The 57671-nt window shown below is 60.0% G+C and carries 54 protein-coding genes, 1 tRNA gene and 1 pseudogene (1 of these 56 running past the window's edge); 28 read left to right on the top strand and 28 right to left on the bottom strand.

Annotation, left to right across the window (positions count from 1 at the left end):
• From hisD to tatC, 15 genes are all read left to right on the top strand, one after another.
• Positions 1-373 carry the 3' end of a histidinol dehydrogenase gene (hisD, locus tag PAN31117_RS24135; protein ID WP_150740438.1) on the top strand. 950 nt of this gene lie to the left of the window's left edge, so 373 of the gene's 1323 nt are visible here — the last part of the coding sequence; its start codon lies off the left edge, out of view; the stop codon is at positions 371-373.
• Position 374: 1 nt separating this feature from the next.
• Positions 375-941, top strand: a complete 567-nt coding sequence (locus PAN31117_RS24130) for a hypothetical protein (protein WP_150740437.1) — start codon at positions 375-377, stop codon at positions 939-941.
• Between the two features lie 47 nt (positions 942-988).
• The gene (hisC, locus tag PAN31117_RS24125; RefSeq protein WP_150740436.1) at positions 989-2053 is read left to right on the top strand and encodes a histidinol-phosphate transaminase; all 1065 of its coding nucleotides are present in this window, start codon (positions 989-991) and stop codon (positions 2051-2053) included.
• Between the two features lie 27 nt (positions 2054-2080).
• A complete protein-coding gene (gene hisB, locus PAN31117_RS24120; protein WP_039393608.1) occupies positions 2081-2668 on the top strand; it encodes an imidazoleglycerol-phosphate dehydratase HisB in 588 nt (195 codons plus the stop codon).
• A gap of 130 nt (positions 2669-2798) precedes the next feature.
• Entirely contained in the window at positions 2799-3425 is a 627-nt protein-coding gene (locus tag PAN31117_RS24115) for a MarC family protein (RefSeq protein WP_039393607.1), read from the top strand.
• Complete coding sequence (hisH, locus tag PAN31117_RS24110) at positions 3422-4063, top strand: imidazole glycerol phosphate synthase subunit HisH (protein WP_039393605.1); 642 nt, start codon at positions 3422-3424, stop codon at positions 4061-4063. The genes PAN31117_RS24115 and hisH overlap by 4 nt, the downstream gene beginning before the upstream one ends.
• 191 nt (positions 4064-4254) lie before the next feature.
• Positions 4255-5004 (top strand): 1-(5-phosphoribosyl)-5-[(5-phosphoribosylamino)methylideneamino]imidazole-4-carboxamide isomerase, encoded by a 750-nt coding sequence (gene hisA, locus PAN31117_RS24105; RefSeq protein WP_150740435.1) that lies wholly within the window; start codon positions 4255-4257, stop codon positions 5002-5004.
• 38 nt (positions 5005-5042) lie between these two features.
• The gene (gene hisF, locus PAN31117_RS24100; protein ID WP_039393600.1) at positions 5043-5816 is read left to right on the top strand and encodes an imidazole glycerol phosphate synthase subunit HisF; all 774 of its coding nucleotides are present in this window, start codon (positions 5043-5045) and stop codon (positions 5814-5816) included.
• 26 nt (positions 5817-5842) lie between these two features.
• Positions 5843-6241, top strand: a complete 399-nt coding sequence (gene hisI / locus PAN31117_RS24095) for a phosphoribosyl-AMP cyclohydrolase (RefSeq protein WP_150740434.1) — start codon at positions 5843-5845, stop codon at positions 6239-6241.
• A 5-nt stretch (positions 6242-6246) separates the two neighbouring features.
• Positions 6247-6603 carry a phosphoribosyl-ATP diphosphatase gene (locus PAN31117_RS24090; RefSeq protein ID WP_150740433.1) on the top strand — a complete coding sequence of 119 codons (357 nt, stop codon included), beginning with the start codon at positions 6247-6249 and terminating at the stop codon, positions 6601-6603.
• Between the two features lie 208 nt (positions 6604-6811).
• Positions 6812-7129, top strand: a complete 318-nt coding sequence (locus PAN31117_RS24085; RefSeq protein WP_150578368.1) for a DUF4870 family protein — start codon at positions 6812-6814, stop codon at positions 7127-7129.
• A 54-nt stretch (positions 7130-7183) separates the two neighbouring features.
• Positions 7184-7558: a histidine triad nucleotide-binding protein gene (locus tag PAN31117_RS24080; RefSeq protein WP_039393594.1), complete on the top strand. Its 375-nt coding sequence runs from the start codon at positions 7184-7186 to the stop codon at positions 7556-7558.
• Between the two features lie 292 nt (positions 7559-7850).
• A complete protein-coding gene (gene tatA / locus PAN31117_RS24075; protein WP_039393592.1) occupies positions 7851-8093 on the top strand; it encodes a Sec-independent protein translocase subunit TatA in 243 nt (80 codons plus the stop codon).
• Positions 8094-8105: 12 nt separating this feature from the next.
• Positions 8106-8648, top strand: a complete 543-nt coding sequence (gene tatB, locus PAN31117_RS24070; RefSeq protein ID WP_150740432.1) for a Sec-independent protein translocase protein TatB — start codon at positions 8106-8108, stop codon at positions 8646-8648.
• 75 nt (positions 8649-8723) lie between these two features.
• Positions 8724-9518 carry a twin-arginine translocase subunit TatC gene (tatC, locus tag PAN31117_RS24065; protein ID WP_150740431.1) on the top strand — a complete coding sequence of 265 codons (795 nt, stop codon included), beginning with the start codon at positions 8724-8726 and terminating at the stop codon, positions 9516-9518.
• Positions 9519-9630: 112 nt separating this feature from the next.
• Here tatC and PAN31117_RS24060 read toward each other — a convergent pair whose 3' ends face one another.
• Positions 9631-10848, bottom strand: coding sequence for a Do family serine endopeptidase (locus PAN31117_RS24060; RefSeq protein ID WP_150740430.1), 1218 nt, complete (start codon positions 10846-10848; stop codon positions 9631-9633).
• Positions 10849-10866: 18 nt separating this feature from the next.
• Between PAN31117_RS24060 and PAN31117_RS24055 the strand changes: the two genes are divergently transcribed.
• A complete protein-coding gene (locus tag PAN31117_RS24055) occupies positions 10867-11616 on the top strand; it encodes a Nif3-like dinuclear metal center hexameric protein (RefSeq protein WP_150740429.1) in 750 nt (249 codons plus the stop codon).
• A 65-nt stretch (positions 11617-11681) separates the two neighbouring features.
• Here PAN31117_RS24055 and PAN31117_RS24050 read toward each other — a convergent pair whose 3' ends face one another.
• The 10 genes from PAN31117_RS24050 to mscL all read right to left on the bottom strand — a co-directional run bounded on the left by PAN31117_RS24050 (position 11682) and on the right by mscL (position 21210).
• On the bottom strand, positions 11682-13283 hold the full coding sequence (locus tag PAN31117_RS24050) for a hypothetical protein (protein ID WP_150740428.1): 1602 nt from the start codon (positions 13281-13283) through the stop codon (positions 11682-11684).
• A gap of 11 nt (positions 13284-13294) precedes the next feature.
• Positions 13295-14224, bottom strand: coding sequence for a glycosyltransferase family 2 protein (locus tag PAN31117_RS24045; protein WP_150740427.1), 930 nt, complete (start codon positions 14222-14224; stop codon positions 13295-13297).
• Positions 14208-14597, bottom strand: coding sequence for a GtrA family protein (locus tag PAN31117_RS24040; protein ID WP_150740426.1), 390 nt, complete (start codon positions 14595-14597; stop codon positions 14208-14210). The genes PAN31117_RS24045 and PAN31117_RS24040 overlap by 17 nt, the downstream gene beginning before the upstream one ends.
• A gap of 1 nt (position 14598) precedes the next feature.
• Entirely contained in the window at positions 14599-15549 is a 951-nt protein-coding gene (locus tag PAN31117_RS24035; RefSeq protein ID WP_150740425.1) for a transketolase family protein, read from the bottom strand.
• Positions 15546-16358: a transketolase gene (locus PAN31117_RS24030; protein WP_150740424.1), complete on the bottom strand. Its 813-nt coding sequence runs from the start codon at positions 16356-16358 to the stop codon at positions 15546-15548. The genes PAN31117_RS24035 and PAN31117_RS24030 overlap by 4 nt, the downstream gene beginning before the upstream one ends.
• The gene (locus PAN31117_RS24025; protein WP_217429720.1) at positions 16355-17410 is read right to left on the bottom strand and encodes an NAD-dependent epimerase/dehydratase family protein; all 1056 of its coding nucleotides are present in this window, start codon (positions 17408-17410) and stop codon (positions 16355-16357) included. Before PAN31117_RS24025 ends, PAN31117_RS24030 begins: the two co-directional genes overlap by 4 nt.
• Positions 17411-17414: 4 nt before the next feature.
• Entirely contained in the window at positions 17415-18740 is a 1326-nt protein-coding gene (gene rfbH, locus PAN31117_RS24020) for a lipopolysaccharide biosynthesis protein RfbH (RefSeq protein ID WP_150740423.1), read from the bottom strand.
• 7 nt (positions 18741-18747) lie between these two features.
• A complete protein-coding gene (gene rfbG / locus PAN31117_RS24015; protein WP_150740422.1) occupies positions 18748-19818 on the bottom strand; it encodes a CDP-glucose 4,6-dehydratase in 1071 nt (356 codons plus the stop codon).
• Positions 19815-20588: a glucose-1-phosphate cytidylyltransferase gene (gene rfbF / locus PAN31117_RS24010; RefSeq protein ID WP_150740421.1), complete on the bottom strand. Its 774-nt coding sequence runs from the start codon at positions 20586-20588 to the stop codon at positions 19815-19817. Before rfbF ends, rfbG begins: the two co-directional genes overlap by 4 nt.
• 175 nt (positions 20589-20763) lie before the next feature.
• Positions 20764-21210, bottom strand: a complete 447-nt coding sequence (gene mscL / locus PAN31117_RS24005; protein ID WP_039393586.1) for a large conductance mechanosensitive channel protein MscL — start codon at positions 21208-21210, stop codon at positions 20764-20766.
• A gap of 314 nt (positions 21211-21524) precedes the next feature.
• On the opposite strand from mscL, the gene petA reads away from it, so the two are divergent.
• The 6 genes from petA (at position 21525) to PAN31117_RS23975 (ending at position 25698) form a co-directional block, all read left to right on the top strand.
• The gene (petA, locus tag PAN31117_RS24000; protein ID WP_150740420.1) at positions 21525-22139 is read left to right on the top strand and encodes a ubiquinol-cytochrome c reductase iron-sulfur subunit; all 615 of its coding nucleotides are present in this window, start codon (positions 21525-21527) and stop codon (positions 22137-22139) included.
• On the top strand, positions 22140-23525 hold the full coding sequence (locus PAN31117_RS23995) for a cytochrome b (protein WP_150740419.1): 1386 nt from the start codon (positions 22140-22142) through the stop codon (positions 23523-23525).
• Between the two features lie 31 nt (positions 23526-23556).
• Positions 23557-24276, top strand: a complete 720-nt coding sequence (locus PAN31117_RS23990; RefSeq protein WP_150740418.1) for a cytochrome c1 — start codon at positions 23557-23559, stop codon at positions 24274-24276.
• A gap of 82 nt (positions 24277-24358) precedes the next feature.
• Positions 24359-24970: a glutathione S-transferase N-terminal domain-containing protein gene (locus PAN31117_RS23985; RefSeq protein ID WP_044457268.1), complete on the top strand. Its 612-nt coding sequence runs from the start codon at positions 24359-24361 to the stop codon at positions 24968-24970.
• A 77-nt stretch (positions 24971-25047) separates the two neighbouring features.
• The gene (locus tag PAN31117_RS23980; protein WP_150740417.1) at positions 25048-25503 is read left to right on the top strand and encodes a ClpXP protease specificity-enhancing factor; all 456 of its coding nucleotides are present in this window, start codon (positions 25048-25050) and stop codon (positions 25501-25503) included.
• 119 nt (positions 25504-25622) lie between these two features.
• Positions 25623-25698: transfer RNA gene (locus PAN31117_RS23975), tRNA-Thr, on the top strand.
• A gap of 104 nt (positions 25699-25802) precedes the next feature.
• On the opposite strand, the gene PAN31117_RS23970 is transcribed toward PAN31117_RS23975, so the two are convergent.
• The 17 genes from PAN31117_RS23970 to PAN31117_RS23890 form a co-directional block, all read right to left on the bottom strand.
• On the bottom strand, positions 25803-26384 hold the full coding sequence (locus tag PAN31117_RS23970) for a PIN domain-containing protein (protein ID WP_150740416.1): 582 nt from the start codon (positions 26382-26384) through the stop codon (positions 25803-25805).
• Entirely contained in the window at positions 26384-26854 is a 471-nt protein-coding gene (locus PAN31117_RS23965) for an excisionase family DNA-binding protein (protein WP_150740415.1), read from the bottom strand. Before PAN31117_RS23965 ends, PAN31117_RS23970 begins: the two co-directional genes overlap by 1 nt.
• A 197-nt stretch (positions 26855-27051) precedes the next feature.
• Complete coding sequence (locus PAN31117_RS23960) at positions 27052-28041, bottom strand: tyrosine-type recombinase/integrase (protein WP_306440206.1); 990 nt, start codon at positions 28039-28041, stop codon at positions 27052-27054.
• 33 nt (positions 28042-28074) lie between these two features.
• Positions 28075-28299, bottom strand: coding sequence for a DUF4224 domain-containing protein (locus PAN31117_RS23955; protein WP_150740414.1), 225 nt, complete (start codon positions 28297-28299; stop codon positions 28075-28077).
• Between the two features lies 1 nt (position 28300).
• Positions 28301-29077, bottom strand: a complete 777-nt coding sequence (locus PAN31117_RS23950; RefSeq protein WP_174991104.1) for a rolling circle replication-associated protein — start codon at positions 29075-29077, stop codon at positions 28301-28303.
• 126 nt (positions 29078-29203) lie between these two features.
• The gene (locus PAN31117_RS23945; protein ID WP_174991103.1) at positions 29204-30898 is read right to left on the bottom strand and encodes a type II secretion system protein GspD; all 1695 of its coding nucleotides are present in this window, start codon (positions 30896-30898) and stop codon (positions 29204-29206) included.
• A complete protein-coding gene (locus tag PAN31117_RS23940) occupies positions 30895-31956 on the bottom strand; it encodes a zonular occludens toxin domain-containing protein (protein ID WP_150740413.1) in 1062 nt (353 codons plus the stop codon). The genes PAN31117_RS23945 and PAN31117_RS23940 overlap by 4 nt, the downstream gene beginning before the upstream one ends.
• Positions 31957-31959: 3 nt before the next feature.
• Entirely contained in the window at positions 31960-32262 is a 303-nt protein-coding gene (locus PAN31117_RS23935; protein WP_150740412.1) for a DUF2523 family protein, read from the bottom strand.
• Positions 32263-32270: 8 nt separating this feature from the next.
• Positions 32271-34025: a hypothetical protein gene (locus tag PAN31117_RS23930; protein ID WP_150740411.1), complete on the bottom strand. Its 1755-nt coding sequence runs from the start codon at positions 34023-34025 to the stop codon at positions 32271-32273.
• A gap of 571 nt (positions 34026-34596) precedes the next feature.
• Positions 34597-34848 carry a hypothetical protein gene (locus tag PAN31117_RS23925; protein WP_150740410.1) on the bottom strand — a complete coding sequence of 84 codons (252 nt, stop codon included), beginning with the start codon at positions 34846-34848 and terminating at the stop codon, positions 34597-34599.
• A 45-nt stretch (positions 34849-34893) separates the two neighbouring features.
• Positions 34894-35163: a hypothetical protein gene (locus PAN31117_RS23920; protein WP_150740409.1), complete on the bottom strand. Its 270-nt coding sequence runs from the start codon at positions 35161-35163 to the stop codon at positions 34894-34896.
• A 2-nt stretch (positions 35164-35165) separates the two neighbouring features.
• A complete protein-coding gene (locus PAN31117_RS23915) occupies positions 35166-35429 on the bottom strand; it encodes a hypothetical protein (protein WP_150740408.1) in 264 nt (87 codons plus the stop codon).
• Positions 35430-35454: 25 nt separating this feature from the next.
• Complete coding sequence (locus PAN31117_RS23910) at positions 35455-35781, bottom strand: hypothetical protein (protein WP_246189239.1); 327 nt, start codon at positions 35779-35781, stop codon at positions 35455-35457.
• An 86-nt stretch (positions 35782-35867) separates the two neighbouring features.
• Positions 35868-36476, bottom strand: a complete 609-nt coding sequence (locus tag PAN31117_RS27760; RefSeq protein WP_306440205.1) for a hypothetical protein — start codon at positions 36474-36476, stop codon at positions 35868-35870.
• Between the two features lie 26 nt (positions 36477-36502).
• Entirely contained in the window at positions 36503-36718 is a 216-nt protein-coding gene (locus tag PAN31117_RS23900; RefSeq protein WP_150740407.1) for a hypothetical protein, read from the bottom strand.
• 938 nt (positions 36719-37656) lie between these two features.
• On the bottom strand, positions 37657-37959 hold the full coding sequence (locus PAN31117_RS23895; RefSeq protein WP_150740406.1) for a hypothetical protein: 303 nt from the start codon (positions 37957-37959) through the stop codon (positions 37657-37659).
• 465 nt (positions 37960-38424) lie between these two features.
• Positions 38425-38739 carry a hypothetical protein gene (locus tag PAN31117_RS23890; RefSeq protein ID WP_217429718.1) on the bottom strand — a complete coding sequence of 105 codons (315 nt, stop codon included), beginning with the start codon at positions 38737-38739 and terminating at the stop codon, positions 38425-38427.
• A gap of 527 nt (positions 38740-39266) precedes the next feature.
• Here PAN31117_RS23890 and PAN31117_RS23885 point away from each other — a divergent pair.
• The 6 genes and pseudogenes from PAN31117_RS23885 to PAN31117_RS23860 form a co-directional block, all read left to right on the top strand.
• Positions 39267-41423, top strand: a complete 2157-nt coding sequence (locus tag PAN31117_RS23885; RefSeq protein WP_150740405.1) for a filamentous hemagglutinin N-terminal domain-containing protein — start codon at positions 39267-39269, stop codon at positions 41421-41423.
• Between the two features lie 44 nt (positions 41424-41467).
• Entirely contained in the window at positions 41468-43237 is a 1770-nt protein-coding gene (locus tag PAN31117_RS23880) for a ShlB/FhaC/HecB family hemolysin secretion/activation protein (protein WP_246189243.1), read from the top strand.
• 67 nt (positions 43238-43304) lie between these two features.
• Complete coding sequence (locus PAN31117_RS23875) at positions 43305-44213, top strand: peptidylprolyl isomerase (protein WP_246189238.1); 909 nt, start codon at positions 43305-43307, stop codon at positions 44211-44213.
• A gap of 186 nt (positions 44214-44399) precedes the next feature.
• The gene (locus PAN31117_RS23870; RefSeq protein ID WP_174991102.1) at positions 44400-56240 is read left to right on the top strand and encodes a two-partner secretion domain-containing protein; all 11841 of its coding nucleotides are present in this window, start codon (positions 44400-44402) and stop codon (positions 56238-56240) included.
• Positions 56241-56248: 8 nt separating this feature from the next.
• The gene (locus PAN31117_RS23865; protein ID WP_150740402.1) at positions 56249-56965 is read left to right on the top strand and encodes a hypothetical protein; all 717 of its coding nucleotides are present in this window, start codon (positions 56249-56251) and stop codon (positions 56963-56965) included.
• A gap of 144 nt (positions 56966-57109) precedes the next feature.
• Positions 57110-57671: pseudogene (locus PAN31117_RS23860) on the top strand (DUF637 domain-containing protein); the annotation flags it as partial.

Below are 57671 nucleotides of genomic sequence, written 5' to 3'. Positions count from 1 at the left end.
CAAGGTGCGCGATATGGCGGAAGCGTGCGAGATCGCCAACGTGATCGCGCCCGAGCACCTGGAAATCTCGACCGAGACGCCGCAGCAGTGGGGCGACAAGATTCGCCACGCCGGTGCGATCTTCCTCGGCAAGTTCACGAGCGAAAGCCTCGGCGACTACTGCGCCGGTCCGAACCACGTGCTGCCGACTTCGCGTACCGCGCGTTTCTCGTCGCCGCTGGGCGTGTATGACTTCATCAAGCGTTCGAGCCTCATCGAAGTGAGCGAGGGCGGTGCCCGCATGCTCGGCGAGATCGCGGCCGAACTGGCATACGGCGAAGGCCTGCAAGCGCACGCGCGCAGCGCCGAATACCGTCTGCATCACGAGTCCTGACATGCGCGACGACGCCCTGCGGCCCGCGTACAGTCCTTCGACGTCGGCCACTGCCCGGCGTCGGACCCGCGCAAACGCTGTTCCCTTGTTGATTTCGCTGCCAGCCCGCGTCTCGCGGGCTGCGCTGCGTTCTGTCGTACAGACGGTCGCGCTGTTCGGTCTCGGCATGACCGCGGCCACGGCCGCGCATGCCGCGGGCAGCTATTGCCAGCATGCCCGATTCGAAGGCACGTCCGTCGAGAAGATGACGGTGTGCGTGCGGCGTCAGGCGTTCGATAACGACGTGTACGTGCTGCGTCTGGACGGCAAGACCGCGCTGCGCGGCACCGACGAGGAAGTGGCGCACGGCGTGTTCGGCCGCGTCGGCAACCGACTCGTCGCCATGCGATGCGAGGCCGAGGAGTCGCCCGCGCGGGTAAGCCCTGCCGTGGCGCAGGCGTTGTCGTGGCAGACGGGCGTGCGCGTGCAGCGCATCACCGACGCGCTTGGCAACGTGGAGACCGGCCGCCGCTGCACCGTCAAGATCGATGGGGCGGACGCCGGTTTGCTGACGTTCGCGTTCAACTGAGTCCGTTCATCCGCCCCTAACCCAACACCCATTGCCTTCGATTCGCCATGTCCGTCGACCAAGTGATTCGCCCCGATGTGCTCGCCATGAGCACCTATCCCGTGCCCGATGCCAGCGGTTTCCTGAAGCTCGACGCGATGGAGAACCCCTACGGTCTGCCCGATGCGCTGCGCACCGCGCTGGCGCAGCGTCTGGCGGATGTAGCGCTCAATCGCTATCCGGCGCCGCGTCCGCAGGCGTTGCTCGAGAAGCTCTCGCGCACAATGGGCGTGCCGGTCGGCGCGAAGCTGCTGCTCGGCAACGGCTCGGACGAAATCATCAGCATGATCGCGATGGCGACGGCGCGCCCGGGCGCGGCGGTTATCGCGCCGATGCCGGGTTTCGTGATGTACGAGATCTCGTCGCGGTTCGCTGGGGTCGAGTTTGTCGGCGTGCCGCTCACGGCCGACTTCTCGCTCGACATGCCTGCGATGCTGAACGCGATTGCGGCGCATCCCGGCGCGGTGGTCTATCTGGCGTACCCGAACAACCCGACCGGCAATTTGTTTGCCGACGCGGATATCGAGACGCTGGTGCGCGCGGCAGGCAACGGGCTGGTGGTGATCGACGAGGCGTACCAACCGTTCGCGGGCAAGACGTGGATGCCGCGTCTGCCCGAATTCCCTAATCTGCTGGTGATGCGTACCGTCTCCAAGCTGGGACTGGCGGGCATCCGGCTGGGCTATGTGGCGGGTAGCGCCGAGTGGCTGGATCAGCTCGATAAGGTGCGTCCGCCGTACAACGTGAACGTGCTGACGCAGGCGTGCGCCGAATTCATGCTCGATCACCTCGACGTGCTCGACGCGCAGGCGGCTGAGTTGCGCGCGGAGCGCACCCGGCTGGCGGCCACAGTGGCGGCGCTTCCCGGGGTGACGGTGTTCGCGAGCGACGCCAATTTCCTGCTCGTTCGGGTGCCGGATGCCGACAAAACCCACGCCGGCCTGCTCGCGCACAAGGTGTTGATCAAAAACGTGGGTAAAATGCACGTATTGCTGGCCAATTGCCTCAGATTGACGGTCGGCACCCCCACGGAGAATGCCGCAATGGCCAAGGCTCTGGCGGCATCACTCTAACAAGCTATACGACGAGAACTCACCATCATGCGCATTGCGGAAGTCGTTCGCGATACCAGCGAAACGCAAATACGCGTCAAGATCGACCTGGACGGCACCGGCCGGAAGACGCTCGATACCGGCGTGCCGTTTCTGGACCACATGCTCGACCAGATCGCGCGCCACGGCCTCATCGACATGGATGTCGAAGCCAAGGGCGATACCTACATCGACGATCACCATACGGTGGAAGACGTCGGCATCACGTTGGGTATGGCGGTGGCCAAGGCCATCGGCGACAAGAAGGGCATCGTGCGCTACGGCCATAGCTATGTGCCGCTCGACGAAGCCCTCTCGCGGGTGGTGATCGACTTCTCCGGTCGTCCCGGCCTCGAATTCCATGTGCCTTTCACGCGCGCTCGCGTGGGCAACTTCGACGTCGACCTGCTCATCGAATTTTTCCGCGGCTTCGTGAATCACGCGGGCGTTACGCTCCATATCGACAACCTGCGCGGCATCAACGCCCACCACCAGTGCGAAACGGTGTTCAAGGCGTTCGGTCGTGCCCTGCGCATGGCGGTCGAGATCGATCCGCGTGCGGCGGGTGTCGTGCCGTCCACGAAGGGAAGCCTCTGATATTGACGGGACTGTAGCGCTCGTGATGCCGGTCTGACCGGTGTCGCTAGCCGGATAGCCCGCCGGACGCGAGTCCGGCGCCTCTGCGAAGATTCATCGACCGGCCGGACGCCGGCGCCGCGTGCCCCTTATGACGCTCGACGCCTTCAAGTTCTTCATCTCGTTGCTGGCCCTGATCAATCCGCTCGGGGCGATTCCGCTGTTCATCAGCCTGACGTCTACGCAGACACGGGAAGAGAAGCGTCACACGATCAACGTTGCGGCCATTGCCGTAGCACTCGTGGTTGCGGGTTCGGGACTGTTCGGTGAGGCCATCATCCGCTTCTTCGGCATCTCGATTGCGTCGCTGGAAGTCGGTGGCGGCGTGATCATGCTGCTCATGGCGGTGAACATGATCAACGCGCAGACCGGGAACACGCGGGCGACGGCGGAAGAGCGTCACGAAGCGGAGGAGCGGCCGAACATCGCCGTGGTGCCGCTGGCGATTCCGCTGCTCACCGGGCCGGGGACGATCAGTACCGTGATCATCTACTCCGGCCGCGCGCATGGCTGGGCGCAGATTCTGGCGCTCATGGCGATTGGCGTGGGCGTGGGTGCAGTGTGCTGGGTGGCGTTGCGCAGTGCCGGTCGCATCGAAGGCTGGCTCGGGCGCACGGGCATCAACATCGGCACGCGTCTGATGGGGTTGATCCTCTCGGCGCTGGCCGTGGAATTCATTATCGATGGTTTGAAAATACTGCTGCCGGGTTTGAGATGAATAAGATTGCGATTGTCGACTACGGAATGGGCAACCTGCGCTCGGTCTACCAGGCGCTGCGTGCCGCAGCCCCGGAGGCCGACGTGAGCATCAGCAGCGACGCCGCCGAGATTCGCGCCGCCGACCGCGTGGTGCTGCCGGGTCAGGGCGCGATGCGCGACTGCATGGGTTGCCTGAATGAGTCGGGCCTGCGCGAGGCCGTCGTCGAAGCTGCCGCCACCAAGCCGATGTTCGGCGTATGCGTGGGCGAGCAGATGCTGTTCGACATGTCGGACGAAGGCAACACCCCTGCGCTGGGCCTGCTGCCGGGCCGCGTGGTGCGCTTCGATCTCGAAGGCCAGGTGCAGGACGACGGTTCGCGCTTCAAGGTGCCGCAGATGGGCTGGAACCGCGTGCGTCAGACGCAGGGCGCTCACCCGATCTGGGCTGGCGTGCCCGACGACAGCTATTTTTACTTCGTGCACAGCTACTACGTTGTGCCCGCGAAGCCCGAACTGACGGCCGGTGAGACGGTCTACGGTGTGCCCTTTACCTGTGCAGTGGCCCAAGATAATATCTTCGCCACTCAGTTTCACCCGGAAAAGAGCGCCCAGGCGGGCCTTGCGCTTTACCGCAATTTTGCACAGTGGAAGCCCTGATGACGACCCGTGCGACGGGCCGGTATCCGGTTTCCTTCCCGAGCGTGCCCTCCATCACGGCTTATACTGTGTCATGTTGATGAACCCGATCCCGACGCGCCGAAGTCTGGCAAGACCGGGGTCGGTTTTATGTTGTCCGCGTAACTTGCGAATTCCTTTTACTTCCCACTAGCGACGTTTCACGATTGCCTATGCTGCTCATCCCGGCCATCGACCTTAAAGACGGTCAATGTGTTCGCCTTAAACAAGGCGACATGGATCAAGCCACCGTATTCTCGGAGGACCCCGCCGCCATGGCTCGACATTGGGTCGAGCAAGGTGCGCGCCGCCTCCATCTGGTGGACTTGAACGGTGCATTTGCTGGCAAGCCGCGTAACGAAGCGGCCATCCACGCCATCATCGAGGAAGTCGGCGCCGACATTCCGGTGCAACTGGGCGGCGGCATTCGCGACCTGGGCACCATCGAGCGCTTTCTCGACGCCGGTCTGTCGTACGTCATCATCGGTACGGCGGCTGTGAAGAACCCCGGTTTCCTGCGCGACGCCTGCAGCGCGTTCGGCGGCCACATTATCGTCGGCCTCGACGCCAAGGACGGCAAAGTGGCCACCGACGGCTGGAGCAAGCTCACCGGCCACGAAGTCGTGGATCTGGCGCGCAAGTTCGAGGACTACGGCGTCGAATCGATCATCTACACCGACATCGGCCGCGACGGCATGCTCCAGGGTATCAACATCGAAGCAACGGTGCGCCTCGCGCAGGCGGTGACCGTGCCGGTGATCGCCAGCGGCGGCTTGTCGAATCTGGGCGATATCGATGCGCTGTGCAAGGTCGAGAACGAGGGCGTCGAAGGCGTCATCTGCGGCCGTGCCATCTACTCGGGCGATCTGAATTTCTCGTCGGCGCAAACGCGTGCCGACGAGCTTTCCGAAGGAGCGGCATAAGCGGGACTACGGCTGCGGCCGTCTCGCGTGCCAACATCATGGCTCTCGCTAAACGCATCATCCCGTGTCTGGACGTGACGGCTGGCCGCGTGGTCAAGGGCGTCAACTTCGTCGAACTTCGCGACGCGGGCGACCCCGTCGAGATCGCCCGCCGTTATGACGAGCAGGGCGCGGACGAACTGACGTTCCTCGACATCACCGCGACCTCCGACGGACGCGATCTCATTTTGCCGATCATCGAAGCGGTGGCCGCACAGGTCTTCATCCCCCTCACGGTGGGGGGCGGTGTGCGCGAAGTGGCAGACGTTCGCCGTCTGCTCAATGCCGGTGCGGACAAAGTCAGCATGAACTCGTCGGCTGTCGCGAATCCGCAACTCGTCGCCGACGCGGCGGCCAAATACGGCTCGCAATGCATCGTCGTGGCCATCGACGCCAAGCGTGTTTCGGCCGACGGCGAAGCGCCGCGCTGGGAAGTCTTCACGCACGGCGGTCGCAAGAACACCGGTCTCGACGCGGTGGCGTGGGCCAAACAGATCGAGGCGTTGGGGGCGGGCGAAATCCTGCTGACCAGCATGGACCGCGACGGCACCAAGAGCGGCTTCGACCTGGCGCTCACGCGCGCCGTGTCCGACGCTGTGAGCATTCCCGTGATCGCCTCGGGCGGCGTGGGTTCGCTGGCCGATCTGGCCAACGGTGTGACCGAAGGCCATGCGGATGCCGTGCTGGCCGCGAGCATCTTCCACTACGGCGAGCACACCGTCGGCGAAGCGAAGCGCTTCATGGCTGATAAGGGCATTTCCGTACGTCTGTAAGGCCTCTGAACGGGACTCGACGCATCATGACGCAAGAATGGCTGGATAAAGTAAGTTGGGACGCGCAGGGCCTCGTGCCCGTAATCGCGCAGGAAGTCGGCAGCAACGACGTGCTGATGTTCGCCTGGATGAATCGCGAAGCGCTCGCGCGCACCGTGGAAATCGGCGAGGCCGTCTACTACTCGCGTTCGCGCAAGCGTCTGTGGCACAAGGGCGAGGAGTCCGGACACGTGCAGAAAGTGCACGAGATCCGTCTCGATTGTGACGAAGACGTCGTGCTGCTCAAGGTGACGCAGAACGATGGCATTGCCTGCCATACGGGCCGTCATTCCTGTTTCTTCCAGAAGTTCGAGGGCAACGCCGCGGAAGGTCAGTGGACCACCGTCGAGCCGGTGCTCAAGGACCCGAACAAGATCTACAAGTGATTGCCATGAACGATACGCTCGAGCGTGTTGCCGAAGTGATCGCGTCGCGTAAAGGCGCCGATCCCGACAAGTCGTACGTTGCCCGTCTGTTTCACAAGGGCGACGACGCCATCTGCAAGAAGATCGGCGAAGAAGCGACCGAGGTCGTGCTCGCGGCCAAGGACATTCGCATTGGCGGGGCGGACGATCTGCGTCAGAAGCTCATCAACGAGACGGCCGATCTGTGGTTCCACTGCATGGTGCTGCTGGCCCACCACGACCTGAGCCCAGCCGAAGTGCTCGCCGAGCTGGCGCGTCGCGAAGGGCTGTCGGGCCTTGTCGAGAAGGCACAGCGCGGCACGCGCGGCGAACACGCGGACTGATAGCGGCGTCTGCCGCTGTCTGGCGGCAGCACCCCCTGCCCACTTTGCTCCCTGTACTCCATTTGTCCGACACTGCCGAGTCATCACGCAGGCTCTCAAGAGGAGACGCTTCATGAACGATCCGCAACAATCCGGCGGCCCGGGCCATCCCTATACCGTCAACACGACGACGGTCGCGAGCGCCCCTAGCGAAGAGCAGGAACGTGCGATGCGCAAGCTCACGCACGTGCTCTATGCGCTGTATGCGCTGTTCTGGCTCACGGGCGGCGTGACCGCCATCGTGGCCATCATCATCAACTACATCAAGCGCGACGATGCGGCCGGCACGCTTTACGCGTCGCATTTCACCTGGCAAATCCGCACCTTCTGGTGGTCGGTGGTCTGGGCGGTGCTGGGTGTGGCGCTTGCCGTCGTGGTGGTCGGGTTCGCGATTCTCTGGGTGCTCGGCATCTGGACGCTGTACCGGATCGTCAAGGGCTGGCTGTATCTGAACGACAACAAACCCATGTACGCGGCGCGCGCCTGACGGACGCCGGGCGGCGCTTTGATTCATCAGAGCATTCGAGAGGAAGACACAAGCATGACGCACGACAACTGTATCTTCTGCAAAATCGTCGCCGGGCAGATCCCGAGCGCGCAGGTCTATAGCGACGACGACGTTGTGGTGTTCAAGGACATCAACCCGGCCGCCGACCTGCACCTGCTCATGGTTCCGCGCAAGCATATCGCCACGTTGCAGGACTGCCAGCCGGAAGATCAGGCGTTGCTCGGCAAGATGATGCTGCTCGCGCCGAAGCTGGCCCGGGAGCAGGGTTACGCCTTCGATGGCGATGCGTCGAACATCGACGGCAACGGGTTTCGCGTGGTGATGAACACCGGGCCGGGTGGCGGGCAGGAGGTTTATCATCTTCACATGCACATTCTGGCCGGACCGCGGCCGTGGAAGCGCATGTAAAGTCAGCGTGACAGCGAAGTCCGGGAATATCGCGACGGTTTGCCGCGTTATATGATGAAATGGTGCAACGCTCCCGCATCGGGAAAGGTTTCACGAAACATTTATTTCTACCCGGCGTCGCGCCCGGTTACGATGCTGGACGTGACGCGCGATGTGCCACAATGGGGCACATGGTTGCGTAACACGGGGCAAATATAGCGCACTGCGCCAAAGGCCGGAGGGCCTGTGCAGTGGGGCTCGATAAAACCTCGTCGCGACGCGGCAGAGGTAGGTAAACGCAAGGAGAGTGGTCATGGGTTCGTTGAGTATTTGGCACTGGCTGATCGTGCTGGTGATCGTGATGATGGTTTTCGGCACCAAGAAGCTGCGCAACATGGGTAGCGATCTGGGCGGTGCGGTCAAAGGCTTCAAGGACGGCATGAAGGAAGGCGAAGCCTCCCCGTCCAAGGAAGATCCGGCGGCTGCCAAGGAACTGCGCGATTCGACCACCATCGACGTGCAGGCCAAGGACGCGAGCAATCACAAGCAAGGCTAAGCCGGCGTCGACATGATCGATCTCGGCCTTTCCAAACTGATGTTGATCGGCGTGGTTGCGCTGGTCGTGATCGGTCCCGAACGCCTGCCCAAAGTGGCGCGCACGGCGGGCGCGCTGTTTGGCCGCGCCCAACGCTATATCAACGACGTGAAGGCCGAAGTAAGCCGCGAGATGGAACTCGATGAGCTGCGCAACATGCGCAACCAGTTCGAGGACGCGGCCCGCAGCGCGCAGAACACCGTTCAGAAGCAGTTGCATGAGCAGGAGGCGTCGCTCAACGACGCCTGGGCGAGCGCCACCGGCACGTCGTCGAACGAGATCGCCGGGGGCGGCACCGATGCCGCGACCGGGTACTCCGATAGCTATCTGTCCGAACCGGTGGTGACGTCGAGCATCCGCGCGAAGCCCAAGCGTCGCAACTGGCGTGTGCGCCGGGCAGCGACGCCCATGTGGTTCAAGCAGGCCAGCACGACGCGCACGCAGGTGCAGTCGGGTGCGGCGCGCATGGCGCGTCACACACCGGCCAAGCTGCGCCGGCCCATCAAGTTCTTCTGAGGCCTTCCGAGGCATAATCGCGCCGAACTTCCCGCCATCGGGCACTGTGCTGGCTTCATTCCTGGATAAGTCGACGTGAGCGACGAGAAACAAATCCCCGAAGGGGGCACCGAAGAGACCTTCATCTCGCATCTGGTCGAGCTGCGTAACCGCATTATTCGTGCGGGTACGTCCGTGATCGTGGTCTTCCTGTCGCTGGTCTACTGGGCCCCGGACATCTTCCGGCTGCTCGCCCGCCCGCTCACCCAATCGCTGCCCGCCGACGGCAAGCTGATCGTCACCGACATCACCGGTTCGTTCTTTGTCCCGATGAAGGTCACGCTGATGGTCGCGTTCGTGATTGCGCTGCCCATCGTGCTGTATCAGGTGTGGGCGTTTATTGCGCCGGGGTTGTATCAGCACGAGAAGAAGCTGGTGATGCCGCTGGTCGTGAGCAGTTACTCGCTGTTCCTGATCGGCATGGCGTTCGCGTATTTCCTCGTATTCCCGACGGTGTTCCACTTCATCGCGCACTACAACGCGCCGCTGGGCGCGGAGATGAACACCGATATCGACAATTACCTGAGCTTCGTGCTGACGATGTTCATGGCGTTTGGCGTGACGTTCGAAGTGCCGGTCGTCGTCGTGGTGCTCGCACGCATGGGCGTGGTGAGCATCGCCAAACTCAAGCAGATTCGTCCGTATGTGGTGGTGGGCGCGTTCGTGCTGGCCGCTGTCGTCACGCCGCCGGATATCCTCTCGCAGCTGATGCTTGCCGTGCCGCTCTGTATCCTCTATGAACTGGGCCTGATCGCGGCACGGATCTTCGTCAAACAGGGGCATGCCCCCAACGGCGAGAACAGCGAAGAGGACGGTAAGGCGACGTCTTGATCGCCGCCTGACGGGGCACCCAAAAAGCACGGGTTTCGCCCCGTGCTTTTTTGTTGGCCATAAAGAAAAACGGCTGCGCTCAAGCGCAGCCGTTTCTTTTGGTTCCGGGACTTCAGTCGGCGTTGTTCTCGTCGCTGCCGTCGTCTTCGTCCTGCACGGCGCGCTTGGGTGGCGGCGGACGCTTGCCGATCGTCACGGTCAGATCCAGCTCCTTCTTCTTGCGCGTGACATGCAGCTTGGCTTGCGCACCCGGTTTGATCTGGGCGATGACGTTGAGCAACTCGGTCGTGTCGCGAATCGACTCGTCGTTCACCTTCGTCAGGATGTCGCCCGGCTGGACGCCCGCCTTGTCGGCCGGACCGCCCTGCACGACACCCGCGATGATGACGCCGGAATCCTGTTGCAGGCCGAACGACTCGGCGATGTCCGATGTGATGTCCTGCGGCTCGACACCGACCCAGCCGCGTGTGACGCCGCCGGTCGTGATGATGCTTTCGAGCACCGAGCGCGCCGTCGACACGGGAATCGCGAAGCCGATGCCCATATTGCCGCCACTGCGCGAGTAAATCGCCGTGTTGATGCCCAGCAGATTGCCGTTCACGTCGACCAGCGCGCCGCCCGAGTTACCCGGGTTGATGGCAGCATCGGTCTGAATGAAGTTCTCGAACGTGCTGATGTCGAGGTGGTTGCGGCCAAGCGCGCTGATGATGCCCATCGTGACCGTCTGGCCGACGCCGAACGGATTGCCGATGGCGAGCACTACGTCGCCCACGCGCACCTGTTCCATGCGGCCGAGGGTGATGGCGGGCAGATTGTCGAGCGTGATCTTGAGCACGGCCAGATCGGTCTCGGGGTCGCTGCCGACCAGCTTGGCGCGGGCTTTGCGGCCGTCGGCGAGGGCGACTTCGATCTCGTCGGCGCCGTCCACCACGTGATGATTCGTGAGAATATAGCCTTCGCTGCTCACGATCACGCCAGAACCGAGGCTCGATACCGGGTCCTGACGCACCGTGCCGCCGCCGTCTCCGAAGAAATAGCGGAACAGCGGATCATCGAGGCGCGGGTCGCGATTCTGCTTTTGTTCCTTGCTGGAAAAGATGCTGACGACCGCGGGCATGGCCTTTTGTGCGCCGTCCGCATAGGAGCCTGTTGCCGGTTTGTCGGACAGACTCGGCGCGACTTCCTGCAAGGCGATAATCGGATTGGCCAGTTGCTTGCCGAATGAACCCTGGCGTTGCAGCCACTGAGGCTTGAGAGTGGCGATGATGAAGAGCAACGCAAGCAGCACGGTGACCGCTTGCGCGAACAGTAGCCAGAAGCGTCTGAGCATGAAGAAGCGAGGCCTTATATGAATCGTGTTGAACTCGAATTGTATCTGAACGATACCCTGCAAACCGCGCAATTTCGCGATTACTGCCCGAACGGCCTACAAGTCGAAGGGCGCAGTGAGATAAAGAAAATCGCCAGCGGCGTGACCGCCAGCCTGGCATTTCTCGAAGCCGCCCGCGACTGGGGGGCGGATGCCGTGCTCGTCCACCACGGTTATTTCTGGAAGAACGAAGAGGCCCGCATTACCGGGATGAAGCGCAAGCGTCTCGGGTTGCTGATCGGCAACGACATCAATCTGTTCGCCTACCACCTGCCACTCGACGCACATCCCGAACTGGGCAATAACGCCCAACTTGGCAAGCTGCTGGGATTCGCCGACGATGGCGGCCGTTTCGGCCCCGATCAGCTCGGATGGCTCGGCGCGCCCGCGCAGCCGACGACGCTGGCGGCGCTCGCGGCGCACGTCGAAACGCAATTGGGACGCCAACCGCTGGTGCTGGGTGACCCCGGTCGTCAAGTGAGCCGGGTCGCGTGGTGTACCGGTGGGGCGCAGGGCTTCTTCGAAGCGGCGATTGCTGCCGGGGCGGACGCGTACATCAGCGGTGAGGTGTCCGAACCCACACAGCACCTCGCGATGGAAAGCGGTGCGGGGTATCTGGCGGCGGGGCATCACGCGACGGAGCGCGGCGGTGCCCGCGCGCTCGGCGAGCATGTCGCCGAACGCTTCGGACTCGAACATCGGTTTTTCGATATGTCGAATCCCGCCTAATCGTCGATTGAATCTAATTCAATTAATCATTAGGTCGGTACACGACCGAAACGAGGGACGCGAACTTACGGCGCTCCGGCGTATGGCACCACGCGAACATTGACGATGTGGCGGATATTCGCTTCGAAGTACTTCGGCTCGAAATAGCTTTGCTTGAGCAGGCGGAGTGTGCTGTTCAAACTCAACGTATAACCCGCGCGCTCAATGACGACCTCGCGGGTCGGCTGCCCTGGTTTCACGTCAGCAAGATGATATGAGGCAGTGAATCCGGGGCGGATGACGTCATAGGCATACAGTTCGCAGCTCCCGATCGGCAGGCGGCTTTGTTCATGAAATATCCGACTGAACATACCCGCATATTCGTAAAACGACATGCAGCGCCCGCTCCAACTCATATCAGTCGTCGTGTCGCGCATCGAAAACACTTCCCCGCCGCCTGCGCGCAGGTCGGGATTCTGTGCTGCGTTGAGCATGAAGGCGTCTTGCTTGAAGGCATCGCCGATATAGAGAATGTTGTCGCGAATGTTGCTTGCGACAAACAAGCCACAGATAAGCGCGAGAACGGGGGCGACCGGGATCCGTGTTGCGCTTCGGACAACGCTGGCAATTGCAACGAACAGCCACGCCGCGCCTAGCGGAACAAGCATCTGGTGTCGCGTTTCCCAGCTATTAATAGCTGGCATTTTCCCGACGACGAGATAGGGAAATACGGCAAGGCTCAGCAGTGCGATTGCAACAAACAGATTGACCGGAAGGGAAACGAGCGACGGCGACCCCGTCCCATCCGCGCTCGGCTTGCGCGCAGAATTCCACACCCAGACACTAATGCCGATGGCGACGACAATCACGATAGCACTTAGCCATTTCTCCGATTCACCGGCAAGAAGCGCCGAGTTGACGGGATCGATCAGCGTCCCGTGCGCTGCCTGGTCGAGACTCGGCACTGAGAGAAGGGCGTTCTTCAAGCTAATTGTGTTGTATCCGTCATAAAGTCCGTACGGCTTGCCCCATTGCTGCTTTGCCAGAAATACAATCAACGGCAAAACCAGAAAGCCCAGATTGTTGATGACGATTGCGCGCCAGCGAACCGAAGTCGCACGTTCATTTATGCCGAGGTACAAGAGGTAGATCGGTAGAACGCCGTAAAACACCAACAACGAATTGACGAGATAGTTTGACGCAAAGAACAACAGCCATGCGATGACGCCGTAGATCGTTCTACGCGAATTGACGTACGAGACGAACGCAAAGCAGGCAACGAAAAATCCCGCATAGGCGATCGCGTAGTGCACCGTCGCAATCAGAATCCGGGCGCCATTCACGGGAAACACCGCGAAGATTAATGTGATGAAGAGGCGCTGGGTCCGCGAAATCGAGGGGATCTGTGCCAGCGTGCCATAGAGGGCGATTGCGGCAACAAGGTAGCAGGCAAACGTCAGGATACGGTACGCAAAAACCCCGCCCTGTTGAAGAAACAGGTGGATATCGGCCAGGAACGGATACCCTAGCTGACTCATGCTGCTTTTGATCAGGTCGGGTCGTAGATCGAACCAAACCCAGTCGTCCCAATAAATCCCATGATTCAGCAGCATTAAACCGTACGCAAGGGCGTATACAACGAACAGAACCGCGATGTCCCCCGCGTAACCGGAAACTGCTTTTCTCATTTTCATTCAGCTCAGAAATTGATTCGTTCGGCTTCCACTACAAGCGGCATTTTTCTGACCTGCGTATGAATCGAGGCCACATACTCACCTAACACGCCAATGAAGAAACATTGGACGGCACCAAAGAAGAAGATCCCGATAAGAATCGGTGCCATACCGAGCTGAAATTCGTTCCAGAAAAGCAGCTTCGCGATCAGAAATCCAAACGCGGCAATCAGGCTCAGGATAGCCAGCGCAAATCCGGCCATCGCCATGATTCGGAGCGGCATCTTTGAATGATTCGTAATGCCCAGCATGCCGATGTCGTACAGCGTGTAGAAATTATTCTTGGTAATACCTCGTGTACGACGCGGTTGCCGAAACGGAACCGTCGCAATCGGAAAGCCGATCTCGCAGAGCAAACCGCGGAAGTATGGGTACGGGTCCTGAATCGAGCGCAATATGTCGAGTACCGCGCGATCGAACAGTCCAGCACCGGTGGCGTTCTGTATCAGCGGCACTTCGGAAATCCTGGAAATCAGGCGGTAGTAAGCGCGTCTCGCCAGGAACATCAACTTCGACTCTTCACTCTCTGGCTTGACCGCGAGGACGGTCTTGAACCCCTCTTCCCACTTCTTGACGAATTCCGCGATCATTTCCGGCGGATCTTGAAGATCGGAAGCAATTAGGACGCAGGCGTCGCCGTTCGCCTGCAGAATCGCGTGATATGGCGATTTGATATGGCCAAAGTTGCGAGCGTTGATGATCACCTTCAGTCGCGGGTCTTCGCTCGCCAGCTTGCGCAGCTTGGCAACCGTCCCGTCAGTCGAGCAATTGTCGATGCAAATATGCTCGTAGTCATAAGGCAACGTTGCCATCACGGCGGCGACGCGCGCGTGCAACTCTTCGATGTTGCCTTCTTCGTTGTAGCAGGGGGTGACGACGCTAATGAGCTTTGACATGATGAAATACGAATCGCTTATTCAAGAGGTAAGCGAGCAGCGCCATTGGGAGTAAAAGCAGCGCGCCCCCGACCGCCGGCGCAATGCCCGCCAGCATGAAAAGTCGGACACCGCTGACGTTCACGACATAGACAACGCAGTAGCTGAGTACGAACCTGACAATCAGCCGATTGTCGTGAGAACGAAAAACCAGAATTCCGATGGACTTGAAATTGAAAAGAACGCCTGCAATTGTTGCGAGCAGCAGGGCAGGGGCGTAGTGCATGCCTATCCAAAGCAACAGCGCGAAGCAGCCGTATCCGAATGCTGTGTTAATGACACCGACGCATAGGAATCTAATCAGCAGCGCGTGCCGTGCCCAAAGGCTCCCCATGCTAGATGCTCATTCCTGAAGAAAGTTTGGCTGTAATCGCCGGGTACAGTTTCGCGACCTGCGCGCGCAGTGAGTCGATGCCCAAACCGTGCCGTTCCATCAGATGCGCATAGTTGCCGCAGGTCTCCGAAAATCGATTGTCGATGCCAATTCGCGTGACTCGCGTCACAGACGATTCGCTAAGTACTTCTGCCACCAACGACCCCAGCCCGCCGCGCGTGGAGTGCTCCTCGAAGGTAAATATGCGTTCGAAGGGTGTCGAAATCCGGTGGAGCTGTGTGCGATTGAACGGTTCGAGATAAGGGGCGCTCCACACTGGAACGCCACCAATCGCATCTGCTAGCTGCACGGCCCGGCTGACCATCGACCCTGTCGCAACAAAGGCGAACGGCGCTGCTCCGGATCGAACTTGAATGAGATCGCCTTTCGGAACATTGGCGGCGATGGGCGCCGCGTCATGAATGTCGCCGCAATCTGATTTTCCGAAGCGCAGATATATCGGCTTATTTGTGTCGAGAAATGCACTAAAGCAGTATTCGAGCTCGAACTTGTCGGATGGCGACTGGATATCGATATTGGGGACCGCCCTCAAGGCTGCGATATCTTCCGTGCTTTGGTGGCTTGTTCCGAGTTGCGCATAGACCACTCCAGCGCCATCGCCGACAAAGCAAACGGGCAAGTTCGCGTAACAGACGTCCAGCTTGATCTGCTCAAGCACCCGAATTGGGACAAAGGCACTCAACCCATAAACAATCGGCCGGAATCCGGCCATGGCGAGACCGGCTGCGACACCCACCATGTTCTGTTCCGCGACGCCGCAGTTGATGAACTGATCAGGCACCGCGCGACGGAATTCGTCGAATAGCGCATAGCCGTGATCGCCAGTGAGTAACAGAATGCGGGCATCTCGCTGTGCCGCTTGCGTCAAAAGACGTGAGAAGGCTGCTCTCATCTGAGTCCAAGCTCCTTCGTAGCCCGTGCGTAAGTCTCGTCGTTGAGACGGGTGTAGTGCCAGCTATTGTCATTTTCCATAAAGCTGACGCCTTTCCCCTTTATCGTTTGCGCGACGATAGCTTTGGGTTTTTGATTTCTACGTGCGGCGAGCGATCGAAGGGCTGAGTCCAGTGCCGCTTCATCATGACCATCGATTGTCACAGCGTCGAAGCCGAACGCAGTGAAACGTTGTTCCAGTTGATCGAGTTTCATAACGGCATTCGTCGCACCCATTGCCTGAAATCGATTCTCGTCAACAATGACGGTGAGGTTATCCAATCCGAACTGGGTTGCGAAAAGCATCGCCTCCCACATGCTGCCTTCGTTCATTTCACCATCGCCCGCGATAACGAAGCACTTCTGGTCACTCCCCTTGCGTTTTGCGCCTAGCGCTAGTCCCGCGCCGATTGGCAATCCATGCCCTAGCGACCCCGTGGTCGCCTCGATGCCGGGAACGTGAATATCCGCCAGTCCCTTCAAACGTGTTCCGTCACCGAAATAGTGGTCGAGTTCGGCATCATCTAGCCACCCCATGGCGTTCATGCACGCGTATTGCGCCATCACGCCATGCCCCTTGCTCAGCACCAGATAGTCCCGCTCAGGGTCTTCAGGCGATTGTGAGGGGCCGAAGCGGAGGTGCGATCGATAGAGAACCGCAAGCATCTCTACGATTGAAAACGCGCAGCCGATATGGACGGTTGAGCCCGCCTTCGCCATATCGAGAATCGTCTGGCGCAATTGGGCAGCGTGGAGTTGCGGTCTGTTCATGACGGATGACGGGAGATAGCGGACTGTCGAATCCACTGTAGTGTGCGGGTAAGACCTTCGTCGAGCGAAACCGTAGTGTGCAGGCCGAGTGTTTCCCTGGCTTTTCGCGTGCACGGCACATAGCGTTGCACCGGCCTGCTACTGTCAGGCACACCTTGTATCGATATACCGGCAATGCCGTCGTCCAGTGACGCAATGCGGCGAGCAAGGTCGCCGATGCTAATCGCTTCTTCCGAGCCCACGTTATAGGCTTCTCCGGGAACGCCATCGAGGAGAATCGTCCACAGCCACCACGCGAGGTCGGACGCGTACAGGTAGCTGCGCAACGGCGTTCCGTCGCCATTTACAACAATCGGCCTGCCTGTGTTTCGGTCAAGAAGGAAGTTGCCGACTGCAAGATGGCTGGCTAGCGGTATATAGGGGCCGACAAACGCGAAGCACCTTGCAATTCGGGCGATCGGGTAGTGTTCTTCCGCGCCGGTGACGGACAGCCATTCGGCGGCTCGCTTGCCTTGTGCGTATGCCTGACGGCTGTCGAGTCCAAGAGGCGTGCCGGGATAATCTTCCGCAACGTGCGCTAACGCGGCCGGTTGCTGGCCGTAGACGGCACCGGAACTCACCAGTAGAACGTTCTGAGCGCCCGCGTCGCGCGCGGCGGCAAGAACACGCAGAGTGCCACTTACCGTGGTATCGAAAAGTGCGATGGGCGACGAGTGAGCTGCGACGTCCGTTGCCGCATGAATCACGTGGGAGAACGCTCCCGGCGCCCGCGTGAACGTCCGGACATCGCCGGCCATCATGGTCAGCGCCTCATCTGAGGCGAGATGCGGGTGCGCCAGCGCAAACTCAGTCGGGTTTCGGCTCAGCACCGTCACACTGACGCCAAGTCCGAGGCGGCGGTTGCTGTAGAGAAGTGTCTCCAGGAGCCACTTGCCGACGAAGCCGGTGCCGCCGGTCATGAAGATGCGTGCGCCGCGCAGCATAGCCATGCGTTCGCTGGCAACGTCCAAGAAGCGCGAGAGATCGATCTCCAGGAAATTCCGGTGTGGCATCGTGTCAGAAATTCACGCCAAAGAACGTTTCCAAATGGTAGGCAACGTGGTCGAGCATAGCTTTCGATAGACCCGGATAGACGCCAAGCCAGAACGTGTTGTTCATGACGATGTCGGTGTTCGTCAGGTCGCCGGAGACTCGATAATGCTGGTTCTGCATATAGGGCTGGCGAGTCAGGTTGCCGGCGAACAACAGGCGCGTCCCGATCTTCTCCTGATCCAGGTAACGCAGCAATTCGACGCGTTGCACATTTGCGGCTTCACTCAGCGTAATCGGATAGCCAAACCATGACGGATCGCTATTTTCGGTGGCCTTGGGCAGGATCAGAAACTCCTCGCATCCGGCAAGCTTTTCGGTCAGGTACTGGAAATTGTCCTTACGCGCCTGGATGAAGCCGTCGAGCTTGTCCATTTGTGCCAAAGCGCATGCCGCCTGCATGTCGGTGATCTTCAGGTTGTATCCGAGATGCGAGTAGGTGTACTTGTGATCGTAGCCTTCGGGCAAATTGCCGAGTTTCCAACAGAAGCGTTTTCCACAGGTGTTGTCCTTGCCCGGCGGGCAGTAGCAATCCCGGCCCCAGTCGCGGAACGATTCGATGATTTGCTTGAGTTCGTAATCGTTGGTAAATACCGCGCCGCCTTCGCCCATCGTAATGTGATGCGCCGGGTAGAAACTCAGGGTGCCGATATCGCCGAACGTGCCCACGAGCTTGCCGTCGTAGCGTGAACCCAATGCGTCACAGCAATCTTCGATCAGCCAAAGTCCGTGACGATCGCAAATTTCGCGAACGACCTGTAGGTTGTACGGATTGCCCAGCGTATGTGCCAGCATGATGGCCTTTGTGCGCGGGCCTATGGCGGCTTCAATTTTTTCCGGTGCGATGTTGTAAGTCGGAATGTCGATGTCGACGAACACCGGGACAGCGCCAAACTGTAGGATCGGATTGACGGTCGTGGGGAAGCCGGCAGCTACGCCAATGACCTCGTCCCCCTTGCCGATTGCTCGGCTGCCCAGCTTGGGCGACGTGAGGGCAGAGAACGCGAGCAGATTGGCGGAAGACCCGGAATTCGTGGTCAGCAAGTGCTTGACCCCCAGATACTGCGCCAGGCGCTTTTCGAAAACGTCGTTAAATCGGCCTGTGGTGAGCCAGCCGTCGAGCGACGCTTCCACCATGTTCTTGAGTTCGGCGCCGTCGATCACCTTTCCCGACGGCGGAATCATGGTCTGCCCCGGTTCGAACGCGGAAGGGGTGAGGGCGATCGACGCGTATTCGTCGACCAGAGCTGCGATGCTTTCTCGCAGCTGTTGTTTGCGGGTGTCGTTGTTCATTTGGGTTCTAGAGCGCGGGGCGCGCTTTTTCGAATGAGTCGATCTGCGAAAGTGTGACAGCGCGCATATCCGCTCCGGTACGCAGGGCTTTGTGCCACTCGCAAATTCGCGTTAGGGTTGTGCTGAGGTCCCAGCGTGGTGTCCAGTCGAGCAACGCCGCAGCCTTCGAGCAATCCAGCTTGAGATAACGGGCCTCATGATGGGTGGCGCCGGCGGTGTGGATCTCGTAAGTTGCGCCATCGCCCCATTCGGAGACGAGGCGCTCCACGATCCATTGGACGCGCTTCGCGTCGGCGTCACCCGGGCCGAAATTCCAGCCTTGCGCGAAAGCTTCCCCTTCGGAGAACAGCCGTTCGGCGAGTTGAAGATACCCGGATAGCGGTTCGAGCACGTGCTGCCACGGCCGGATCGATTCGGGACTTCGGATCTGGACCGGACGTCCTGCTTCAATGGCTCGAATGATGTCGGGGACCAGGCGATCCAGTGCCCAATCGCCGCCACCGATTACATTGCCTGCCCGTGCGCTCGCGAGTGCGACCTGGGAAGTATCGCCGAAGAATGAGTCTCGATATGCCTGCGTGACCAGTTCAGCACAGCCTTTGCTGTTGCTGTAGGGGTCATGGCCTCCCATGGCGTCGGTTTCCCGGTATCCCCAAACCCACTCATGATTTTCGTAGCATTTGTCGCTCGTCACGTTGACGACGGCCCGGACCGAAGGTGTCTTTCGGATTGCCTCAAACAAATGCACAAGTCCCATGACGTTAGTCGAGTACGTCTCCACGGGATTGACGTATGAATACCTCACCAACGGCTGTGCCGCCAAATGGAAGACGATTTCGGGCTGAGCCGCCTGCATTGCGGCGTCGAGCGCAGCCGGGTCTCTGATGTCGCCGAAAATCGAGGTCATTCCGGTGCCGACTTCGGCGACGTCAAACAAACTGGGATTTGTGGCGGGTGGGAGTGAGTAGCCGGTCAGGACCGCCCCTGAGCGTTGCAGCCAAAGCGCCAGCCAGCTTCCTTTGAAGCCGGTATGTCCGGTCAGGAAAACGCGCTTGCCTTGCCAGAAAGCCGGTTTCATTCCCACACCTTCCAAGGGGCGTCGCCGGAAGCCCACAAGGTTTCGAGATGCGTTTTGTCGCGGAGCGTATCCATTGGTTGCCAGAAGCCTTCATGCGCGAATGCGGCCAATTCGTTGCGCGCCGCAAGTATCTCCAACGGTTTTTGTTCCCAAATCGTCTCGTCCCCATCAATGAGGTCGATAACCTTCGGAGAAAGCACGAAAAACCCGCCGTTGATCAGGCCTCCGTCGCCCTTGGGTTTTTCCTTGAATGTTGAAACCCTATCGTCGTGAATATCCAGCGCGCCAAAGCGACCCGGGGGATAGGTGGCCGTCAGGGTCGCCAGAACCTTCTGTTCTTTGTGAAAGGCGACCAGGCGTGCAATGTCGACATCGCTCACACCATCGCCATAGGTGAAGCAAAACGCGTCATCGCCTTCGACATATTCCCGAACGCGCCGCAAGCGCCCGCCGGTCATCGTGGCTTCGCCCGTATCGACCAGGGTGACGCGCCACGGTTCGGCATAACGCTGATGGACTTCCATTCGGTTGTTCGACATGTCGAACGTGACGTCCGACATGTGAAGGAAGTAATTGGCGAAGTATTCCTTAATGACGTAGCCTCGATAGCCGCAGCAAATAATGAAATCGTTAATCCCGTAGTGGGAATAGATTTTCATGATGTGCCATAGAATCGGCTTGCCCCCAACTTCAACCATGGGCTTGGGGCGCACAGAGGTTTCCTCGCTGATGCGTGTACCCAGGCCGCCCGCAAGAATGACTGCTTTCATTGTTGTTTCCTGATGCGATAGGAGGGGCAATCCCTCGCAGCTCAGTTACTGCCTTAATTCCGATGGGAAGGTCGGTTGTCGGACGACGGCGCGAGGGAGAAAGTTAACTGGTGATTATATGGCATAGAACGCAAAAAGCCCCCGATTGACGGGGGCCGGCAGAGCAAAGTGAGGTTTAGCCGTTCTGCTTCTTGAGGCTGTCGCGGATTTCGCGCAGCAAAACAATGTCTTCCGGGGTCGGTGCCGGGGCGGCTGGGGCTTCCGGTTCCGGGCGCTTCAGGCGGTTGATCTGCTTGACCATCATGAAGATGATGAACGCCAGAATCAGGAAGTTCAGGGCGACGGTGATGAAGTTGCCGTAGCCGAACACGGCAACACCGGCCTTGGTCAGGTCGGCATAGGACGTAGGGTTGCCTTTGAAGTCTGGCGGGATGGTGCCGAGCAGGATGAACTTGCTCGAGAAGTCCAGTCCGCCGAAGATCGCGCCGACGATCGGCATGATCAGGTCTTTGACGACCGAATCGACGATCTTGCCGAAGGCCCCGCCGATGATCACACCGACGGCCAGATCGATCACATTGCCTTTGACGGCAAATTCCTTGAATTCCGACATGAAGCTCATGCCATTCCTCCGCTGTTTTAATGAGTGGCCAGGGGAGCATCGCCGTCACGCACGATGTCACCGGGGCGAGACAAGGAAAATGATGACTAAATGTCGTGCACGCGTCAACGAAAGCGGCGATGATAGCGGTTCTCGAGCAGCATCCCAAAAGCGAAACCCCGGGTGGGCGGTAGCCACCCGCAGGGTACGTTAATCCTTTGAAAATACGCGAAAACCACTAGGAGACAGGGGCGTTTTGCCGTTGTTTCAGGCATTTACGCTCGCGTATGATTTAAGGTTGACGGAAATACAAATTCAACCGTGTGGGGCTTGTGATGAGTAACAATCAGAATCGTGCCGTCGACAGCAACCGCCGGAACCTTTTGATTGCAACGTCCGTAGCTGGAGGCGTAGGCGGCGTTGCAACCTTGGTTCCTTTCGTCAGTTCCCTCGAACCCTCGGAGCGCGCCAAGGCTGGCGGGGCGCCCGTCGAAGCCGACATCAGCGGGCTGCGGCCCGGCGAGAAGATGACGGTCTCCTGGCGCGGCCTTCCCGTGTGGATCGTACGCCGCACGCCGGACGAAATGGCTTCGCTGTCCAAAGTGACCGCCGAACTGGCCGATCCGGACTCCAAGGAAACGTTTTCCTTTCCGATGCCCGATTACGCCAAGAACGAGTTCCGCACGCGTGTCGAGCATAAGGATCTGCTCGTCGTCGTCGGCGTCTGTACGCACCTCGGCTGCATCCCTTCCGGTCCCTATGTGGCGAATACCATCCCGGCCCTTGGCCAGGATCCGGGCTTCCTGTGCCCGTGCCATGGTTCGACCTACGATATGTCTGGCCGTGTTTTCAAGAACAAGCCGGCGCCAAAGAATCTCGACGTTCCTCGTTTCATGTTCCTGAGCGACACCAGGATCGTGATCGGTAAAGACGAAAAAGGAGAAGCGTAAATGGCCGCCGACAAACAAGTCGACACGACGGGCTTGCTGGGCTGGATCGACCGCCGGTTTCCGCTCACGCAGCTCTGGAAAGACCACGCATCCGAGTATTACGCGCCCAAGAACTTCAATTTCTGGTACTTCTTCGGCTCTCTGGCCATGCTGGTACTGGTGATCCAGATTCTCACCGGCATCTTCCTGGTGATGAACTACAAGCCCGACGCCACCCTCGCGTTCGCCTCGGTCGAGTACATCATGCGCGAAGTGCCGTGGGGCTGGCTCATCCGCTACATGCATTCGACGGGCGCCTCGATGTTCTTCGTCGTGGTGTATCTGCACATGTTCCGCGGGCTGCTTTACGGCTCATACCGTAAGCCGCGCGAGCTGGTGTGGGTGTTCGGTTGCCTGATCTTCCTTTGCCTGATGGCCGAGGCGTTCATGGGCTATCTGCTGCCTTGGGGCCAGATGTCCTACTGGGGCGCGCAGGTGATCGTGAACCTGTTCTCGGCGATTCCGTTCATCGGCCCGGACCTGTCGCTTTGGATTCGCGGCGACTACGTGGTATCGGACGCCACGCTCAACCGCTTCTTCGCGTTCCACGTGATTGCGATTCCGCTGGTGCTCATCGGGCTGATCGTCGCGCACATCATTGCGCTGCACGAAGTCGGGTCGAACAATCCGGACGGCGTCGAAATCAAGGACAAGAAGGACGCCAACGGCCGTCCGCTCGACGGGATTCCGTTCCATCCGTACTACACGGTTCACGACATCATGGGCGTGGGCGTGTTCCTGATGGTCTTCTCGGCGATCGTGTTCTTTGCGCCGACGATGGGTGGCTACTTCCTGGAAGCGAACAACTTCATCCCGTCGGACCCTCTCAAGACGCCGCCGCACATCGCACCGGTGTGGTATTTCACGCCGTTCTATTCGATGCTGCGCGCCACGACCGATGACTTCAAGCATCTGCTGATGGGCATTGCGGTGCTGGTCACGGCGGTCTGGTGGATCAAGGGCAAGGCGGCAGTGACGACCAAGGTGGCTGCGTCGGGCGGCGTGGTGTTGCTGCTGCTGGCGATGTACCTGACCGAGGCGAAGTTCTGGGGCGTGGTGGTGATGGGCGGCGCGGTGGTGACGCTGTTCTTCCTGCCGTGGCTCGACCATAGCCCGGTGAAGTCGATTCGTTACCGTCCGGGATTCCATAAGGTGTTGCTGGGTATTCTCGTCGTTGTTTTTGCGGTGCTGGGGTATCTGGGGATCCAGGAGCCGACGCCCGTGAAGACGGCCATCTCGCAGATTGGCGCGCTGTATTACTTCGGATTCTTCTGGCTGATGCCGCTGTGGAGCAAGCGCGGCACCTTCAAGCCGGTGCCGGAGCGCGTGACCTTCGCGGCGCATTGAGCGCACTCAAACGACGACTAGGGATATCGAGATGAGAAAACTGTTGCTTATCCTGGCGCTCCTGAGTGGCTTCACGGCGCCGGCTTTGGCTGAAGAGGGTGGGGCGCTGGACACGGCACCCAACCGGATCGACGATCTGGCGTCGCTGCAGCGGGGCGCCAAGCTGTTTGTGAACTACTGCCTGAACTGCCACTCGGCGGCGTCGATGCGGTATTCGCGGCTCAAGGATCTGGGCTTATCGGACGTGGAGATCAAGAACAATCTGCTCTTCACGACCGACAAGATCGGCGAGACGATGACCGTCGCCATGCGCGCGGCGGACGCCAAGGAGTGGTTCGGCTCGGCCCCGCCCGACCTGTCGGTCGAGGCCCGCGCCAAGGGCACGGACTGGCTGTACACCTACCTGCGTACCTTCTATCGGGACGATTCCCGTCCGACCGGTTGGAATAATGTCGCATTCCCCAATGTGGGCATGCCGAACCCGTTCTGGCAGTTGCAGGGACAGCGGGGCTTGAAGCATGCGGAGGGGGCGGAACATGGTCCGGCGCAGTTCGTGCAGATCACTCAAGGGACGATGAAGCCGGTGGAATTTGATTCTGCTATGGCGGATTTGGTATCTTATCTGGATTGGATGTCGGAACCGGCGCAGCGGACGCGCCGGCAGTTGGGTGTCTGGGTTCTGTTGTTCCTGGGACTCTTTACGGTACTTGCCTGGCGCCTGAATTCGGCCTATTGGAAGGACGTGAAGTAAAATAACGTCTGTACGACGGGGCCAGGGTTTGGGAAGCTCGGTTTCCCGCCCCGGCCCCGTTGGTTTTTAAGGAAGACGCGCTATGATGGTTTTGTACTCGGGCACGACGTGCCCCTTCTCCCAGCGTTGCCGGCTGGTTCTGTTCGAAAAGGGCATGGATTTCGAAATCCGTGACGTCGATCTGTTCAACAAGCCGGAAGACATTGCGGTGATGAACCCGTACGGTCAGGTGCCGATCCTTGTCGAGCGCGACCTGATTCTGTACGAATCGAACATCATCAATGAGTACATTGACGAACGTTTCCCGCATCCGCAGCTGATGCCGGCCGATCCGGTGCAGCGTGCGCGTGCGCGTCTGTTCCTGTTCAACTTCGAGAAAGAGCTGTTCGTGCATGTGAGCGCGCTCGAGAACGAGAAGGGCAAGGCAGCGGAAAAGAATCACGAGAAGGCACGTTTGTCGATTCGTGATCGTTTGACGCAGCTTGCGCCGATTTTCGTCAAGAACAAGTACATGCTGGGTGAGGAGTTCTCGATGCTCGACGTGGCGATTGCGCCGCTGCTGTGGCGTCTGGATCACTACGGCATCGAACTGTCGAAGAACGCTGCGCCGTTGATGAAGTATGCCGAGCGGATTTTCAGCCGTCCGGCGTACATTGAAGCACTGACGCCGTCTGAAAAGGTTATGCGTCGCTAATGTGTTGATATGCCCGCTGACGAGGCAGGTTTGCCGGGGAATGGCGAACGGGTTTCGTGGCGGGATAAGTTGGTTATATGCCTGAAACGTCTACCAAGCCTTATTTACTGCGCGCGCTGTACGAGTGGTGTACCGACAATGGGTACACGCCGTATCTGGCCGTGCATGTCGATGCCAGAACGCGTGTTCCGCGCGAGTTTGTGAAAGATGGCGAGATCGTGCTGAACATCAGCTTCGACGCCACGAGCGGATTGCAGATGGGCAACGACTGGATTGAATTCAGCGCCCGCTTTGGCGGCATCTCGCAGAAGGTGGAAGTGCAGGTGCCGAACGTGCTGGCGATTTATGCTCGCGAGAATGGCCAGGGCATGGCGTTCCCGGTCGACAAGCAGGCGTCTGCGGACGAGAGCCCCGAGCTGGAAGCGGTGCCGACGGCGCAGGAGCCGGAAGGCGACGACCCGGATCCGACGCGTCCCGGTGGCGGTAATGGCGCGGCTGGCAGCGGACGTGCGCGTCTGAAGGTCGTGAAGTAATTCGTGATGGCGGTGAGACGCGAGGCTTTCGGGTGTCGTGTCGAGCTGCAAAATATCGAGCGATTTCGCACCGACAGGTAGTCGCAGTGACCAACGAATCGGTTATACTACGCGACTTCGCCGGCTTAGCTCATCTGGTAGAGCAGTTGATTTGTAATCATCAGGTGGCGGGTTCGAGTCCTGCAGCCGGCACCAAATACTGAAACGGGTCCCAGAGATGGGGCCCGTTTTCTTTTTGTTCTACAATCGCGTAGGTGTTCTACAATTCTCGCCGCTTGCTCCGTCGAACGGGGTGCAGGTTAGAGTAACTCCCCCGCTTCGCGTATGCGTTGGGCTGTCGATGGAAGGCCACTACGTTCTAGCGCTTGCGCAAAATCTTCCACACTTGTTTCTGGTTTTTTGCGCCGAGCGCGCATTTGTTTGAACGCAGCCATCGCACCAATGGAGTCGAGGTCCCACTGGTTAATGATAAACCGGTCCGGATCAACTATCTCGATGCCGTACTCTGAAGCGATAGCATTCGGAAAGTCACGGCGGTTCGAAGTCACAATGCAGTCTGCGTGGCCTGCTATGGCCGCCGCGAGAACGTGCCGGTCATCAGGATCCGGTAACGCAAAGCTCCCGATGAGAGGGCGCCAAGCTGTCTCCGGCACCTCCCAGTCGGGAACCGCGTCACGCATACAATCTCGCCGGAACTGAAGCTTTCCTTTGAGATCGGGGCGTTGCTTTTCGAGCGATTCGATCCATTCCGTCTCAATCATTTGCGTCCATTTTGCCGCAAAAAACCCCGAAGTTGCCAGGCTCATGAGCGCATCTGTGGTGGCCGCCGGGAATAGAACGCAAGCATCAAGAAGGGCTGTGTAGCGTGAGTATCCTGCCATCAATAATCAAGCCCTAGTTCGCTCGCATTGTCTGCCATACGTTCTAGAGCAGTTGTTTGCTTGCTCCGCATTTCAGTTTGATATGCCATAAGGTCATCAAACGCTATGCGACGATGCGTCCCGACCATTCGGTGTTTCAATTTTCCTGCTTCAATTTCTTTAATAAGAAATGGGCGCGATACGTTAAGGAAATTTGCGGCCTCTACTGTGGTGAATTCACGATTGGCGGGCGTCAGGATAATTGTGCGCCCTTCCGTTACAGCCCCCAGCATCTGGCCAATTAGCTTCAATGCCGCTGGAGGCAAGGCTACGGAGGGGTGGTCGCCTGTATCTGTGGTTAGCGTAATGGTGGCGGCGCGGGAGTGGTCCAATGCTTCCATGATGCATCGTTGCGCGACTCGTGCCATTTCAACTTCGGGCCCCGTCATCGGCGGGGGTGTGACCTCACGGAGTCGGTCTACGGTTCGCATGTTCTTTATCCTCGAAAAACAATCTGGTGCCTCAGCTAAGCTGGCCCTCAGAGGCCAGCTTAGCTGAGGATAATTACAAATGCAATAAATGCAGCATCTGCAATAAACGACCGTTGCTTACGCGCAAAGTTCAAAAATGCACCATTTTGGTGCTATCGCCATCGAATGATGATATGAGCGAGGCCTCCGCTCCTACGTTACTTTGTGGGAGTTACCTTCCTACCCCGTTTTCGAACGTAGTGCTCCGTCATTGCAACGCTGCCGTGCCCGAGTAGCGATTTGGCGCTGAGAAGATCACTCGTGCTTTCCTTATCTGTGCCCGCCTTTGCACGTAGATCACGGAACTGAAATTCCTCTTTCGGAATTCCGGCGGTTTCGCGTGCGCGATCGAATCTGAATCGCAATGCGGACTGCCCTAGCGGCTTGCCACGTTCGTCAACAATCAACCGTGTCGATCGCGGATTGTGGCTCATCTTTCGGCGCTTCAACTGTTCGAGGAGCAAGGCCAATTGTCCAACGACTTCAATGCGTAAACGTGTGCCGGTCTTGTTTTGGCGAACAATCACCATTCCATCGCGAACCTCTCGCTCGTCCATTTTCAGCACGTCTGCAGGACGTTGTCCTGTTAGATAGGCCAAATCCATTGCTTCGCGCAACGGGCAGTCGGCTACTTGCCAAACTGCTTGATACAGGCTGTCATCGACGTACACATCTCGCCCTGTCTCTCGGTGTTTGCGAACTCCTGCACAAGGGTTCGGTTGGTCGGTTGCTCCCCACTCTCGGGCTTTATTGAATATGTGGGAAAACAGGGCGATCTCGCGGTTGGCGGCAACCGGCGATGATTTCCGCCAGTCCAGGTACTTGCGAACATGAATAGGCTTAATCTCGTCCAATGGGGCAGGCGGGGAGTCAAAGAACTGATAGAGCCTCTCTAACTGGAACGCGTTCGTGCGTCGAGTCGCAACAGCTTTATGGGGAAAAACCTCCTTCAGATAGCGTTCTGCGGCATGGCGAAAGGTGACGAGCGATTGCGTTATTCGATTTCCTTGTTCGAGGTCCGCATATCGCCGAAGCGCCTCCACAAAGTCCCCACCAAGCGCTAACCATCGCCGTGGCTTACCGCCCATGTCGTAGTAGTAATAGGTCTTGCCTCGTGATGTTTCCTTGAGCCGCAAGCGCGGCGGCAAGTGGAGATTTTTTGTCGGCCGGCGTCCCACGGGTCAGCCCCCGATAATGGCAGGATGCCAACTGCTACGTGCGCCGAATCGTTCGTCGCGCGTGGAGTCGGGCCTCCCTTCGACGGAGGAGCGAGCGACGATTGCGCGACCGCAAGCGTTGATGAAGAAAGGAAGCCCCATCCGGCGCAGCGCTTCCACCTGCTTTGACTTTATTTTGCGCCCGGTCAGTGTTTCCAATTCGAGCGGAGATAAGAACATATCCGCCATCTCAGTTCTCCCGAGTCGCCAACCATAAGCATCCCAGATCCTGATTCCAGTAAACCTGACAGTGATCCATGCTTGCCCCGGCTGCCTCCGCCGCATCAAACGCGATCACGATGGCTTTAACGGGGTCATCGCACAGGATGTGCGCTATGGGCTGGCGCTCCGGCACAGTGATGCCTTTGCTGGTCCAGTAGCGCTTTTCGTTCATCTTGTGTTCCGCGAAGTCTTTGGTGATGTACTTGCCCAGATATCCCGCCAGCTTGTGACGCAATCCCTTCTGGCGGAACGGGTTGCGAACGTCGACGTTGCCGTTGTCTGCACCGACGATAGAACGCCAGATCGAACGTAGTACTCGGTAGTTCTGTCGCCCTCTGACGGCGATGTGGATATGCCATGCACCTCGCTTTTGTCGTTCGGGCACGGCAATGTACTGATAGTATTGAAGCTTCCCCAGACGGCGGCGTAACTTGTCGTAGTCGCGCTTAAGACGTTCCTTGTCCTGCATATTCTCTCGGTAGGTCAATGTAATCATCCTGTCTGCTTGCATGGACTTACAGCGCAGTCTGACCTCCCGCTTTGCCCGCTTGGCGGCGACCAGCCGGTTATCCTCCTTCTTCTCCGATTCCCCTCGCTTTGCTTTGGGGATCAGGTGCATCGACTGAGTGCGCATGTACCGATCAAATCGGGTGGCGTGGATCTCTTGCATGCCCTCACCAAAGTCCCTTCTCCCGATGACCCATTCACGGCGGAAGGGATAGTCGTCTAAACTGTTTTCAAGCATGGCAACTCCTGATTGTCGTGTTGATGTGCTGGCCCCGTTCGTTGCTGCGTTCGGGGCCTTCTCTTTTTCGGGGGGAGTGTTCTTGCCTTTGCTGGCGGGCCTTGCCGGGTGTTTGTACGTTAAGTGTTACTGATATAAATCTAGGGGCGCGCTTCGCGCGCCCCCGCCGTCCTCGCCCCTGCGGGCGGCGGGGGCAGCGCGGCGCGTCGCCTTCTCTTGCATCATTGCCACTTCACGCACCGGACTGACGGCAAGGCGGTTTTCAATGAGGGGATGTGTGCTCGACGTCGGCGCTTCGGCTGACGTCGGCAGTGCTACCCGCTGCTCGGTCGCGCGGGGCGCGCTGGGCCGCGCGTCATCGGCCCTGACTTCGCGGTTCGGCTCGTGGGCATCCTCAGCGTCGACATCGGCGCCGACACTCCCGACGCTAGTCGCCCTCACACGCTCTACCTGGAGCATGAGCAGGATTTCGGTGTTGGACGCGGCATCGCTATAGCTATCGAGGAAGCGGGGCAGGAAGGCCAGTCCTGTGCGGTTGTCGGTGCTCTTATTCGTCGTCAGCCCACCCATGAGGATCAAATCACCGTCGTGCAGGCTGATTTCGGTGCTGACTTCGCGGGTGTTTAGCGTCGGCGAGTTGTTGACGCCGGTCGTCGTTTTCACGAAGTCGCTGATTTGCTGCGTGACGCGCAAATCGATGATTCGGTCTTTGACCGTCGGGGCCAACTCGAAGATGACGCCGGACGAGTGATATTCGACGGACTGGACAGGCTCACCGCCACCGCGTGGATAGCTCACAGACTTCAGAACGGGGACTTTCTGGCCGACAGTAAGTCGCCCCTTCGCTCCGGATCGAATACGCAGGTTCGGGCTGTTGATGACCTGAAAGCGCGTGTCTTTCGAGAGCGCCGAAACGACAGTCGAGAAGTCACCGGCTTTCAACCGGATGGCGTTTCCGAACTTGTCGCCATCTATCGTCACCTCAATCCCGAGTCCCTTCGAGAGAAGATCCAGCGCCAGTTGAAAAGCCGAGCCGCGTTCGGTGCTGTTGACTACCTCATACGCAGCAGAGCGCACGCTGACTTCCCCCATCGGGGTATCCAGTTGGGGGAGCAGGCGTTTGAGTGCCGCAATTTCGGCAGGCGTGCCGTGGAACAGGAGCGTATCGCCTCGCTGGTCGATCAAGGAAGCCGCAGAGCCAGGCGTGACTTCGCCGCCGACGCGTGCATCTGCCGGTGCTGCAATTTCCCGATTGACGGTGAATCGCCCTTGAAATAGCGGGCTGGCCAGACGTGAGAGGTATGCAGTGTCTCGATACTGCGGGTGATACACGAAGGTATCGCGGTCAGGTTCGACGGCGGTTTCCACGTCCCGCCGCTTGAAGACGAAATCAACGCCTGATCGTGTTTCAACACCGAATCCGAGGGAGTCCAGGAACATCGAGAGGAATGCCTTCAGGTCGCCGTGCTTCGTGTTGTAGCGGAACGAGACGAGACGTTGGTCCTGAAGCACTTCGGGAGCAATAACATACGGTGTTTTAACGGCTTCCCCGTAAAGCAGTGTGACGAGCTGAGAGACACTCACGAGCTGGAAATCAAACGATCCATTCGCTGGTCGTTGTGCACGAGATCGGCGCGACCGTTCTTGCGCGGCGCGCTTCTGTTCTGCCTCAAGCATCGGATGCGACGAGTAGTCGAGTGGCGAGTACTCCTCGTCAGGGGCGAAACCGGTGAAATCGATTGGGGCCGGCGTCGACTTACCTTCGTTGGAATACGCTGGCATCGAGAACGCGAGCACGCTGACGAGCAGGGCGAGCCTCATTGCATATCCCCCGCGTATGACGACGACTTGCCACCAGACCAAACCGTCACGCGTTGGTCATCAATACTGCCAATCCGGGCGATTCCATCTAGCGAGAAGGCCGAAGGAGACTCGACACGGAGGCGGCCATCATTGTTGACGACGACGACATAGCGGTCGTTGCCGACGCTGTAGCTGCCCGCAATTCGCCATTCACTGCTAAACACAGGCGGGTTGAGGGAAGGCGCGGAGGTAGAGTCCGAGGCGCTCGACGGCGACGTGATATCGGCTGTCCTTGTTTGCTGCGTGGTAGCACCGGTCACACCGCCGGTGAAGTAGCCGATTAAAAACCGCACGCTCATCGTGCCGATGGCGATCATGCCTATTACGGTGAACCAGAGTCGTTTGTTGAGAAGAACGTTCTGGCGCCGATCAATCGCGCGCTCTTTGCCTTTTCCGCCAGCGTATGACTGATACAGCGGGAATATCGCCTTGCTGTAGCGCTTGGTGAAGATATCGATTCGATTTGACCTGGTGACCTTACCCCCGTCGTACAACTCGACGCGATAGTTGCTGGTCAAGCCCAACTCTTTGAGTTTCTTTGTGACGAATGTGATTTCAACTACCGCGCGCAACTGGCGATGCAGATCGCCAATCGACTGAATCATCAACGCCACGTCGCACGCGACGCCGGATTCTGGATGGACATAATGACGATGCATGCGGAAGAAGCGCATATGCTCGGGCTTAAGCTTGTTTCCGACAGACCAGAAATTCCATGCCTCATCGATTGCGACGAGATCCCCCGGCTTCACAACAGATTGAGCGTCCGGCTTCGTCTCGTCAGGGAAGAAGTCATCGCGTTGAACATCATCGTTTGTTACCGGAACGATTTCGCCCAATGCATCGGGGTCGGCTTTGCGAACGTCAATGCAGTGTTCGCGAATGAGGTCGGGTTGTATGCCGTCGATGTTCGTCACCACGCGGCGTCCGGCAATCACGGCGGGCACGATGACGCTACTCACAACCTCGTAACTCTTGCCGGACCCCATCAAGCCCGTGTACGCGTTGATAGCCATGAGTTAGCCCAGCATTGGGATACGGCGAATGATGAAGCGGTTCGCCATTGCAGCGAGCACCAATGGAAGACCCTGTGGGATCGCAAGCAAATCGAGCCAATACCATGCACTCGACGGCAGGTTAACGAATGCGCCTGATAGAGAATTCGGATTGGGCAAGACACCAGCACTCGTCAGTACCTGAACAAACTCTGTCGTTACATACCAAAGCGCAAAGAAGATCACGAATTTGACGATCAAAGCCCGGAAGACAAAATGCAGCCCGACGTTAATGCCGGAAAGAAGGAAAGCAAAGAGGCTGGACATGGGGTTCCTCAAGCAGCTAGCACAATAACTACGGCGGCGAGCACGAATACGGTCAACATGATCGCGTGAAGCGTCGGCCTCGATTTTTCCGCAAGATCGCACATGGCGTCCATGCGAATCATTGTGCTAAATAGCTCAAATGACGGGCGAGGACATTGCGCTTTGTATTTCGGCGTCTTCCAGTCCTTGAAGCCCGGCACGAGCTTCAGGATTGGATCTAGGATCATGGCCGCCGTAGGAGGATCTTCGAGTGTTGGTGTTGCGACCTGCGGGGCTGTGCCTAAGTCCACCGTGATCGCGTTGCCGATGTCCACGGTGGGGCGGTTGACGACATTGACGTCTCTCGATAGCGGGTCCGCTGGACGCTCCCGATCCGGCTCATATGGACGTTCCCTGTCACGCGGATCGCCACGGTCGCCTGGCCATACGCGAGTGCCAGGCCAAATGCGGTCAGGGACAACGGAAACGCTGATCGGCACGACGCGCTCATACTCATCCATCGGTCGAGAAAAAACATCGACGACACGCGGCGCCAGTTCGCGCCCTCGTTCATCTGTCAGCGCCTTCACGTCCTGGGGCGTGATCGGGGACGTTACGCTGTGAGGCACACCTGCGTAATCCCTTCGTTGACTCGCTTTGCTGACGAGAGCATTGGCAACGTTGGCGACAAATCCGGGGTTCAGTTCTAGGCGCTTTTCGTCGTCTGTTAGTCCGTCAAATGCCTCATCTAGCGAGTCGTAAACCTCACGCTCCTTTCGCGGCCCAGGTCGAAAAGTCGGAATGACTCGAGATATGGACGGAAGTGATATCGAGGAAAACGACTCGAAGGATGACTTCCAGTCGCATTGCTTTGTCTCGTACTCACTCGTGCACAAATAATCCTTTGAAACTGAGGGAGACTCCTGCCGCTCCTTCGTGCAAGCAGGATTGGAGAAGTCGAGCCGCCTTTCGACAACATCCTTGCATTCCTCATATTCGTAGGACACTTGAGGAAAATAGGATTGGTACCCCGTTTTTTCTTTGTTGTGGTCGGGAACATCGACATGCAGGTTCCGAAATTTTTTTCCTTCGTCAATGAGTGCCGCTTGCGCATAAGCCAACAAATATGCATTCACCTGCGCCCAATTCTCCGCGTAAGCGACGATATTCGACTTCTTGAGCTCGAACCACCCGCGATACAGTTCATCCGGCCGAGGGCGATTTCCCCATGACTCTTTCGGAAACAGTGCGCACTCCGCAGTATCGCAATCCCGGTCTGCATACACCCGAGCGCCAGTTGCCGCGACTGCGGCCCACGGGCTTTGTTTCGCTGCGGGACTGGTAGAGCCGGTGTAGGTCGGCACCCAAACTTTTTCTGCAGGCTCGTGCCACTCATGCGTAACCTCAACGGATCCGTCAGGCGTAGCGCTGATCGTGACCTTTTTGTCTTCGATCTTGGCAGAAGCGATTTGGCCTAGCTGCGAACCCAGTAACACCGACGCAAGCCCGAACCACGTGGGGCCATTTGCCGCCATCAAGAATCGTTCGTTGACACTCTGCTGCGCATATTCGGTCGCGACCAATGACATTGCTCTATGCGTCTCATCCAACATAGGGTCGTCGGGTTTAACTCCGTCTCTTTGCACGGCCTTTTGCGTGACGAGGGCGATGGTTTGATTAATGACGAGGGTCGTGAAGGCCCGAGCGAGTGGATTGGCCTGAACATCCGAGGTGCTTCTTGCCACGAGGCAGAAACAGAGAGCGATAAGAGTGATTCGTTTCATTGTCACCCCCGCAAGCCCGTAACTACCGCCCATCCGCACACCAATCCCCACGCAAAAAACGTCAGGTTCCAGAGTTCTTGAGATGGCATGACGCGTCCTTTTCACACGAGAAATTGGGCTAATTCGACAAGCTGCGGATCGAATCGAAAACTAGCTGACGTCTTCTCTTGTAGGTTGATTTCTCTGTTTGGCGGAGTGGCTCTTGAATACGTCGACAAGCATGGTTCCGACCATTGCGCCGCCAACCGAACCAGCCAAGCACAACACGCCGAACGCGAATATCAATTGGTTAAGGTTCGCTAATTCCACCTGCATAGGAGCCTCCAGAAATGATTGATCTTTCTCAAATCGCAGATAACGCTCGCATTGCGTTCTTCGCAGTGATGGCCGCCATTTGCTGCGTGACCTGCTTAATCGGATGGTTCTACCGTCCGGGTAGCTGGTTTCTGCCAATGGCCGCTGTAGTGTTTGCGTTGATCGGCGTTGCCGTCGCGTCGCAGACTAAGACGAGCGGTTCGGAGTTCGTTACAGGGAAGCGTCCGGATCGCTTCCCTACCTCAATTGCTGTTCATCAACCGCGAATGAAACCGAGTACGATCTTCGCGCCCTTAACGCCGACGTAAACAAGCGCCAAGCTTGCCCCGACAGACACGACGGCCAAACCTACGTTCGTGAAGCTAATGGCATTGGTCATCGCACTAAGGTCGACACCGCCAGTACCCCCTCCCGCTTCGGCATGTGCTGCAAACGGCGTTGCGATCATCACGGCGGCAACACCTGCACGGCCTCCGATTGCCTTTAGACGTTCAAGCTTTTCCTTCATGGTTTTCTCCTTCGAGTGATGCCGGAGTGCGTCCGGCGCGCTGGCTTATCCCCGGCGTATGAAGCCGAGAATTGCGCCCAAATGAGCACTCACGACGTACAACCCGACAACCATCGTGAATGCCAAAGTCCAGAAACCCGCCATCTGTGGGGCATCTAGCGGCGTTTCGTCGGTGCCCAGTGCGACCTGGGTAACGCGTGCGACGGCGAACTGCTGACCGTTTTCCGGCGGGCATAGCTGACGGTCCATCGGTGTGACCTTCATCGAGTTGCGAAGGGGCTTGCAGGTCAGCACCTGCGTCGGTTGATTCCTCATCGTTAGCCCCCGCGATTGATGTTCTTCAGGATCTGCCACGCGAACTTCGAGCAGGCCGGTTGCGCCAGTTCGTGCGCCTCGTAGGCGAGATCAAGCGCACCGGCAAGCACCTGTACGGTTTCGTACAGCAGCGCGGTTGCTTCGAGCATTCGGGCGAAGCGCTCGGTATCGGGGACGTTGAGTCCGCCGACGCGCGCAATGCACATACACGTTCCGTCTGTGGCGGTCACGGTGCGGTTGATGAGTTCGGTCGTGGGGGCTGTCATATCGGGACCTATGCGGTTGCGGCAATTACCGGCGCGTGCGCGATTTGCTCATCGCGGCGCGGATGCTTGCGGGGATCAAATGGCCGTCGTAATCCATGATTCGCGCGATGAGCGAACGCATGGTTTTGCAGACGAACTGGATGCCGTCAGGACGCGTCCAGATGAAGCCCTTACCGGCTTTGATGAGACGCCGCAGATGCAGCTTGAGGCGCAGTTGTCGCCACGGACGGTCGGTAATCGGGAGAGGGCGAGGCGTACGCCGGTGCTTAATTCGAGCGGGACAGAAGCCGCCGAACAGATCAAGAGACAGTTGGTGAAGCATCGCAACCCCCAATCCCATCACGGCAATCATGCGGTGATGGTGCAAAGAATCTGGCGGGGGGCCGGATTTAACTACAGGTGGTCGTCGCTCAATTGGACGACATGAGATGACGCAAATTACGCGGCTGCAGCGGCCGCAGCTTTCGGTGTTGCGGTCGGACGTGTACTACTTACGTAGGGCTGCAACGCTACAATGCGCGGGACTAGGGCGCCGTCCATCGATTGCGCCATGGCCATCTCTGCGAAGTACTCGCCTTTGCCGGTTTCTTTGGCAATTTCAGGTAGCGGGACGGTGCCAACAACGGCGCGGTCGCCATCGGGCGTCGCTTGCCAGAGGACGCACTGCGCGGTGCGCATGTCGTAGGGGCGACCGGTCTTGCTAGAGATGCCCTCACGACGGACGACGCTAAGGATGGTGAGCTTCTGCTTCTTGACCGGTGCGGAAGGGCGGGTGCCGTCGCCGTAGGGCTGCAACGCGACGAGGCGGGGAACAAGCTGCCCTTCCATCGACCGCATAAGGATGAAATCCCCGAGGTAGTCGCCTTTGACTGCGTCCTTGAGGGCATCGGGGAGCGTGATCGTGCCGACCACGGCGTCTTCGCCTTCACTCGTGGTCTGCCAAAGGACGCACTCCGCGATGCGCATGTCGTAGTGACGGCCGGTCTTGCTGGATATGCCCTCGCGTCGAGTGACGTCGAGGATTGTGAGCTTTTGTTTGCTGGTCATAGCGTGGCCCTTGAGTGAGTGGAACTTCAGTGGCGGCTGGCGTCGGAAGGGACGATTTCGAAGGCATCGGCTTCGTATTTCACGCCGTACTCGCGGAGGACTGCCTTCCAAGCACGACTTGCTTGCTCGATCCTTGCTTCACGCGGATGAAGCCGAGAGGGTGAGTGAATGGCGAGCGACGTACGGACTATGCCGTCCCCAAGATCTTCGTAAGTGATGGTGAGTTTTGGGTTGCTGTTCATCGATAGCACTCCAAGTCGAATGGATGTGTGAGCCAGCGGGAAAAGGACAGCAAAACATATAAATGTGCTGGCGACTAAATGTTAGTCGACGGCGCAAAATTTGGGATTGGGATGAGTCCGAAATGCGAGGGCGAATTAAAGAACTGGCAGACGTTGAGCTAGACCCACGACGGCCGTGGGTCGATATGGAGGCGCGCACGGGAATCAGCGGGCGACGCTGGCAAAACGTCGTGCAAGGCAGGCAGCGTGCAAGTGACGACATGCTTGAGGCGCTTGGACGCGTCTGGCCTCAGTACGCCTATTGGCTGATGACAGGAAAGACGGATGAGGCGAACGGCCATACGTCGCCCACGTTGGCCAGAATAGCTCGGGACTTGGAGACGCTAAGGAAGGCTGGATAAAAGCAGGAAAGGTTTACGAAGGGTGGTGGAGGCATAGGACGGCAAAGGGGAGCGCCTCCGATTGAAATGCTCGCTGCGGCGCGAGTTAATTTTGGAGCGAACATGGGAGAAGCAAAGTTGCGTGGGACGCGTGAGCAGCGAATGGAGAGGGCGGCGAACAAGGATGGCGAGTTGCGGCCTCGGAAGCGAGACTGTCCCAATTGCCGTTCAGCAATCGCCGACTTCGAGCAGATTGACTCCAGGTCGGCGGTCGGAATTGACACGGCCTACTTCGGGTACTGCAGGCATTGCAAGCTGCCACTCCTACTTCTGACGGGCGAGGAGATCGCCGCTCGAAGGTATGAACAGAGGTACCAGAGCGCGATCCGCGCCCAAGAGCGAGCAATCGCTCATCGGGACGAGGAGCTCGAATTTGCCTTCGATGCGGAACCGGAGACTGATGCGGAGCTTATGGAGCGTCATCTATCTGCGATTCGAAAAGTGTTGAAAGACTAGTCGTCCTCGATGGCCCACCACGGAAGGTGGGCCATATTCAAATTACCCCTTCACCTCCGGCGGCAATCCTTTGCCGGGCGAATAAAGAATGACGCTGGGACTAGCCAATCGGTCCGATGAGACTACCGCGTGCGCGAACGTGTCGAAGTAAATCGCATGCTCGGGGTCGGTAACCGGTGCTTTCCTAATCTCCTTCGCGGATTCATCCCACTCGAACCCCAGGTACTTCCTGTGTTCGTAGAACCAGACGACATGCCCCTCGCGTGCCAGTGTCTCCGGGATGTCAAATCCACCATCTCCTCCATTTCCACGGCCCGTTCCCTTTCCGTCATTTGAAATGCTCATCGAGGTCTCCTGTGCTTTGAGTGGATCTAGCCGATAAGTCGGCTAGATCCATCATCGCAGCAGTGTCGGGCCTTGAGTTTCAGCAACTTCCGAATAAATTTTTCGATGCGTCGACTCTCGAAATGTGTCGGCCGACTTCGAAAACGTTCGCGGCGTACCGTGCCGACAGAGCATCGCCGCCGTTCTACAAACGATTTTTGGCCCCTGACAGGACGCGGCTGTCGAGTCACTCTCGGCTGTCGCTTTGTAGAGCGATTTCATGGGTTTGGCATTGATTTGAAAAGGATTTTTCAGAGATTTGTAATCATCAGGTGGCGGGTTCGAGTCCTGCAGCCGGCACCAAATAAGCAAAGGGTTACGTGATTTCACGTAACCCTTTGTGCTTTCTGGGGGGGATAGGAGCCGAGAGGCCGCTGTCCCTTCAACGCCGGGACGGCTCGATATCCCGAGCCAATTCCAGCACTCTTATCTCTTCTCCGCGTAACACTGCGCACGCAAATCGCTGCTGCCAATACTTGCGCAGCTTCCGTTACCTTGCTTGGCATAGCAGTACGCGCGCTGATCGCTGTCGCCGATGCTCGCGCAACTCCCATTGCCCTTCTCGGCGTAGCACTCCGCGCGCAGATCGCTGCTACCGATGCTTGCGCAGCTTCCGTTGCCTTGCCTGGCGTAGCAATAAGCACGACGGTCGCTGTCGCCAATGCTTGCACAACTCTGCGAAAAGGCTGAGCCCGATACGCAGCACATCAGCGTCGCGAAACAGATCAGGACTTTCTTCATGATGTTCATTTCAGACCTCTCTGCTCAATATCGTCATGATCACAATTCATTGATAAAACCTCAATGACTACGTGGAATCCTAAATATCGGAACAGGTTCTTATATTGAATGGTCGTTGCTTTCACAACGATCTCGATCTGAGCGGGCTTCGCAGTGACCGCTGCAATTCAAAAAATCCACAAAAAAATCAATGAGCTACGTGATCCTATGTAGTTCGATATAAATGCACGCATCGAGTCGTGGCTCGACGCGTGCATTCGTCCCGAAAAATGCGTCGTAGTAAATAAAACAAATAAATATGTCGAAACCCTAAAGAAATCCACATCTCGATCCGTAATGCTCTGTCTGGGCTGGTTCTCACCAGTTAGGAATCCGAGGGGAGCGGCGTCCTGCGCAAAGCTGGCACATCACGATAGCCGGCGCACAAGCAGCCGTTTCGGGGAACGCAGACGATGTGACCGTGGGTCACGTTCGACGCGGCCTTCGGATGTTGCGAGCAGTATCACAATCAAAAGAACGAAGATCAGATGCCTTGGCAATCAACGCGCGAAGTCTCGCCGTTGGCCGGCGGGATTGGCGGGCACAGCAATCGCAGCAATCGCAGTTCGGGGATTCAGCGGTTTCGACAGTTTCAACGGGTATCGAGGTACGGCCTGGCGACTTTGCTCGCTGCGGCCGCGCATTGCCATGCCGCGGGCATCGTCCCGGATGGCGGCACCGCAACCTCCGTCACCGTTGGCGCGGACGGACGTCAGAACGTCAATATCGCAGCCCCCGTCTACGGCGTCTCACACAACACGTACGCCAGCTTCAACGTCGACCGCGCCGGTGCAACCCTTAACAACACAGGGGTGAACGCACGGACCATCGTCAACGAAGTGACGGGAACCGCGCCCAGCCTGATTCAGGGACAGATCGCCGTGGCCGGACCGCGCGCGAACGTCATCCTTGCGAATCCGAACGGCATCACCGTCAACGGGGGATCGTTCGTCAACACCGGCCACGTCGCACTCAGCACCGGGCAAGTGTCGTTCAACGACGTTCTCGTCGCCCCCGGCCTGTACCAGCGCAACGTTGTGCTCAACACCGGCCAGGGCACCATCGAAGTCACCGGCGGCGGGCTCGCCGGCACACTGATCGGTCTGGAACTCATCGCCAAGACGGTCAAGGTCAGCGCACCAATCACCAACGACTTCTCATCGCCCACGGCGTATGTGCGTGTCATCGCCGGCAGCAGCAAAGTCTCGCTCAACACCAGCTTTTCCCCGGACGATAACAACAACGACTGGGTGACGTTGGCCAACAGCCAGCAGTCCAACCCGAACGCCATCGCGCTCGACATCGAGCCCGCAGGCAGCATCACATCCGGCCGGATTCAGTTGTTGACGACGGAACTCGGCGCAGGCGTGCGTCACGCGGGCGCGATGATGGCCAACGCGGGCGACTTTTCCCTGACTTCCGCAGGCGACGTGCTCCTCGCCCCGTCGAGCAAGATCAATGTCGCCAACAATCTGTCATGGCAGGCGAGCGGACAAACCGCGATGCGCGGCGCATCGATCCTCTCCGGCGGGTCGATCAACCTGTCCAGCGGCAGCGTGCTCGTGGCAAACGCGGGCGCGATCCAGTCGACGCTCGTGTCCTCGCGCAGCGGCATCGTCGTCAACGCTCAGGGCGACATCACGAACATCAGCAGCCTGATTCAGGGCGTCACGCGCGATCGCGCATTGACGTCGTCCGAAGGCGCAATCACGTTCAACGCTGGCGGGACGATCACCAACACCTCGGACCCCGCCAATCCGGGCGGTGCGTTTGGCGTCGTCTTCGGCGTGAACGACGACGTCGTCATGCGCGCCGCACGCGACATCGTCAATCTGAACGCGCGCGTCGAATCGAACCAGTCGGTCACGATGGCGGCGCAAGGCGATCTCAGCAACGTCATCTCTCATACCGAAGGCGCGAACGGCGGCGTCTCGACCGCCTACGCCAATAGTGGCCGACGCTGGCTGCTCTTCTCCACCCGCGACGAAGGCTTCTCCGTGGACTACGGCTCGCTTCCTGCGCCGAGTCAGCTTTCCTACATCATTGCGGACGCTGGCAACGTCACCCTCTCGGGCCGTAACGTCTACAACACGGGCGGCACCGTGCTGACCAACGGCGGCGATATTCGCGTGACGGCGACGAACACGCTCGTCAATCAGGCGATCATGACGGGCCAGGCGTCGTACCAGCGCTCGTGCTTCATCTTCTGTCGGGCGGAGGCGTCGAGCACGACGGCGTCCTTCGGCGGCCAGATGCAGGCTTCGGGCAACATTTCGCTCGTCGCCGGACAAAGCGCGACGAACATCGGCGGCAACGTCATCGCATGGAGCGGAAGTCTGACGGTCGACGCACCACTCGTCACCGCACAGGGCCTGCTCGGGTACACCACCTACAACGGCACGCGCGGCCTGAAGGCGTGGTTCGGCAATCGCTGGGCGGCGATCTACGCGCAGAACGACGGCGGCTTGTTCTCGGCGGCCTCCGGTGAGGTCGTGCTGACCGGGCGCGGCGTGATCAAGGGCGGTGTCATCGCCGGGGCGAAGGGCGTGCGCGCCGCGCAGGGCATCGAGACGGCCTTCGTGCCGTATCGCGACCCGGTCAGGATCGGCACGCACCTCGGTCTGACGACGTGGTTCGGTCTATGACGATGCGCCGCACTTATCTCCCACGCATCGTGGCTGCATCCTTGATGGTCGTCGTCGGCACGGTGCACAACGCGTTCGCGCAAACGCCCCCCGGGTTGCCGCCGATACCGTCGACTCCTGCGGGCATCACGCCGCAACAAGACCCCGCGCAGCGCCTGCTCGACGAGCAGCGCAGCCGCGAGTTGCAGCGCGAACTCGACCGTCAGCCCGCACAGATCGAAGTGGCGCCAGCGGCGTCGCCACAGGTGCCGGACCTCCCGGCAGACGCCGACATCGACACGCTACCGGACCCGGAGCCGACGTTTCGCATCGACCGGATCGTCTTCAAAGGCGACACCGTCCTCAGTGCCTCGGAACTCGACCGGATCACCGCACCGTTCCTGCACAAATCGCTCGGGCGGCGCCGCATCGACTTACTGATGCGCCGCCTGACGGAAGCCTTCGTCGCACGCGGCCTCATCACTACGCGCGCCTACCTCGCCACGCCGCAGAACCTGTCGTCCGGCACGCTGGCAGTCACGATCGTCGCAGGCCGCATCAGTGGCTTCACGTTGAACGGCGGTGCGTTGCGTCCCTCAGCCACGGGCGACGGCAAACAAGGCGACGGCGGCGGCCTGCTGACGGACGCTGGCACCGCATGGGCCTTCCCCGCATCGGTCGGCGACGTCCTCGAACTCCCCGCGCTCGAACAAGGCGTCGACCAGATCAACCGTCTGCGTCGCAATCAGGCGCAGATCCAGATTCTTCCCGGCCAGGCGGCGGGCGAGTCGATCGTGGCGATCCAGAACCCATTCGGTAGCCGTCTGAACTACAACGTCGGCTTCGACAACTACGGCAGCACGGCGACCGGCAAATGGCGCACGCGCGCGTCGGTGGAGGCGGGGAACGTCATCGGCTTACAGGAATCGCTGAGCCTGTCTTACGTGGGCACGCGTGACAGCAACGCGCTCGTCGTATCGGCGGCCGTGCCCTACGGCTTTCAGACGTTCAGCTACACCGCAGCGCTCTCCGAATACCAGCAGATCATCGGCGGCACGGCGTTGCTCTACGGCCGCACGCTGAGTCAGATTTTCGGCTGGAACAATGTCCTCAGACGCTCGTCCTCGGGGCGAGTGAGTCTCGATGTCACCCTCACGAAGCTCTCCACCGAGCGCGACGTCAACGACATTGCGCTGTCGCCGCAAGACCTGACGATCCTTCGTGTCGGTGTTTCCGGCCTCTGGCGTTTCACGCGCAACGGCCAGCCCGGTGCGTTGACGGCATCGCTCGGCGTGTCGCAGGGCTTGCCGTGGCTCGACGCCTCGCGCGACTTCAACGGCATTCAGAAGCAAGACGCCCACGCCCAGTTCACCAAGCTCGACGCCAGCACGACCGTCCAGATGCCGCTCGCGCAGATCGGCCCGACGGTTTGGACGTGGCGCACCACGCTCACCGGCCAGTACAGCGCCGTGGCCCTGTTCGGCAATGCGCAGATATTCCTCGGCGGCACGGACTCCGTGCGCGGTTTCATGCAAGGCGGCATCGCGGGCGACAGCGGCTTCTACGTCCGCAATGAGGCCGTGTGGGCCAACGCACCCGTGTGGCAAGGCCTGCGCTGGGAGCCCTATGTGTTCCTCGATGGCGGCAAAGCACATCTGGTGGCCGAAGCCGGATGGCCGACGCTGATCGGCGCCGGTGCCGGGGTGCGCGCGCAATGGCAGTTCCGTGGACAGACATTCTCCGGCGAACTGATGGCGGGCCGTGCGCTCGTGCAGCCGTCGTCTATGGGGCCGAAAGGCAGTGTCGTTCTCGTCACGCTCAATTGGGCGGGATGAATTCCGAAGATGCGGATGTGCGGGCGACCGGCTCGCAGCGTCCGTCAACGTTGTGGGAGAGGTATCGATGAAAGCGAAGTTCAGCCGTGTGTGGATGGCTGCGGGCGTGTGCGCAGCATTGGGCATTGTGACGGTCCCGGCGATGGCGGCGAAGTCTGCGGCCGCGCCGTCCGCCGCGAAGGCGGACGCCAAGGGTGACAGCAAGGCCAGCGCGGAGAAACCGTTGCCGTCCGACGCGATCGCCAGCGTCAATGGCGTAGCGATTCCGAAGGTGTCGGTGGACGCCATGGTCAAGGCCAGCGGCCAGCCCGACAGCCCTCAACTGCGTGAGTTGTTCAAAGGACAGCTGATCGCCAACGAACTGCTCAAGCAGGCTGCGCAGAAGCAGCACTACGATACGCGGCCCGAAGTGCAGGCGGCCGTCGAAGCGGCGAAGACGATGATCGTCACGCGCGCCTTCATGACGGAACACCTCAAGGCTGCGCCGGTCAGCGACGCCGACGTCAAGGCGAAGTACGACGCGGTCGTCGCCACGCTGGGCGAAAACGAGTACCACGCGAGTGTGATCGCCGTGCGCGACGCCGTCACTGCGCAAACCGTGCTCGATCAACTGAAGAAGGGCAGCGATTTCGCAGCGTTGGCGCGTCAGTACAGCCAGGGGCCGAACGCCGCGCAGGGCGGTCAGTTGAACTGGGTGTCCTTCAAGACGCCGATCACGGCGGGCAACACGCAGAACTGGCCGCAGCCGATTGCCGAAGCGCTGGTGAAGCTGCCCAAGGGCGGTGTGTCGAGCGAGCCGTTGCAGATCGGCGACCAACTGTGGATCTTGCGCGTCGACGACAAGCGCGCCACGCAGATTCCGAAGTTCGAGGAGAGCGCGCCGCTGCTGCGCAAGCAACTCGAACAGGTGGCGATGGAAAAGGCCACGGCGCAAATGATCGGCGATCTCGTCAAGAGCGCACGCATCCAGCAGTAATCCGGAAATCATCGAACGATGCCGGGCGCGGTCGAGCCGCCCCGCCGGGCGTCGCTCGACCTCGTCGCGTTTCGACGAGTCGCAGTTAGCGGCACGCAGTCGTCAGCAGTCAGCAGGTCATCGAGCCGCCACATGTTGCGTGGGGGTCTCGCGCTACACACGTCCAAAAAACGAACAGGTCACGCCATGAACGCATCTTCGCGAGGATTCACCGAAGCTGGAGAAAACGCACGTCAGTCGACGCAAGTCGACGACGAGGCGAAGGATTTCCACTTCCCGGAGAAGCCTGCGATTCGTCCGTGGCAGCGTGCCATTGCGGCATGCGTTGCGCTGACACTCCTCGTCAGCCCGATCTCCGTGACGTTCGAACTGAGTCAGTCGGCCGCACGCGAACTGGCGGCTAACACCGCCGGGAAAGCGGGCTTCGACGAGACCGCCCTGACGGTGCTGCGCTCGCTCGCGTCGCTGCGCGTTCACGTCGGCACGCAGACTGCGTCCGCCGCGCCGATCACCGATCCGACCGCGCCGGTCGTCTTCGCACCGAAGATCACCACGAGCGGCAACGGCGTACCCGTCGTCAACATCACGGCGCCGAACGTCGCTGGTATCTCGCTCAATCAGTACCAAAGCTTCAACGTCGATGCGGCGGGCCTGATCCTCAACAACAGTCTGCTCAACGGCACGTCGCTCAACGGCGGGGCGATTGCCGCCAACCCGAATCTGTCGGGCCGCACCGCGAGCACCATCGTCAATCAAGTGACGTCGTCCGGCGGCGCTTACGTATCGGCACTCAACGGTCCGCTCGAAGTGTTTGGCGCGCCCGCCACGGTGATCATTGCGAACCCGAACGGCATCTCCGTGCGTGGCGCGGGCTTCACCAACACCATCGGCGTGACGCTGACGACCGGTACACCGCAGTTCCTCTCGGGACCGGGCGGCACGCCCACCGATTTCGCGAACGCCAACGCGCTCGGCTATAACGTCAACAGCGGCCATATCCAACTGGAAGGAAATGCCGGGATGAACGGTCCCGGCAGCGGCATCGAAGGCACCGTCGGCGCGATCGATCTTATCGGTCAGACGGTCGGCATCAACGCGCCGTTGTACGCGGGCACGCGCATCAACGTCATCACCGGCAATCAACAGGTGCTGACGGGAGCCGTGGACGGTACGGGCACGCGCTACATCACGTCGGCCAACGGCGCGGCCAATACGGCGCAAGCCATCCAGAGCGCGACGGGCAACGCGCAGGCATTCGCCATCGACGCGACGCGCTTCGGCGCAATGACCGCCGGACAGATTCAGGTCATCGGCACGACGGCGGGTCTCGGTGTGCGCATGGCGGGCGATCTCGCGTCGACGACGGGCGACCTCACGCTGTCGTCGGGCGGCGATCTGACCGTAGCCAATCACGCAGCCCAGCAGCAGGTGCAGATGACGAGCGCGGGCAACGTCGCGCTCAGCGGCACGGGACTCGGCGAGAGCGGTTATCGGCTGACGGCGACCGGCGATGTGACGTCGGCCGGTTCGCTGCAATCTGGCAAGGCGATGGATGTGCAGGCGGGTGGCAATCTGACGCTCGCGAACCTTCAGTCGAACGGCGACACCGCGTTGAGTGCTGCGAAGGCGCTGGCGCTGAAAGAAGCGCAAATCGGCGGCAATCTGTCGCTCTCGACACAAGATAGTGCGCTGGGCGACATCCGTCTGACGGGGCCGGTGACGGTGGGCGGCACCCTCGTCGCAAACGCCGCGCGCAGTCTGGTCGTCACCGACAGTACGGGCGCGAACGGTAACGTGTCCGTCGTCACCGGCGGCGATTTCCAGATCGCACAGGGCGCACGTCTGACGGGCCACAACGCGGTATCGACGCAATCGGGTGGCGACACGCGCATCGACGGCACGCTGGCGTCCGGCGCACAACTCGACATGACGTCGAACCGCCGTCTCGACGTACAGGGCGATGTGGCGTCGAGCGGCACCGCACGCCTGAGTGCGGGCGAGACGCTGAATGTCGACGGCACGTTGCTCGGGCAAGCCGACGCGACGCTGCGCGCAGGCAGCGACATCACGGGCAAAGGCAAGCTCGCTTTCGGCACCGATGCCACATTGCGCGCCGGGCGCGATATCTCGCTGACCGGGGCGTTGCTCGCGGGCGCGCTGGATGTCGAAGCAGCGAATGGCATTTCGTTGGCCGATGTGCAAAGCACGGGTGTCGCCGCATTGCGCGCGTCGGGCAATGCGGGGGGCGGCGACATCGCCCTGCAAGGCAAGGTCTCGTTCTACGGTGCGGCGGCGCTCACGGCGGCGCGCGACATTCTCGTGAACGGCACGACGGCCGGTGCAGATGCCGTGACGCTGAACGCCTCACGCGACGTCAATGTCGCAGGCTCGCTTCAGACGGCGGGCACCGCGAATCCGCTGACGATCACGGCAGGCAATGCCATCACCGTCCCCGGAACGATTCAGGCGAGCGCGGACCTCAAGGCGAATGCCGGTACCACGCTCGACGTAGCAGGCAGCGCGACTGCAGCGGGCGACGTCGCCCTGCAATCCGGCGGCGACATGCGCGTGACGGGCAACGTGTCCGGTCAACGCACCGGCAAGCTCGACGCCGGGGGCAATCTCGACATCGGCGGTGGGGCGCATTTCCTCGGCGATACCTGGCTGACGTCCGGTGCGAACGCCACGCTTAGCGGCAGGTTGCAGACGGCGAACCTCGTCGTCACAAGCCGCAACGCCGTCACGCTGGGCGATGTCCAGACCGGCGGCACGCTCGACGTGCTGGCGCGTGGTCTCGACGGCAGCGGCGACATCCGCGTGACCGGGCCGTTGGCGTCCTTCGGTGTGGCGACGTTGAATGCCGCGCGCGATGTCGTCATCGCCAGCACTGGCAAGATCGAGGCGAACGACAAGCTCGTCGTCACGGCACAGCGCGATGCACAACTCGACGGTGGTGTGACGGCAGTCGGCGACGTGGCGATTACCGCGACGTCCGGCAACCTGAACACGACGGCGAACCTGAGCACGAATAGTCAGCTCGCATTGACCGCCGGGCAATCGGTGACGCTCGGCGCACCGCAGACGAGCGCCATCGGCAACGCCACGGTCACCGCAGGACAGGACATCGTGCTGAGCGGCGCGCTGGTCGGACTTGCGGGTGTCCTGCAAGCCGGACGCGATCTCGTCGGCGCAGGGGCGTCGGCGTTCACCAACACCGCGACGCTCGGCGCGAACCGCAACGTCAATCTGTCCGGCGTTTTGCAGGGCAACGGTGTGAGCGTGACGGCGGGCAACAGCGTGACCGTTTCCAGCGTCACGTCCAATGGTCTGTTCTCGGTATCGGCCAACGGCAACGCGGGCGGTGGCGACGTCGTCGTCAACGGCGAGTCGAGTGTGGTCGGCACAGTCACGCTGAAGGGCACGCGCGACGTCACTGTCGCAGGCATTTTGCAGACGGGCGAAGACGCCACGCTCATCGGCGCGCGCGACGTCAATATCACGGGCACGGTCCGCACGGCGAAGGACGCAACGCTGACGGCGACGCAGGGCAGTGTCAACGTCGACGCGCAGGGCAAGCTCGGCGTCAACGGACAACTTAACGCGTCGGCTGGGACGGACGTCGTCATGGGCGGGCAGACGGCGGTTGCGGGCAACACGACGCTGACCTCGGGGCGCAACACGGTCGTTCAGGGCGTGCTGAACGGTCAGGGCACCGGACGAATCGATGCGGGCCGCGATGTCAGCGGCGCAGGCTCGGCGTCGTTCACCGGTGCGCTCGACGTGAGCGCAGCGCGCGACGTCGACCAGAGCGGCCTGTTGCAAGGCGGCGGTCTGACGGTCGTCGCGGGCAACAGCGTGACCGTCAAAAACGCACAGTCGACCGGCGCATTGACGCTCACTGCCAAGGGCCTTGCAGGCGGTGGTGACATCGTCGTCAACGGTGAATCCGGCGCACCCGGCACCGTATCGTTGCAGGCCGCGCGCGACATCACCGTGGCGGGCACGCTCGGCGGCGGCGCTGGCACCACGCTCGACGCGCAACGTGACATCGTCGTGGGCGGCGCGATCCAGTCGGTAGGCGACGCCAACCTGACGGCACGCGGTGGCAGCATTCGCGCGACGGGCGGCGTGAGTGGCGGGTCGAATCTCTTCTTCAACGCAGCGCAAGACGTCACACTCGGTCAGTCGACGAGCGCATTGAGCGACGTCACGATCAACGCCGGACGCGATCTGCAACTCGGCGCGGTGTTGCTCGGTGTGAACGCGAATCTGGCGGCGGGCCGCACATTGCTCGATACCGGCGACGGCAGCAGCAAGGCTGTCTTCACGGGCAACGCTACGCTCGCGTCGGCAGGCGACACACGACTCACGGGCGGCGTGCAGGCGAATGCCATTGACGTGACGGCGGGCGGCAACGCAACGCTCGGCGTCCTCAACTCGGCCACCGGCATCAAGGTCACGACGACCGGCACGGCGGGTGCGCTGGGCGGTCCGGGCGACATCGTCTTCAATGGTGCAGTGTCGTCGCCGAATGCGTTCTCGGCGACGGCTGCCCGAGACATCCTTCTGGCGGGCAGCGTGGCGTGCGGTGCGGCTTGCGAGCTGACCGCACAACGCAATCTGTCGGTGACAGGCACGGCGCTCACGATGGGCGACCTCTCGCTCATTACGCGGATGGGCGACCTTGCCATCAGTGGCGAGGTGACGACAGCAGGTGCGCTGCTGGCAACGAGCGCGGGCAACGCAACCCTTGGCGGCAAGCTGAGCGTGCAGGGCGATTTGCGCGCTACTGCTGCCAACGATCTCACGCTGACGGGGCAAACCAACGTGCAGGGGATCGGTGCGTTGCGCGCCGGTCGCGACATCCTTGGTGACGGCACGGTGCTGTTCGGCGGCGACGTCACGCTCGATGCCGGACGCAACACGGCGCTGACGGGCGCATTGTCTGGCCAGAATGTCGACATCCACGCGGCAAACAACGCAGGTCTGCATAACGTGCAGGCGACCAAGGCACTGACGGTAACGGCCGATGGCGGCGACGTGGCTATCACTGGCGACGCCGTCGCACTCGGCACGGTAACGCTGACCGGCGCACGCGACGTCGCAGTCACCGGCAAGACGGTCGGTGGTGACAACGTCACCGTGAGCGCCGCGACGGGCGACATTCGTCTGCAAGGCGACACGGCTTCCGAGCGCAACCTCACGCTGACGGCGGCGAACGGCGCAATCACGACGGGTAATGCGGGCGCGCAGGGCGACGTCACCGTCAATGCGGGTAAGTCGCTGACGATGCAAGGCGACACGACGGCCAACGGTCTGGTGCGTCTGACGTCCGGCGGCGATATGACGTTGGGCAACGTGCGTAGCGTCGTTGCAGACGCTGTCGCGGGTCTGCTGACGGCAGGCGGCAAGCTCAGCGCTACGTCGCTGACGTTCGGCAATGGTGGCCTCACCACGATGTCAGGTGGCGCGACGCAAGTCACGGGAGCCATCGTCGCAGGCGATGCCCTGACGATGACCACGACCGGCGACCTGACTGCGGGCGCTATTCAGGCGGGCAAGTCAGCCACGCTCACGGCGGGCGGTGCGGGTGACGTTCGCGTTGCGGGCGACGTTGGCACGGGCACTAGCCTGAGCGTCAATGCAGGACGCGACGTGATGCTCGGTGGCGCAGTGACGGCGGGCGAGGGTGTGACCGTCACTGCAGCTCGCGACCTGACGGTGACCGGCGCGCTGTCGGGGAATCAGGACATCGCACTGACCGCGACACAAGGCAACGTCACGCTGACGGGCCCCGTTACCGCGATCCAGAACTTCACGGCGAAGGCAGGTAGCGCGCTGACGATGGGTGCGGCGCAAGTCAACGGCGACACGTTGCTGACGTCCGGCACGACGATGGCACTGGGCGGTCATCTGATCGGCAAGGGTACGGCGACGCTGCAATCCGGTGGCGACATCACGGGCAGCAATGGCGCGCTGACGTTCGGCAAGGACGTGGCTATCACGTCCGGTGGCAAGCTGACGCTTGGCGGCGTGGATACGGCGGGCGATGTGAAGGTGACGTCGACAGGCGACGCGGTGATTGGCGCGCTGACCTCGATGGGCAAGGCATCGCTCACCAGTACGTCGGGCAGTCTGACGCTGGACAAGGTGCTCGTCGGCGGCACACTCGACATGACCGCCGCGACGCATCTGACGGCACTGCAAGGTGTGTCGAGCATGGGCGCGATGACGTTGACCGCGCAGAACGGCAATCTCAGCGTCGCGAACGTCTCCGGCAACGATACGGTTGCGCTGCGTGCAGGACAGACGCTCACGCTGGGCGGCACCAACACCGTCGTCGGCGACATGACGCTCGATGGTGGCAATGTCGTCATCAACGGTGCGACGACGGCATCCAAATCCTTCACAGTCACGGCAATCGGCGCGCTCGATGCGAGCGGCGGGCAACTCTTCGTCACCCAAGACGCGAAGCTGAGCGGCGCGCGCATCGACACGGGCGCGATGATTGTGGGTGGCGCGCTGAATGTGACCGCGACGCAGTGGATCAAGACGCACGGCCTCGCGCTCATCAATGGCGCGACGACCTTCAATGCGGGCGCAGGAACGTTCACGAATTCGGCGGGCGCGTCGGTGCTGAGCGCCGGGCCGTTGTCGGTGACGGCGGGCGGCATCGTCAACGAGGCGAACGGGCAACTGGCGTCGACGAAGGCACTGACGCTGACGTCCACCGGCAACATCGTCAACAACGGGCTGATGAACGGCAGCACGACGTTCGTCACGGCGGGTGGCGCGCTCACTAACACCGGGACGGTGCTTGGGGCGAACGGCATCACGCTCAACGTCGGCGGGTTGAACAACAACGGCGGCATGATCCTCGCGGGCGACGTGACGGGCGCGAATCCGGCGAGTGCGGATCTTGCGTTGACGGTCAACGGCGCGGGCACGGTCACGACGGCGGGTGGCGAGCTGGCCGCGACGCGCAACCTCGCGGCGTCGATGGGCGCGGCGACGTTCGACGTGACAGGCGGCGCGTTGCAGGCTGGCGGCACGATGTCGATCACGGCCAACGTCATCAACAACACTGGATCGCTGCAACTCGGCGGTGCGAACACGGTGCTGACGGGGCTGGCGTCGTTCCTGAACAGCGGCACGATCCAGAGCAACGGCGCGCTGACGCTCGCGAGCAACGGCTGGTTTACGAACATCGGCAGCGTGGTGGGCGGCAGCGACGTGACGATCAACGCGGCGACGATCAACGGCGTGGGCGCGACGATTCACGCTGACCGCGATCTGTCGTTCACGCGCGACGTCATCAACAGTGGCCTCATCGAGGCAAACCGCAACCTGAGCGCCACGGGTGGCAACTTCACGAACGCGGGCGCAAAGACGCAGGCGGCTGGCGACATCACGTTCTCGTTGCCGGGCACGCTGAACAACATCGGCGGCACGATCATCGCAGGGAACAACCTGACGGTGAATGCGGGGGCGGTGATTAATGATCAGGCGGCGGGGTCGGGCGCGGTGACGACTACGACGACGGTTGTCGATCCGAGTCTGATCTGGAGCGCGATTGTTGGAACGCGCACTACGTTCATCACCGATTGGGATGCGGGGATGGGCGGGGAAGGTGATGCCACTTGGAAAATGAAGCAGGTGACGAATACGGCGACGCTCGGAGATTTTCTCTCGCCGACCGGCGTCACGATGGAGGGCAAACCCGGAGACATCAATCCGTGGACGGGAGACCGTTGCTGGGTGTTCACCGGTCCTCAGGCGTGCGGTCTCGGTACAGCTGCACCGGCGATCGGTTCCGGGACGTTCTATATGAACAAGTTGAGTGGTACGCGGGTGGACGCCGACGTGTCCTCCAACTACGACTATTGGCAAATGAGCACTGCGCCGATTCCCGGTGCGCAGGTTTCGGTGGCCATCGCGTTGCCAACGGTGAATCAGACCTCCACCGTCATGCAAATGGGGGCGAACGGCGTCATGATCGCGGGCGGCGACATTTCCATGACGACGTCCAGCCTGTCGAATCGGGGCGGACAGATTGCAGCAGGGCGAAATTTGACGCTCAACGTCGGATCGATGGCCAACGGCGCGGTGTCGCCTACGACCACCAGCTCTGTCGTGAATGCGGTCGATCAAGGGCAATACTCCGCATTCCTCGCACAGCTTGCGTCGTTGGGGGTGATCGAAAATCAGAGTGTCTCGTTCAAAATCGTGGCCGGGGCTGCGGCACCTTCGTCCACATCGACGATTTCGTGGTCGACGCCTCTCGGCCTGATAACCGCCGCGAACACGATCAATCTGTACGGTGGCAATCTCGTCAACGAGGGCATGATCTATGCCCAGAACAATGTCAACATCTTTGCTTCGAGCGTCACGAATCAGGGCGGCAACACGCAGCAGTTCACGTCGCAGGCCGGGTGTGCGGCGGGCACGAGCAACGCTGCCTGCTACCGAGGTAACGACGTTCGCGGGCAGAATCCGAACACCACGTCATTCACCTTCGCGCAGAACAACGCTGCAATCATCGCGGGCAACAACCTGACGATTGCTGCGGGCACGATCAACAACAAGTACGGCGATCTGATTGCGGGCCACGATCTCGTTATTGGCGGCGTCGGCTCGTCGGCGACGGGCACCACCGCAGCCGATTCGCTCACCAACACGTCGGGCAACATCCTCGCAGGTAACAACCTGACGCTGAAAGTCGCAGGCGGCATCACGAACACGTTGCCGCCGCCGGTTCAGGTGCACGAGAACTACGGCAAGCTCGAAAAGTACTCGGGCTGTATGACGGCGGGTGGCTACAAGGAAAGCTACTGCGAGGCGTACGTCGATCAGCAGTCGGGCAACTCGTCGATCATCGGTGCGGGGAACAATCTGACGATCAACGCCGGGTCGCTGACGAACGTCGGCAGTCTGATTACGGCGGGGCTTAACGCGACGATCAACGTCAGCGGCCCGGTGGTCAACAGCGCACAGACGCTCAATGCCTACTGGCACTCGCACTGGGTGCAAGAGACGGGCATGTTCGAGTCGGACAAGCGTCATGACGTGTGGAGCTGCGGCAGTGCTGCGGAGTGTACGTCGCTGTATGGCGATGCTTACACAAGCGTAGGCGGTGTCATCAACCCGCCGACACCGGTGGGCAACATCGCCGCGACGATTCAAGCGCCGAACCTGACGGTGACGTCGGGTGGTCAGATCGTCAACGTGGGTAACGTGGTTGGGCAGTCGGTGTCGCTGACCGGTACGAGCTTGGTCAACGGCATCACGACGGCGAACACGTACACACCGCAAGTCGGCAACGCACCGCAAGTGATCAGTCTGGCTCCGGCGAACGGCGGCCTGAATCTGACGATCCCGGCGAGCTTGGGCGGCGCAGGTTCGTCGATCCTGACGGGAGCCATGGGCCAGCAGAACGGCCCGAGCTACGTCGTCGGCGGATTGGGCGCGACGCTCGATCCCGTCTCGCCGCAAGTGCTGATCTCGAACTTGCCCGCGTCGCTGCAACCGAGCACGACGACGTTCTACTTCTCTCCGCAACAAGAAGCGATCCAACTCCAGCAAGCCGCCCTGATGCAAACGGGCAAGGCGAGCTTCATCAATGGATTGTCGACGGATAGCACGTCGCAGTTGAGCGTCAACGACCAGCAGAAGCTGGTGATGTACGGCAACGCAGTCGAGTACGCGAAGACGAACAACATCCAGTTGGGTCAAGCGCTGACGCCTGAGCAGATCGCAGGGCTGTCGCAACCGATGCTGTGGTACGTCGAGCAGACGGTGCCGGAGCCGGGATGCGCTGCAACGGGTAATGCGAAATGTCCGACGGTCACAGCGCTAATGCCGCAGGTGTACCTGCCGGAGAACTTCACGGCGTTGTCCGCAGGCGGGCAGATTCTCGCGAGCAATGACCTGTCGCTGAACTTCGGTAATACGGCGACAGGCGGCAGCATCCTCAATACGGGCTCGATCACCTCAGGCGGGACGCTGACGGTGAACACGGGCACGCTGACGAACCGCGCGAACGTGGTGAACGTCGGTGAAATCTGGAGCTACATCAAGGACGCGGGTTACCTGAAGACCACCGGCACGATGGTGCAGCCGGGCGGCTTCATGAGCGCAGCAGCGGGCGGGTTGACGCTCAACGTCGATCAGTTCAATCAGATCGGTGGCGCACTCCAACTCTTAGACCCGAACGGCCAAGTCGATCAAGCCGCGACGCAAGCGTTTATCGCGGGTGTGGCTGCACAACTGGGCGACAACTTCATCCAGCAGACGCTGCAAAACGACCTGCACACGGATTTCGTAAAGCAGGGCGGGAACTTCGGGATTCAGCAGGTTGGGATGATCATGGCAGCAGCCATGACGGGCGCAGCCCTTGGCCCGCTGTTCTCGGGAATGATCGCAGCCCAACTGGGCACGACGGCCGCGACATTCGTAGCGGGTGGGTTGGGCAACGTGATGGCGAGCGCAGCACTCACTGCCATGACGAGTTCAACACTCACGCAGGTGATGTTCACCGGCTCGTTGGACTTCGGCTCGGTACTGAAGACGGGGTTGTCTGCGGCGGTTACGGCTGGGTTGCTGAACGGGATCACGTATTCGAGCGCAGACGGTTTGGGGTTCTCGACGACAGCGTCCCCCAATAGCCTGGCCAGTCTCGCGGGCGTGAAGCCGACTTTCGTAGACGGTGCAGTAAGTCAGGCGGGTGCCACGACCGCAGGCCAGTGGTTCACGCAAGGCGTAGCGATCCTCGGCCAATCTGTGATTCAGGCGGGTGTGCAATCAACGATTCAGGGAGGGAGCTTCCTTGATGCGTTGAAGGTGAACGGGGTAGGCAATCTGAGTGCGGCATTGGCATTCAAGATTGGTGACGCCAAGCTGGACAACGCATTCGGCGACGTGAAGTCCCAGTTGTTGGGCGACCAGGTCCAGGTCGCACTTGGATCGGCGTTGTCCCATGCGGTACTGGGGTGTGTCAGCTCCGCCGCTTTAGGGACGGGCTGTGCCGGTGGCGCTATTGGTGGGGCGACGAGCGCATTGATCAGTCCTTGGCTTGCACAGGGGATGTTGGATGGAACACCCGGCGCACAGCAACTAACGCCACAACAAATTGGTCTTCTCGTCGGTATCGCATCGATGTCGGGAGCTCTCGTGTCGGGTCTTGCGGGGCAAGACCCAAATGCAGCGGCGAAGACGGCTGCAAACGAGGCGCAGAATAACCAAGCACAACATACCGCTCCTCAACCGCCCCCGCCCCCAAATCAACGAGTCGGCGGTAGCTCCTCGGGACAAAAAGGCACTTGGTTTCCGAATCAGAAGGGGGAGTTTGACGAGTTCGGACTCGCCGGCTCTCCAAGCAGTTCAGGTAACGACCGGAGCCTTGGCACGAGTTTTCCGATTCTGGACATAGGCAAGCGCTTGTTGGATGGGAGTCCGCAGGCGGTGCAGGATGCAGCCGATTTGGTGTTTGCCAACCCTAATGTGTGTGTGGTGGCGGCGGCACTTTGCAACGCTGTCATCATTGCTTCGTCGACGCTGGGTGGTGACTCGCGCGCGCCGTCCGAAACCGGTACGCTTGCCGCCAACAGATACGCTGGTGCAGCGGCCGAACGGGAGGCGAGCTTTGGGTTGGCTAACCAGGGCTTGCAAGTGCAAAGGCAAGTGAGCTTCACATCCGATTCAACCCGAGCAGTTGCGGATTACGTTATTGATGGTGTTCCTAATGGGAATGTCAAAATCCCATCTGGATTTATTGCGGAGGATACTAATGGAAAGGTTCTGTTGGATGCGAATGGGATGCCAATTTCATCGTTTTTTCTAAATTCGAAAGGGAAGGCGGTGATTGAAGTTAAGGCCGGTAATGCGGATCTTACGAAAAATCAGTCGGTGGTATATCCCGCCATTCAGTCTGGGAGTGCTGAAGGTACCGGAAAAGGAACTAATGCGGAAATAATTGGGGTGAATGGTCCCGTCCCAAGTGCGCCAGTTATTGTTCTTCGGAAAAAGTGAGGTGAGTTGTGGCTTCGTTTAAAAATGATGTTTATGAAATTTGTGTCGAAGCAGTCAAAGGGTTTTCGGGGTGGGAATTTTCTTCTGGAAGATTTATAAATAAATTAAAGGGGCATACGAATCTGGTGATTTATGGCGGGTTTGGATTTCGTGGGGATGTCGCTTCATTTTATCCTGGTGTGCAGTTGAATAATAAAAAGCTGGCGAAGTTGTGTAGAATTGTGATTGGTGAGGAATTGCCGGCTTCTATAGTTAGTTTTCAGAGGATTTCGAACTCGCTCGAGAGTATTCCATCCAATCTTCGATTGGGTTGTGATATTGTAAAAAATAAAGGAATGATGCCTCTCGAAGATGTCGATGCTGCAATAAGAGAGACATTTGTGGATATCTCTGATGCTCGTGACTTGTTTGAAGCTACCATTAGGGATGGAATTAGATTTATTGAAGCTCATTACGATTTAAGTAGTGAGGAAAAATTCTTGAGTGCGTTGCCTGCCAAGTACGAGACTTGGCACGTTAATTCTCCTTATGACGAGTGGGAGCGACGGAAAGGGGTTGTGATGTGCTTGGTGCGTATGCTTATTGGAGATTTTGATTTTGTTGAGCGTTATGGAAGTGCAGGCTTTGAGACGATTTTTCCGAAGGAAACTAGGGAAATAGAATTAATATTGAAGTCTCTCCCTGAGCTCAAGGGGAGATATGAGAGGACGGGGTCTGTTGTGTAAGAAATATTTAAAAAATTCGATTTTCATCGAGTGCATTTCAGTTGCGCTAAGTTCTTTGTAACGATCAATGTCAACGGCCCGGTGGTCAACAGCGCACAGACGCTCAATGCCTACTGGCACTCGCACTGGGTGCAAGAGACGGGCATGTTCGAGTCGGACAAGCGTCATGACGTGTGGAGCTGCGGCAGTGCTGCGGAGTGTACGTCGCTGTACGGGGATGCGTACACAAGCGTAGGTGGCGTGATCAATCCGCCGACGCCGGTGGGCAACATCGCCGCGACGATTCAAGCACCGAACCTGACGGTGACGTCGGGTGGTCAGATCGTCAACGTGGGTAACGTGGTTGGGCAGTCGGTGTCGCTGACCGGTACGAGCTTGGTCAACGGCATCACGACGGCGAACACGTACACACCGCAAGTCGGCAACGCACCGCAAGTGATCAGTCTGGCTCCGGCGAACGGCGGCCTGAATCTGACGATCCCGGCGAGCTTGGGCGGCGCAGGTTCGTCGATCCTGACGGGAGCCATGGGCCAGCAGAACGGCCCAAGCTACATCGTCGGCGGATTGGGCGCGACGCTCGATCCCGTCTCCCCACAAGTACTGATCTCGAACTTGCCTGCGTCGCTGCAACCGAGCACGACGACGTTCTACTTCTCTCCGCAACAAGAGGCCATCCAACTCCAGCAAGCCGCCCTGATGCAAACGG

The organism is Pandoraea anapnoica (assembly GCF_902459765.1).
GTDB lineage: Bacteria > Pseudomonadota > Gammaproteobacteria > Burkholderiales > Burkholderiaceae > Pandoraea > Pandoraea anapnoica.
This window is presented reverse-complemented; position numbering and strand designations above follow the sequence as displayed.

Coding starts and splice junctions, on each gene's coding strand:
- PAN31117_RS24030 (WP_150740424.1), bottom strand. CDS start 16,358: ATGAACAGACCGCAACTCCACGCTGCCCAATTGCGCCAGACGATTCTC.
- PAN31117_RS23885 (WP_150740405.1), top strand. CDS start 39,267: ATGCCTTGGCAATCAACGCGCGAAGTCTCGCCGTTGGCCGGCGGGATT.
- PAN31117_RS23930 (WP_150740411.1), bottom strand. CDS start 34,025: ATGAAACGAATCACTCTTATCGCTCTCTGTTTCTGCCTCGTGGCAAGA.
- PAN31117_RS23895 (WP_150740406.1), bottom strand. CDS start 37,959: ATGAGCATTTCAAATGACGGAAAGGGAACGGGCCGTGGAAATGGAGGA.
- PAN31117_RS23925 (WP_150740410.1), bottom strand. CDS start 34,848: ATGAAGGAAAAGCTTGAACGTCTAAAGGCAATCGGAGGCCGTGCAGGT.
- PAN31117_RS23965 (WP_150740415.1), bottom strand. CDS start 26,854: ATGCGAACCGTAGACCGACTCCGTGAGGTCACACCCCCGCCGATGACG.
- PAN31117_RS23980 (WP_150740417.1), top strand. CDS start 25,048: ATGCCTGAAACGTCTACCAAGCCTTATTTACTGCGCGCGCTGTACGAG.
- tatA (WP_039393592.1), top strand. CDS start 7,851: ATGGGTTCGTTGAGTATTTGGCACTGGCTGATCGTGCTGGTGATCGTG.
- PAN31117_RS24025 (WP_217429720.1), bottom strand. CDS start 17,410: ATGCCACACCGGAATTTCCTGGAGATCGATCTCTCGCGCTTCTTGGAC.
- PAN31117_RS23900 (WP_150740407.1), bottom strand. CDS start 36,718: ATGAACAGCAACCCAAAACTCACCATCACTTACGAAGATCTTGGGGAC.
- PAN31117_RS24090 (WP_150740433.1), top strand. CDS start 6,247: ATGAACGATACGCTCGAGCGTGTTGCCGAAGTGATCGCGTCGCGTAAA.
- PAN31117_RS24050 (WP_150740428.1), bottom strand. CDS start 13,283: ATGAGAAAAGCAGTTTCCGGTTACGCGGGGGACATCGCGGTTCTGTTC.
- PAN31117_RS24060 (WP_150740430.1), bottom strand. CDS start 10,848: ATGCTCAGACGCTTCTGGCTACTGTTCGCGCAAGCGGTCACCGTGCTG.
- PAN31117_RS23890 (WP_217429718.1), bottom strand. CDS start 38,739: ATGAAGAAAGTCCTGATCTGTTTCGCGACGCTGATGTGCTGCGTATCG.
- PAN31117_RS23915 (WP_150740408.1), bottom strand. CDS start 35,429: ATGACAGCCCCCACGACCGAACTCATCAACCGCACCGTGACCGCCACA.
- PAN31117_RS23950 (WP_174991104.1), bottom strand. CDS start 29,077: ATGCTTGAAAACAGTTTAGACGACTATCCCTTCCGCCGTGAATGGGTC.
- tatB (WP_150740432.1), top strand. CDS start 8,106: ATGATCGATCTCGGCCTTTCCAAACTGATGTTGATCGGCGTGGTTGCG.
- hisB (WP_039393608.1), top strand. CDS start 2,081: ATGCGCATTGCGGAAGTCGTTCGCGATACCAGCGAAACGCAAATACGC.
- PAN31117_RS24045 (WP_150740427.1), bottom strand. CDS start 14,224: ATGTCAAAGCTCATTAGCGTCGTCACCCCCTGCTACAACGAAGAAGGC.
- mscL (WP_039393586.1), bottom strand. CDS start 21,210: ATGAGCTTCATGTCGGAATTCAAGGAATTTGCCGTCAAAGGCAATGTG.
- PAN31117_RS24055 (WP_150740429.1), top strand. CDS start 10,867: ATGAATCGTGTTGAACTCGAATTGTATCTGAACGATACCCTGCAAACC.
- hisH (WP_039393605.1), top strand. CDS start 3,422: ATGAATAAGATTGCGATTGTCGACTACGGAATGGGCAACCTGCGCTCG.
- PAN31117_RS24040 (WP_150740426.1), bottom strand. CDS start 14,597: ATGGGGAGCCTTTGGGCACGGCACGCGCTGCTGATTAGATTCCTATGC.
- rfbH (WP_150740423.1), bottom strand. CDS start 18,740: ATGAACAACGACACCCGCAAACAACAGCTGCGAGAAAGCATCGCAGCT.
- PAN31117_RS24115 (WP_039393607.1), top strand. CDS start 2,799: ATGACGCTCGACGCCTTCAAGTTCTTCATCTCGTTGCTGGCCCTGATC.
- PAN31117_RS23995 (WP_150740419.1), top strand. CDS start 22,140: ATGGCCGCCGACAAACAAGTCGACACGACGGGCTTGCTGGGCTGGATC.
- PAN31117_RS23955 (WP_150740414.1), bottom strand. CDS start 28,299: ATGGCGGATATGTTCTTATCTCCGCTCGAATTGGAAACACTGACCGGG.
- PAN31117_RS24130 (WP_150740437.1), top strand. CDS start 375: ATGCGCGACGACGCCCTGCGGCCCGCGTACAGTCCTTCGACGTCGGCC.
- PAN31117_RS24035 (WP_150740425.1), bottom strand. CDS start 15,549: ATGAGAGCAGCCTTCTCACGTCTTTTGACGCAAGCGGCACAGCGAGAT.
- rfbG (WP_150740422.1), bottom strand. CDS start 19,818: ATGAAACCGGCTTTCTGGCAAGGCAAGCGCGTTTTCCTGACCGGACAT.
- PAN31117_RS24085 (WP_150578368.1), top strand. CDS start 6,812: ATGCGCAAGCTCACGCACGTGCTCTATGCGCTGTATGCGCTGTTCTGG.
- PAN31117_RS23880 (WP_246189243.1), top strand. CDS start 41,468: ATGGTCGTCGTCGGCACGGTGCACAACGCGTTCGCGCAAACGCCCCCC.
- PAN31117_RS23910 (WP_246189239.1), bottom strand. CDS start 35,781: ATGATTGCCGTGATGGGATTGGGGGTTGCGATGCTTCACCAACTGTCT.
- PAN31117_RS24080 (WP_039393594.1), top strand. CDS start 7,184: ATGACGCACGACAACTGTATCTTCTGCAAAATCGTCGCCGGGCAGATC.
- petA (WP_150740420.1), top strand. CDS start 21,525: ATGAGTAACAATCAGAATCGTGCCGTCGACAGCAACCGCCGGAACCTT.
- PAN31117_RS23870 (WP_174991102.1), top strand. CDS start 44,400: ATGAACGCATCTTCGCGAGGATTCACCGAAGCTGGAGAAAACGCACGT.
- PAN31117_RS23940 (WP_150740413.1), bottom strand. CDS start 31,956: ATGGCTATCAACGCGTACACGGGCTTGATGGGGTCCGGCAAGAGTTAC.
- PAN31117_RS23945 (WP_174991103.1), bottom strand. CDS start 30,898: ATGAGGCTCGCCCTGCTCGTCAGCGTGCTCGCGTTCTCGATGCCAGCG.
- hisA (WP_150740435.1), top strand. CDS start 4,255: ATGCTGCTCATCCCGGCCATCGACCTTAAAGACGGTCAATGTGTTCGC.
- PAN31117_RS23875 (WP_246189238.1), top strand. CDS start 43,305: ATGAAAGCGAAGTTCAGCCGTGTGTGGATGGCTGCGGGCGTGTGCGCA.
- PAN31117_RS23985 (WP_044457268.1), top strand. CDS start 24,359: ATGATGGTTTTGTACTCGGGCACGACGTGCCCCTTCTCCCAGCGTTGC.
- PAN31117_RS23920 (WP_150740409.1), bottom strand. CDS start 35,163: ATGAGGAATCAACCGACGCAGGTGCTGACCTGCAAGCCCCTTCGCAAC.
- hisF (WP_039393600.1), top strand. CDS start 5,043: ATGGCTCTCGCTAAACGCATCATCCCGTGTCTGGACGTGACGGCTGGC.
- hisI (WP_150740434.1), top strand. CDS start 5,843: ATGACGCAAGAATGGCTGGATAAAGTAAGTTGGGACGCGCAGGGCCTC.
- PAN31117_RS23990 (WP_150740418.1), top strand. CDS start 23,557: ATGAGAAAACTGTTGCTTATCCTGGCGCTCCTGAGTGGCTTCACGGCG.
- PAN31117_RS23970 (WP_150740416.1), bottom strand. CDS start 26,384: ATGGCAGGATACTCACGCTACACAGCCCTTCTTGATGCTTGCGTTCTA.
- PAN31117_RS27760 (WP_306440205.1), bottom strand. CDS start 36,476: ATGACCAGCAAACAAAAGCTCACAATCCTCGACGTCACTCGACGCGAG.
- hisC (WP_150740436.1), top strand. CDS start 989: ATGTCCGTCGACCAAGTGATTCGCCCCGATGTGCTCGCCATGAGCACC.
- PAN31117_RS23935 (WP_150740412.1), bottom strand. CDS start 32,262: ATGTCCAGCCTCTTTGCTTTCCTTCTTTCCGGCATTAACGTCGGGCTG.
- rfbF (WP_150740421.1), bottom strand. CDS start 20,588: ATGAAAGCAGTCATTCTTGCGGGCGGCCTGGGTACACGCATCAGCGAG.